Below are 44,655 nucleotides of genomic sequence, written 5' to 3' on the forward strand. Positions count from 1 at the left end.
CGGCTCGCGGTGCGGCCGGACGACGCCGCCGAGATCATGGCGGGCTGGCCCGACGCCGATTCCCCGCTGTGGACTGCGGAGCTGCGCTGGCTGCTCGACCGCTCGATCGCCTTGGTCCGCGCCGATCTCGGGGGCCACGGCTGGCTCTCGCCCGGTCCGGAACTACCGCGTGACCGGGGTCCCGCGTGGCGGCATCTCTACGTGTACGCGTACCTGGCCCTGGCTGACGTCGTCACGAGGTACCACCGCGACCACGGCATCGCCGATTCCGTGTCGTGGGCGACCCTCGCAGACCTGGGCCGCAATCTCGCGATCGACCGGCGGATGCACCGCGAAGGCTGGCCGGTCATGCAGAGCTGGCTGACGCTGCACGCGCGCGGCGGCCTCTACGAACTGGGCCGACTGCAACACCAGCGCGGTGGCACCGCCATCGACCTCCACATCCCCGACGCAGGACCGCTGACCCCGCAGGCGGTCGCGGCGTCACTCGACGAGGCCCGCGCGTTCTTCCCGCGCCACTTTCCCGATGAGCGCTACACGGCGTTCTCCTGCGGTTCGTGGCTGCTCGATCCGCAGCTGCTGGAATACCTGCCAGAGGACAGCAACATCGCCCGATTCCAGCGCAGGTTCGAGCTGGAGCCCTACCAGGAGTTGGAAGGGCTGGACGGCGACGTCGAGGTGCTGCGTTTCGCGTTCCGCACCCTGACCACACCGCTCGACCAACTGCCGCGCGGCACCGTGCTCCAGCGCGCGATCATCGACCACCTGAAAGCCGACCGCCACTGGTACTGGCGCCAAGGCCGCTTCCCGATCTAGCGCACCCTGGGCGCCTTACAAACGCATGCATCCGCGAGCGATCATGTCGCGTGACACACGCGTCAGTGGGCCTGCGGCCTGCCAGTCGTTGCCGAAGCCCACTGAGACGTCGAGCGAGACGCATGGTTCGTGAGCCGAACCCATCCCGTGGCGGACCAGGTGCTCGACCGGCTCACGCTCGGCATTGACACCTTGACGGCGAATTCACCGTGCACTCGATCCACCGTGCACTCGATCTGGCGGGTCGGGGGGCAACGGCAACGGCATCCAGGCTTTCGCGGTGCGCGGGGGCGGCGGCCTGCCCGCCTCCTGCCCGCCTCCTGCCGAGCTCCTCTCACTGCTCCGGCTGAGCCGGTTCGACCAGGTCGCCGCTGGCGCCACGATCGTCCAACAGCAGCTTCGACCGGCCGGTGACGGTATAGCGAATGTGGGTGACCTCGGGCGTCTCGACGACCCGGGTCGGGATCAGCTCGATGCCGTCGTCGGCGCCGAGGCCGAGGCTGGGGTCGAACAGGCGCTGGCCGTCGCCCAGCAGCACCGGGGCGATGTGCAACTCAAGCTGGTCGAGCAGCCCGGCGGTCAGCACTTGGCGCACGAGCTCCCCGCCACCGGCCACCTGCACGTCCTTGCCACCGGCGGCGTCCCGGGCCAGCTCGACGGCCCGCTCAAATCCCTCGGTGACAAAGGTGAAGGAGGTGCCGCCCTGGCGTTCGAGCACGTCCCGCTGACGGTGGGTGACGACGAACACCGGGGCGTGGAACGGCGGCTCCTCGCCCCACGGGACCTCGCCGGCGTCGAACATGCGCCGACCCATGACATAGGCACCGGCCGCCGCGAACGTCTCCTCGATGATCTCCGAGTTGACCGACTTCTCGCCGCCGGCGAAGCCCAGCCGCTCGCGCCAGGCCATGGCATTGACGACCCAGCGGGTGACCCGGAAGAAACCGGGCGCCTCGGGCCCCTGCATCCAGCCGCTCATGTCCTTGGGACGCCGCGCGTCCCGCGGCCCGGTGTAGAAGCCGTCGAGGGACACCGACAGCTGGGCGGTCACCTTGGTCATCGCTCGTACTCCTCTCGTGTTGGCGGCCCCGTTGGCCGCCGATGCCAATGGGTCGGAGCCGACCGCCCGTTCTCGACACGCGCCGACAAGAAATCCTGGGAGAAGTCCCGCCCCGGAGTCCGCGGAGCGGAGCGGAGGCGGGAGTGCGGGTCAAGATCAGCGCGAAGCGCGTCCGGCGGAACGCAGCGGAGCCGGCCAGTAGAGCGGCCGAGCGTCAAGCGGGCGTACGGAGCGTGAGCTCGGCACACGCGAACACGAGGTAGGCGGGCTGCCGGCTCAGTGGCCGGCTGCTTGCCAGTCCTTACCGAAGCCGACCGAGACGTCCAGCGGGACGTGCAGTTCGTAGGCCGAGCCCATCTCGTGGCGGACCAGGTGCTCGACCTGCTCGCGCTCGGCGTTGACCACTTCGAGGACGAGTTCGTCGTGGACTTGGAGCAGCAGGCGGGACTTGAGGTTGTTCGCGGTGAGGGCGTCGTCGACCTTGAGCATCGCCACCTTGATGATGTCGGCGGCGGAGCCCTGGATCGGCGCGTTGAGGGCCATCCGCTCGGCCATCTGGCGCAGGTGCGGGTTTGTGGAGTTCAGGTCGGGCAGGAAGCGGCGGCGGCCGAGGACGGTCTGGGTGTAGCCGGTCTTGCGGGCCTCGGCCACCACGGCGTGCAGGTAGTCGCGGATGCCGCCGAAGCGGGCGAAGTAGTCCTCCATCATCCGAGTCGCTTCGGCATTGCTCACGCCGAGGTTCTGCGCGAGGCCGTAGGCGGATTGGCCGTAGGCCAGGCCGTAGGAGACCGCCTTGACCTTGCGGCGCAGCTCGCCGTCGATCTGCTTGGGCGGGAGGTTGAAGACTCTCGACGCGACGGAGGTGTGCAGGTCCTCACCCGAGTTGAACGCCTCGATCAGGCTCTCGTCGCCGGAGAGGTGCGCCATGATGCGCATCTCGATCTGGCTGTAGTCGGCCGTCATCAGCGTGTCGTAACCGGGGCCGGCGACGAAGGCCTTTCGGATACGGCGGCCTTCCTCGGTGCGCACCGGGATGTTCTGGAGGTTCGGGTCCACCGAGGACAGGCGGCCGGTCGCGGCGACCATCTGCTGGTACGTGGTGTGGATGCGGCCATCGTCGAGCACCGTCTTGATCAGGCCCTCGACGGTGGTGCGCAGCCGGTTGACGTCTCGGTGGCGAAGGAGGATGACCGGGAGCGGGTGGTCGGTCTGGGTGGCGAGCCACTGGAGTGCGTCGGCGTCGGTGGTGTAGCCGGTCTTGATCTTCTTGGTCTTCGGCAGGTTGAGCTTGTCGAAGAGGATCTCTTGCAGCTGCTTGGGCGAGCCGAGGTTGAACTGCACGCCGGTGGCGGAGTGCGCCTCCTCGACCGCGTGCTTGACGTCGGCGGCGAATCCGACTTCGAGGTCGGACAGGTACTCGCGGTTGGCCGCGATCCCGGCGCGCTCCATCCGCGTGAGCAGCTGGACCAGCGGGAGTTCGACGTTGCGCAGCAGGTTCTCGGCGATCTGGGCGGACTCGGCGCGGCGGTCGAGTTCCGCTTCGAGGCTGGTGTTCAGCTCGACCAGCACGGAGGCGGTGCGCATCAGGGCGAGTGAGGCCTCGTTGTCGTTGTCGGCGACGGTGTCGGTCGCGGAGAGGACGTCCAGGGCCAGTTGGCCGTCGGGTTGGGCGGCGGCCAGTTCGCGGCCCAGGTACTGGCGCACCAGGTCGGGTAGTTCGGCTGTGCGCATGCCCGGCTGCACGAGGTACGCGGCCAGCGCGGTGTCGCCGGCGAGCCCGGCGAGCTCGAAGCCGTGCGCGGCGAAGGCCAGGATCGGGCCCTTGGCGTCGTGCAGGATCTTCGGTCTCGCCGGATCGGCGAGCCAGGCGGCGAAAGCGGACTCGTCGGCGGGGTCGAGAGCGGCCGGATGGAAATAGGCGGCGTGCGCGTCGCCGGTGGCGAGGGCGACCGCGCTGAGTTCGCCGGTGCCGCGGCCCCAGCGGCCTTCGGCGGCGATCCCGATCAGGGCGTCGGAGGCGGCGTGCGCGACGAGCCAGGGGGCCAGTTCGCCGGTGGTGAGGATCGCGGTGTCCAGGGGTGGTTCGTCGGAGGCGGCGGTGCTTTCGGCGGAGGCGGCGCCGTCCAGACCGAAGACATCGCCGATCCGGCCGCGCAGGGCGCGGAATTCGAGCGTGGTGAACAGTTGGTCCACGGCGGCCGTGTCGCCGGGGCTGCGCTCAAGGTCGGCCGGGCCCAGGTCAAGCTCGACGTGCCGGTCCAGCTCGGTCAGCTGGCGGTTGGTCTGCACCTGGTCGAGATGGTCGCGCAGGGCTTCGCCGGCCTTGCCCTTGACCTCGGCGGCCCGCTCGACCAGCGCGGCCAGCGAGCCGAAGTCGCGGATCCACTTGGCCGCGGTCTTCTCGCCGATGCCGGGGATCGACGGCAGGTTGTCCGAGGGGTCGCCGCGCAGCGCGGCGAAGTCAGGGTACTGCCGCGGCGTGAGGCCGTACTTCTCCTCCACGCTCTCGGGCGTGTACCGCAGCAGGTCGGCCACGCCCTTACGCGGATAGAGCACGGTGACGCGGTCGGTGACCAGCTGCAACGCGTCACGGTCGCCGGTGATGATGCTCACGTCGTAGCCCTCGGCCTCGGCCGCGGTCGCGAGGGTGGCGATCAGGTCGTCGGCCTCGGAGCCCTCCTTGCGGAAGACCGGGACGTGCAGCGCGGCGAGCAGTTCGGACAGCAGCTCGACCTGGCCGGCGAACTCCGGGGGCGCCGCGGCGCGCTGGGCCTTGTACGAGGGGAACAGCGCGGTGCGCTTGAGCGTTGACCGGGACACGTCGAAGGCCACCGCGAGATGCGTGGGAGCCTCGTCGCGCACCACGTTGATCAGCATCGAGGTGAAGCCGTAGATCGCGTTGGTGGTCTGTCCGGTGGAGATGGTGAAGTTCTCCGCGGGCAGCGCGTAGAAGGCCCGGTAGGCCATCGAGTGCCCGTCGAGCAGCATGAGCTTGCGGGGTGCCTGGTTCGTGTTGTCGCTCACTGCCGTTCTCCCGTCGTCTCCACGAATGCGATCCTATGCGCTGGGTCCGACATCATCGGGCCGCACGACCCCTTGTGATTGAGATCGAAAGGATGATCCGGGGCATGGGCGAAACACAGGTGTCGGGCGAGGTCGGAGATTTCCAGGACGGGAAGTTCCAGGACCTGGTGCGCGACGTCTACGCGGACGGCGGGCGGCTGGGCCAGAAGCTCGGCATCCGCTTCACCGAGATTTCCGCGCAGCGGCTGGTGGCGACGATGCCCGTGGAGGGCAACACGCAGCCGGCCGGTCTGCTGCACGGCGGGGCTTCGACCGCGCTGGCCGAGACCATGGGCTCGGTGGGCGCGGCGCTGCACGCGGGGCCGGGCGCGGTCGTCGTCGGGGTGGACATCAACGCGACGCACCACCGGTCGGCTCGCTCCGGCCTGGTGACCGGAACGGCGACGCCGCTCTACCTAGGGCGCTCGATGGCGACTTACGAGATCGTCATCACTGACGAGGCGGACCGGCGGCTGTGCACCGCGCGAATTAGCTGTCTGATTCGGAAGCCGTGACTGAAACCATCACCGGAACCACCGCTGGGACCACTGCCAGTGCGGGCGATATCGGGCACTGCTGGCGTTATGGTGCGCGATGGCGCATCCTGGCGATGTGCGTTCATCACGAGACGGTAACGAATCAGCGCCGAAGCTATATATCGAGTTCGAAGATGACAGCGAAGCGGCGATGGCTGGTGAGGCCGAGTTGGTCGGTGACCGTGAGGCGATCTGGAACGGGTCGGCCGGTCGGAGGCCACGGTGGCGGCCGAGCTGGCGTTGGGTCGTGGTACCGACCCGGTACCGCAAGCTGGTCGCAGGAGTGGTAGCCCTGCTGGGTTTATCCGCAGCGATCGGCGACGCCCTGACCGCGCAGGCGACGCAACGCGCAGCGGACCACTCGGCGGTCTCCGTGGTCGACGCCGCGTTTTCACCGAGCGAGGACGACGGCGGGCTCAATCTGCTGATCGACATCACCGATACCGGGCAGAGCCCGGTGACGGTCACGCAGGCGAAAGTCCAGCAACCGGACTTGCCAATGGGTTATCTCGGCGCACCAATCGTCCTGAGCTCCCATCAGCAGATCACACTGGTGCTCTGGGGGCGGTACGACTGCTTCTCACCGGGGCCGGGTGCCAGCGGGTCGGGCCCGAAGCCGCCGAGTTCGGGGGCGAGCACAGTGCGGCTGACCGTGCGCAGCAGCCAGGGGAACGTGGACACGTTAGACGTTTCGCTGCCGGTGACCGCACAGTTGCCCGCCCCGTGGCGATACGGCCGGACGACGTATTGCGCGCTGGCCTCGGGTGGTTAGCCCCCGAGTGATAAGCGCTGCGAGTGGTCGACTCCGCAACGGCTGAAGCGAGAGGTTCGAACGATAGTCCGTCTATCGCGCTTTCGGCCACACTGAAGGCATGAGGCGCAAGGCTGGCGGCGATGGGGACGCGGGGACGGACGCGAACGCGGGCACGAGCACCGGCGCGGCGGCGTTGGAGATCGAGTTCGAGGACGACGAGGCGTCGCCGGGCTTCGCGGCCTCCCCTGCCGGCCGGTCGCGCGATCTGCGGCCTGCCGCACTGATCACGCTGGCCGTCGTCACCCTCGCCGCAGCGGTGTACGCCACGCACCGCCCCGGTTCGAGCGGCGCGAACAGCCCGACGGTCACCCTCTCCGCGCCGGACTACGCCGCCTTCGTGGTCACGGTCAGCTATCAGGGCTCGCACCTGGTGTCGCTGCCGGAGCGCCGGATCGAGGTGGATCTGCGCATCACGCCGGTGCCGGGAGCGCAGGTCAGCATCCTGGACTACTACGTCAGCGAGAACGGCGTGACCTCACGCGCCGAGCCCGCGCAGTCCATGACGCCGCTGCCCGCAGGGGGAACGAACGTCAAGCTGGAGCTGACCGTGACCAACTGCGCCGTGGTGCCGATCGGCGAGTCGATGAGCTTCGTGGACGTGGTGGCGAACGGCCCGGTGGGCGTCATCGACCGTTTCACCATCCTGGGCGACCGCTATTCGGGCGACCTCACCCGGCTGCTGCGCACGGTCTGCCCCAGCCGCGCGGACGGTGAGAATCCGTTGACGAGTCCCGGCAGAACATCCGGGCCCTGATCGTCGTTCCGATCCCGACCGCCCGCGGCGGTTGACGGCTTCGCGGCTTTACCGCCGGCTACTCCTCGCCGAGGTAGGTCTTGCGGACCTGCTCGTCGTGCATGAGGTCGGAGCCGCGGCCGGACAGCGCGATCCGGCCCACCTCCAGCACGTGCCCATGGTCCGCCAGCGACAGCGCGGCCTGCGCGTTCTGCTCGACCAACAGGATCGTGGTGCCCGCGGACTTCAGCTCCTGGATGGTCGTCATGATCAGCTGCATCATGATCGGCGAGAGCCCCATCGACGGCTCGTCGAGCATCAGCAGCCGCGGCTTGCACATCAGGGCCCTGGCGATGGCCAGCATCTGCTGCTCGCCGCCGGAGAGCGTCCCCGCGGCCTGGGAGCGGCGCTCGCCGAGGATCGGGAACATGGCGTACGCCTTGGCCATGTCCTCGCCGACCTTCTGGTCCTTGCGCAGGTACGCGCCGAGCAGCAGGTTCTCCTCGATGGTCATGCGCGGGAAGATGTGCCTTCCCTCCGGGGAGTGCGCCAGCCCGAGCTGCACGATCCGGTGCGCGGGCACGCTGTGGATCGGCTTGCCCTCGAACGAGATCTTCCCGGCCGACGGCCGCAGCAGCCCGGAGATGGTGCGCAGGGTGGTGGTCTTCCCGGCGCCGTTCGTCCCGATCAGCGTGACGATCTGGCCCTGCTCCACCGCGAAGCTGATCCCCTTGACCGCCTCGATCTTGCCGTAGGCGACGTGCAGGTCCTCGACCTCCAACAGGGCCATCAGGAGGCCGTCCCTTCGTCCTCGGCCGCCGTGCCCGCCGCATCGGAGGCAGGCGGACTACCGTCCGGCGAGACCGGTTCGGCCCCGTCCCCGGCGACCGGCGTGCCGAGGTACGCGGCGATCACCCGCTCGTCCGACTGCACCTGCGCCGGAGTGCCCTCGACCAGCTTGCGGCCCTGTACCAGCACCGCGACCCGGTCGCAGAGGTTGAAGATGAACCGCATGTCGTGCTCGATCACGATCACGGCGAGGCCGCGCTCGCGGATCTTGAACACGACCTCCTGGGTCGCCCGGGTCTCCTGCGGGTTCATGCCCGCGGTCGGCTCGTCCAACAGGATCAGGCCAGGGTCGCTGGCCATCGCCCGGGCGATCTCCAGCTTGCGCTGGTCGCCGTACGGCAGGTTGCGGGCCAGCGAGCCCGCGTGCTTGCCGATGCCGAGGAAGTCCAGCAGCTCGCGGGACTTGTCGCGGGAGTCGCGCTCCGCCGCGCGGTAGCGCGGGCCGCGGCCGATCGCCGAGAACAGGCCCTCCTTCGTCCGGCTGTGCCGGCCGACCATGACGTTCTCCAGCACCGTCATGTTCGCGAACAGCCGGATGTTCTGGAAGGTGCGCGCGATGCCGGCCTGGGTCACCCGGTACGGTTTGGCAGGCAGCACCGCGCCCTTGTACCGCACCTGGCCGCTGGTCGGCACGTACAGCCCGGTCAGGCAGTTGAAGAAGGTGGTCTTCCCGGCGCCGTTCGGGCCGATCAGCCCGACGATCTCCCGGTCGGCCACGTGCAGGTCGACCCCGTCCACGGCGACCAGTCCGCCGAAGCGCATGGTCACCCCGCGGGCTTCGAGCACAGTCGCGGTGCTCGTCGCGCCGTCCGGCTGCGTCATCGTCGTGGTCACGCCGCGGCTCCTGCCTCTTCCTGGGCGCCCTGCGCGTCGGCGAGGACCGCCTCGTGCGCCTCGGCCTCGGCGATCTGCTCCTCGTGGAACTCCAGCTGCCGCCGTCGGCTGGGCACCAGACCCTCCGGCCGGAAGCGCATCATCAGGATCAGCGCCAGACCGAACAGCAGCAGCTGCTTGTTGTTGAAGAACTGGAGCTTGTAGGGCACCAGGTAGAGCAGCGCGGCGCCGAGCAGCGGGCCGGTGATCGTGCCCATGCCGCCGAGTACCACCGCCGCCAGCAGGAACGCGGAGTTCGGCGGCGAGGTGGCGGAGAAGTTGTACTGGTCCGGGGTGACCGTGTTGAGCAGGTGCGCGTTGATGGTCCCCGCCAGGCCGGCCAGCGCCGCGCCGAGCCCGAAGGCCAGCAGCTTGAACCGGTAGCCGTGGATGCCCATGGCCTCGGCCGCGGTCTCGTCCTCGCGGATGGCGACCCAGGCTCGGCCGAGCCGCGAGTCGTTGACCCGGGCGAAGATGAACACCACGATCGCCATGGCGGCCAGCAGCAGCAGGTAGTAGTTGCCGAACTTGCCGAAGGTCGTGCCGAGCAGGGTGTGCGTCCGGCCGAAGTCGTACCCGAACAGCTTGAGGTCCGGCACGCCGTAGACGCCCTCGGGCCCGTTGGTCAGGTCCGGCCCGGACTGGCCGTTGAGGTTGTTGACCACGATGCGGAAGATCTCGCCGAAGCCGAGCGTGACGATCGCCAGGTAGTCGCCGCGCAGCCGCAGCGTCGGGGCGCCGATGATGACGCCCGCGATCATCGACACGACGATGCCGAGCACCAGCTGCGCCCAGAACGGGTACGCGACGTGGAACCGCGAGGACGCCGCGCCGGAGACCAGCGCCGCGGTGTACGCGCCGACACCGAGGAACGCGACGTATCCGAGGTCGAGTAGTCCGGCGAGGCCGACCACGATGTTCAGTCCGAGCGCGACGGTCGCGAAGATCAGGATGTCGTCGGCGACCGAGTTGTAGGCGTCGCCGTTCTGGATGAACACGAAGACGAGCGCCGCGACGAGCGCCGACAGCGAGGTCACGACGCGGTTCTTCGCGGTCAGCGCGGTCAGCCGGGTGAGCACCCCGCTGGAGTTCAGGCCCCAGGCGGCGAAGCCGATCGCGAAGGCGAAGCCGACGAACTCCTCGGTGTAGCCGGTGCTGATCCCGTAGTCGGCGACGAACATTGCGACCATGATCGCCACGAAGATGATCGGCACCTGCACCCAGCGCGGCAGCGGCCGCGCCCGTTGCGGCTCGCGCCGGTCGTCGGCCAGCAGGAAGGAGCCCGCGGCCGGCAACAGCGTCGCGATCGCGGCGACCCAGGACCCGGACACCCAGTTCGCCAGGCCGTTGAGCTCGAAGGCGATGGCGAGCAGCACGTACCAGGTGGACACGAGGTTCGCCAGCGCGAGGCCGCGCAACAGCCGCACGTGTCCGCGAGGGGCGATCCAGCGCAGCCCCGGCACGTCGTACGACACGCCGACGGCCACCAGCAGCAGCACGCTGACAACCAGCGTGATCCACTGGTTGCCGCCCGGATAGCCGTTGACCGACAGGTCGCCCGGGAAGTCCGGCGTCCAGGTCCAGGCCAGGAAGGTCGAGACCAGCGTGAGAACCGTCCCGAGCGCGACGAGCGCCTTGGCCAGGGACGGCGAGACGCGCGGCTGCCCGGCGAGGGAGGCTTCGAGCGTCACCGGATCACGCCCTGTCCGCGACGCGCTCACCGAGCAGGCCCTGCGGCCTGACCAGCAGGACGATGATCAGCAGCACGAACGCCCAGACGTCCTGCCACGCCGTGCCCCATTGGGACGTCACGTGGTAGTCCGCGAGCACGCCCGAAGTGGTCACCTCCGCGATGCCGAGCACGAGACCGCCGACCATCGCTCCGTAGACGTTGCCGATGCCGCCGAGCACCGCCGCGGTGAACGCCTTCAGCCCCGCGGAGAAGCCCATGTCGAAGGTCACCTGGCCGAACCGCAGCCCGTAGGTGATCGCCGCCACCGCCGCGAACGCCCCGCCGAGAACGAACGCGACGACGATGACCCGGTCGGTGTCGATGCCCATGAGCCGCGCGGTGTCGGGGTCCTGCGCGGTCGCCTGCATCGCGCGGCCGGTGCGCGTCTTCGACACGAAGTACGCCAGGTACGCCATGCAGAGCACGGCGACGACCACTGTGAGCAGACCCGCGCGCTGGAGCAGCACGCCGCCGACGCTGAAGGGCTTGCCGCTGAAGTTCGGGAACGGCACCGCCGCGGTGACGCCGAGGTGGGCCGTGCCACCGGCCGGCTGCGGATACCACAGGAAGACGAGCTGTTGCAGCACGAAGGATAAGCCGATGGCGGTGATCAGCGGCGCCAGTCGTGGCGCCGTGCGCAGTGGCCGATAGGCGAAGCGTTCCGCGCCCATCGCGATGAGCACGGAGGCGGTCATGCCGCCGAGCAGCATCAGGGGCAGCGCGGCGATCAGCGGAATGTGCTGGACCCAGGGGATCCAGAGGTAGACGGCCAGCGCGCCGAAGCCGCCGAACATGAAGATCTCGCCATGGGCGAAGTTGATCAGCTGGATGATGCCGTAGACCATCGTGTAGCCGACGGCGATCAGGCCGTACATCGAGCCCTGCACGATGCCGTTGGTCACCAGCTGGAGGAAGTCCGTGGTGGTCACGGGATGTCCTTCCGGATCGGGACGGGGACGAGGTCGAACACGATGCAGCGGAGGGCGCTGTGGCAGCCGCCCTCCGCATTCGAGACCGGGTCCTCGTTCGGCTGTCTCTTGGGATCAGCCGTTGAAGGTGCCGACCTTGATTCCGTTGTCCCAGGCGCCGGCCTCCACCTTGTACATGGTCAGCTGCTTGTTGCCGGTGTCACCGTACTGGTCGAACGACACGTGGCCGGTGACCCCGTCGAAGGCCACGCTCGCCATGGCGGTCTCGACCTTCTGCCGGAAGTCGGCCGAGCTGCTGGGCACCTTGCCGCCGTTGGCGCTGACGACCGACTTGACCGCCTCGATCAACGACCAGGTCGCGTCGTACGAGTAACCGCCGTAGACCGAGTAGGGCGAGGAGTAGCCGCCCGCGGTGTAGTCGGAGATGAAGGTCTTCGCGGAGGCCAGCGTCGAGATCGGCGCGCCGGGGACGGTGGCGTAGTCACCGTTGGACGCCGCGCCCGCCAGCTTGATGTAGGTCGGGTCCTGCATGCCGTCGCCGCCCATGACCGGGATGTTGGCGCCGGCCGCCTTGAGCTGCTTGGAGAGCGGGCCGCCCTGCGGGTACTCGCCGCCGTAGTACAGCAGCTGCGCCCCGGAGTTCTTCACCGCGTTGACCACCGCCGAGTAGTCGGTGCTGGTGTCGGAGATCGTCTGCGCGACCGTGACGGTGCCGCCGAGCTTCTTGAACTCGTCGGTGAAGGTCATCGCGAGGCCCGCGCCGTAGGTCTTGCCGTCGTTGACCGTCGCGACCTTGGTGATGTGCAGGTCGTTGTAGACGTAGTCGGCGGCGAACGGACCCTGGATCGCGTCCGTGGTCACCACGCGGAAGTAGGACTTGTACGGGCGGGCCTTGGCGGTCTGCCAGTTCGGGCCCTGGGTCAGCGACGGGTTGGTGTTGGCCGGGGAGACCTCGGTCACGTTGGCGTCGTCGAAGACCTTCTGCATCGACTGCGCGACGCTGGAGTTCAGCGGGCCGACCACGCCGACCACGGAGCTGTCCGCGACCAGCGCGGTGGCGTTCTGCTGGCCGATGGTCGGGCTGGCCTGGTCGTCCTTGGCCACCAGCTTGAAGGTGACGCCGGGGACCTCGTTGGTCTTGTTCGCCGTCTTGACCGCGAGGTCGGAGGAGTTCTGGATGCCGAGGCCGAGCGCGGCCAGCGAGCCGGTCAGCGGCGCGTCCACGCCGATCTCGACCACCGTGCCCCCGCCGCCGCCGGTGCTGCTGCCTGCGGCCGGGCTGCCACCCCGGGACCCGCACCCGGCCAGTGTCAACGCTCCGACCGCGACGACTGCGCTCAGTCTGTAGAGCGAAGTAGTTCGCATATACGTCTCTCCCTCGTTGGGGGCAGGGGCACCGAAGGGGAGCGTGACCCGCACGCCCGCCTCCCCGACCAAGCCTCGTAGGCGAATCCTTTGGATTTGCCGGGAAGAGTAGTGCTCCGCCTGCGGCAAGGGCAGGGGTTTGCTCGACACTTGATCGTCTCGTTATGTGAAATACGCGTGTCGCGCCGCAGCTCGACCGGGGGTTGCGCCGTTGGCCGGACACTCGGCCGCCGCTTGGTGGGCACTCGCACAGGGGGCGGTGTTCTCACCCGCGCGGAGTACGCCGTTCGAGTGGGACGATCGCGGCCGACCGCGCAGCTCGCAACGGTCCACCAAAGATCACGAAACGGATAACATCCCCTCCCACGCCTCGATCCCGTGCTCGTCCGGCAACAAGATGAACAAGGTTCTTCCGGTTGCAATATCCAAGTGAAACCATGCGGCAGCACCGTCAACCTCAGTGAAGGAAGCTGATCGACCCATGCCACAGCACATCGGGCGCCGCGCGGTCGCGGCCAGTGCTCTTCTCGCCTCCGCCGCCCTGCTCGCCGCCGGCTGCGCCAGCAACCCGGCGAGCACTCCGGCGGGAGGCTCCAGCCCGTCGGCGAGCGCCGGATCGGACCCGAAGTCGCTGGTACCCGCCGCGGTCAAGGCGAAGGGCACGCTCACCGTGGCGTCGGACGCCTCGTACGCGCCCAACGAGTTCTTCGACAAGGACGGCAAGACGATCATCGGCATGGACGCCGACCTGGCCAAGGCGCTCGGCACGGAGCTGGGCCTGAGCGTGTCGATCCAGGAGGTGACCTTCGACTCGATCATCCCGGGCATGGCGGCCGGCAAGTACGACCTGGGCATGTCCTCGTTCACCGACACCAAGCAGCGTGAGGCGACGGTCGACTTCGTGACCTACTTCTCCGCGGGCAGCTCGCTGATGGTCAAGGCGGGCAACCCGGAGAACCTCTCGACGACCGACCTGTCGCTGTGCGGCAAGGCGATGGCCGTGGAGAAGGGCACCGTGCAGGAGGGCACCGACATCCCGGCCGACACCGCGAAGTGCAAGGCGGCCGGCAAGCCCGAGGTGAAGACGCTGTCCTTCGACGACCAGAACGGCGCGAACCTGGCGCTCTCCAGCGGCCGCGCCGACGGTGTGCTGGCCGACTCACCGGTGGCGGCGTACGCGGCGCAGCAGTCCGGCGGCAAGTTCATCATCTCCGGGCAGCCGTACGGGACCGCGCCCTACGGCATCGCGATCCCCAAGGGCAACGGCATGGCCCCGGCGGTGCTCGCCGCGCTCAAGGCGCTGATGGCCAACGGCCAGTACACGCAGATCATGACCAAGTGGGGCATCCAGGCCGGCGCGATCACCAACCCGGTGATCGATGGCGCGACGAGCTGAGCTCGTGAGCGAGCAAGCAAGCGCGACGAAAGTCGCCGAGCGGGCACGGCCTGAAGCGATTCGGGCCGTGCCGGTGCGGCATCCGGGGCGGTGGGTCGCCGCCGTGGTGATCGCCGTGCTGGTGGCGATGCTGGCGCACAACCTGGCGACCAACACGAACTGGAACGGCTGGATCATCCGGCAGTACCTGTTCAACGACCAGGTCCTGCACGGCGTCGTCGCGACCCTCTGGCTGACCGTGATCGCGATGGCGGTCGGGGTCATCGGCGGGGTCCTGCTCGCGGTGATGCGACTGTCGGACAACCCGATCGTCTCGTCCTCAGCCTGGGTGTACATCTGGTTCTTCCGCGGTACCCCGGTGCTGGTCCAGCTGATCTTCTGGTTCAACATCGCGGCGCTCTTCCCGACGCTGTCGGTCGGCGTCCCCTTCGGCCCGAGCTTGCACACCTGGTCGACCAACAGCCTGATCACGCCGTTCCTGGCCTCGATCCTCGGGCTGGGGCTCAACGAGGCGGCGTACATGGCGGAGATCGTGCGGGCCGGCATCCTGGCCGTGGACGAGGGCCAGACCGAGGCGGCCAGCGCGCTCGGCATGCGCAGGCTGCTGGTCATGCGCAGGATCGTGCTGCCGCAGGCGATGCGGGTCATCATCCCGCCGACCGGCAACGAGACCATCTCGATGCTCAAGACCACCTCGCTGGTCTCCGCGACCGGCGGCTTCGACCTGCTGGTGTCGGTGCAGCGGATCTACAACGCGAACTACAAGATCATCCCGCTGCTCGTGGTGGCCTCGATCTGGTACCTGGTGGTCACGTCCATCCTGACGGTGGGCCAGTACTACCTGGAGCGTTACTACGCCCGCGGCTCGGTGCGCCAACAGCCGCCGACCCCGCCGCAGCGCCTGCGCGAGTTCGTCGCGCGCAACCTGCGGCCCCGCCACACCGTCCCAGCCATCGCACAACAGCCGGGAGCGGAACCAGGGCGAGGAGCAGCACCGGGACCAGGAGGGGGAGGCGCATGACCGCGTCAGTGCCCGAAGACGGCATCGACACGTCGCCGGAACCGCCGCCGACGAGCCCCGCAACCGCCCCCGCCACGGCCGCCCCCGCCATGACGACTCCCGTGACCCCCATGGTCGAGGCCGTGGAGGTACACAAGTCCTTCGGCCGCGTCGAGGTCCTCATGGGCATAACGCTCAAGGTCCTGCCGGGCGAGGTGATGTGCCTCATCGGCCCGTCCGGATCGGGCAAGTCGACCTTCCTGCGCTGTATAAACCATCTGGAGAAGATCAACGCAGGGCAGCTGAGCGTGGACGGCGAGCTGGTCGGCTACCGCCGGCGCGGCGACCGGCTGCACGAGCTGCCCGAGCGCGAGGTGGCCCAGCAGCGCACCGAGATCGGCATGGTCTTCCAGCGCTTCAACCTCTTCCCGCACATGACGGCGCTGGAGAACATCGTCGAAGCGCCGATCCGGGTCAAGGGCGAGTCGAAGGAGGCGGCCAGGACCCACGCGCGCGAGCTGCTGCAAAAAGTGGGCCTGGCCGACCGGTCGGGCGCGTACCCGAACCAGCTGTCCGGCGGCCAGCAGCAGCGCGTCGCGATCGCCCGGGCCCTGGCCATGCGCCCCAAGCTGATGCTCTTCGACGAGCCGACCTCAGCCCTCGACCCGGAGCTGGTAGGCGACGTCCTGGCGGTGATGCGCCGACTGGCCGACGACGGGATGACCATGATCGTCGTGACCCACGAGATGGGCTTCGCCCGCGAGGTCGGCGACTCGCTGGTCTTCATGGACGGCGGCGTGGTCGTCGAAAGCGGCAACCCACGCGAGGTGATCGGCAATCCACAGCACGAACGCACCCGCGCGTTCCTGTCCAAGGTGCTGTGACCGGTCGCCCCAACGCGAAGCCCGAAATCCAAGGCCGAAAGGGCGGACTCCAAGCGAGCCCGCCCTTTCTCACGCCGCTCGAACTGACGTGCCGACACCCGGACCCGGACCCGGACCCGGACCCGGAGCCGTCGCGCCGTTCCAGACTCCTCCAGAGCCCATCGCCGCCACCGCGCAGCAGCGCCGAACAGCCCTGTTCAGCCTTTCAGCTCTTTTTCGCCGACGATCCCGCCGCGCCCGAACTCGAACCCGAACTCGGACCACCCTCGCCCTTCGGCGCGCTCGTGCCATCCACAACGGCCTGCGCGACCTCACGCATCGTCAGCCGCCGGTCCATCGAAGTCTTCTGGATCCACCGGAACGCCTCGGGCTCGGTCATCCCGAGCTGCACCTGCAACAGCCCCTTTGCACGGTCGACCAGCTTGCGCGTCTCGAACCGGGCGGCCAGATCCGCAACCTCGTTCTCAAGCGCGCGCAGTTCCTCGTACCGCGAGGTGGCCATCTCGATCGCCGGCACGAGGTCGGCCTTCGAGAACGGCTTGACCAGGTACGCCATCGCCCCGGCGTCCCGGGCCCGCTCGACCAGCTCGCGCTGGGAGAAGGCGGTGAGCATCAACACCGGCGCGATCTTCTCCGCACCGATCCGCTCGGCCGCCGTGATCCCGTCCAACACCGGCATCTTCACGTCCAGAATCACCAGATCCGGCCGGTGCTCCGCGGCCAGCTTCACCGCCGTCTCACCGTCCCCGGCCTGCCCGACGACCTCGTACCCCTCTTCCTGGAGCATCTCGGCGAGGTCCATCCGGATCAGCGCCTCGTCCTCGGCGATCACAACCCGCTTGCGCGCCTGGCTCTTCTCGTCGGCGGTCATAGTTCGGCTGCCCCTCGTCCGTCGTGGCACTGCTCGTCCTGCGAGCCAGCTTAGTGGACCGCTTATCGCAAGGCCCGAGCGCTCCAACATCCGGTATGCTGCGTACGCAGTCGAGCGGGGTTGGCGGAATGGTAGACGCTAATGGCTCAAACCCATTTGCCCGAGAGGGCGTGCGGGTTCGACTCCCGCACCCCGCACTGCACAGCCGTTCACTCGAAGTAGTGAACGGCTGTTTACTTTGCACCCCAGAGCGGCGGGGTCCATGACGATCAAGATATGGGACTTTCCACATACGGGCCACCAGTCCGAATAAATGCCATAAGTCTTCTCCGCCAAGGCTTCCGGAATCACACCGTCGCCTCGATGCTCGGCGTGCCACGCGGCACGATCGGCGCCTGGAAGTTCAACGACCGTCAGCGGTATCCGGATGCGTATCCTCCAACACCGTGGAACTCGTGCCCCGCATGCCACAGCTTCGAGGTGAACGAGCAGCCGTACTCCTACCTGCTCGGCCTCTATCTTGGCGACGGGCACATCGTCCACAAGCACAAGCAGCACACGCTCTCCATCTCCTGTGCAGATGCCTGGCCTGGGCTCATTGATGCCGCCGAAGCAGCGATGCGCGATGTGATGCCGGGCGTGACCACCAGCCGTGTCCAACGAACGGGCTGCACCGACGTCAAGTCGTACTCGGAGCACTGGATCTGCATGTTCCCGCAGCACGGTCCGGGCAGGAAGCACGAGCGGCCGATCGTGCTCGAAGAGTGGCAGGAGTTCGTCCTCGATGCGTACCCGGAAGAATTCATTCGTGGGCTGATTCACTCGGATGGCTGCCGGGTCATGAACTGGACCACGCGCACGGTTGCAGGCACGTCAAAACGCTACGACTACCCGCGATACCACTTCACGAATGAGAGTGAGGACATCAGGAACCTCTTCAAGGACACGCTCGACGCGCTTGGGATCGAGTGGCGCTACAACAAGCGGAACACGATATCGGTCGCGCGGCGGGAGTCGGTAGCGGCGCTCGATGAGTTCGTGGGGCCGAAGTACTAGGGTGCGACCAAAGGTCGGGCGGGCCAGATCGATTCGGATCTGGCCCGCCCGACGGCGAACTACGCGCGATGTGCCTCGGCTTGGTCAGCTCTGCCGGTAGGCGGGGGCCGCGCCGGTGACGGCGTCGCCGACGCGGTGGACGCGGACGGCGTTGGTGGAGCCGGGGATGCCGGGCGGGGAGCCGGCCGTGATGATGATCAGGTCGCCGGGCTGGCAGCGGCCGATCTTCAGCAGGGCCTGGTCGACCTGGATGACCATCTCGTCGGTGCTGCCGACCTCGTCGCCGATGAACGTCTCGACGCCCCACGTGAGGGCGAGCTGGGAGCGGACGATCGGCTCGGGGGTGAACGCGAGGACCGGGATCGGCGAGCGGTAGCGGGCCAGGCGGCGTGCGGTGTCGCCGCTCTTGGTGAACGCGACCAGATAGCTCGCGCTGAGGTAGTCGCCCAGCTCCGCCGCGGCCCTTGCCACGGCGCCGCCCTTGGTGCGGGGCTTGGAGATCGCCTGGGGCAGGCCCTTCTTCAGGACCTCCTCCTCGACCGCGCAGATGATCCTGGCCATGGTCTGCACCGTCTCGACGGCGTACTCGCCGACCGAGGTCTCGGCGGAGAGCATGACCGCGTCGGCACCGTCGAAGACCGCGTTGGCCACGTCGGAGGCCTCGGCGCGGGTGGGGCGGGAGGCGCTGATCATCGAGTCCAGCATCTGGGTGGCCACGATGACCGGCTTCGCCATCCGCCGGCACATGGTGACCAGCTTCTTCTGCACCAGCGGGACCTGTTCCAGCGGCATCTCCACGCCGAGGTCGCCGCGGGCGACCATGACCCCGTCGAAGGCGTCGACGATCTCGTCGAGATGCTCGACCGCCTGCGGCTTCTCCACCTTGGCGATGACCGGCAGCCGCACGCCGATCTCGTCCATCACCGCGTGCACGTCGTCGATGTCCTTGGCGCTGCGCACGAAGGACAGCGCGATCATGTCGGCGCGCACCCCGGAGTCGTTCTCGCCGAGCGCCCAGCGCAGGTCCGCCACGTCCTTCTCGGACAGCGCCGGCACCGAGACCGCGACCCCGGGCAGGTTGATGCCCTTCTTGTCGGAGACCTTGCCGCCCTCGACGGTCGTGCAGACCACCCGGGGGCCGTCGATCTCGACCACGTCGAGCGCGACCCGGCCGTCGTCGATCAGGATCCGGTCGCCGGGCTGGCAGTCCCCGGCCAGGCCCTTGTACGTGGTGGAGCAGATCTCCTGGTTGCCCGGCACGTTCTCGGTGGTGATCGTGAAGCGGTCGCCGCGGCGCAGCTTGACGGGACCGTCGGCGAAGGTGCCGAGCCGGATCTTCGGACCCTGAAGGTCGACGAGGATGCCGACGGCCTTGCCCGCTTCGTCCGCGGCTGCGCGCAGATTGAAGTACCGGGTCTCGTGCTCGGCGTAAGAACCATGCGAAAGGTTCAGCCGGCCGATGTCGAGTCCGGCGGCGACCAAAGCCTTGAGCTGCTCCGGCGTCTCGGCCGAAGGCCCGAGAGTACAGACGATTTTCGCGCGACGCATGAAAGCGACCTTATCCCTTACCGAGCGGTAACAAGTCCCTAACGGGGCTCATTCGTGATGTAGCGCCGAATGCGCGCACCATCCGGGCTGACGTGGTCCGTCGTGTGTATGCAGCCGCCATGGTACCCACGCTGGTTGAACGGAAGTTGGCCGCCCACCTGAAGCTTTGGTGGGCGGCCGGTCAAGCCGAGGGGGCGGCTTAGAGCGCGAAGAGGGCGCGTGGACACGGCACGAACCGACGCGGCACGGCGCCTACTTGCGCGAAACGGATCAACTGTCTCATTCAGTCGGGTAGCCGCCGGGGCGCGATGTGATCAAACGACCAGTGGACGGACGGTTGGGCCGATGGCGGTGGGCAGGGCGGAGACCCCGGCCAGGTACCGGTCCACTGCGGCGGCGGCGGAACGGCCCTCGGCGATGGCCCAGACGATCAGCGACTGGCCGCGTCCGGCGTCTCCGGCCACGAACACGTTCTCCACGTTGGTGCGGTAGTCCGCGTCACGCTTGATGTTGCCGCGCTGGTCGAGCTCCAGGCCGAGCTGTCCGACCAGGCCGTTGTCCTGTTCCGGGCCGGTGAAGCCCATGGCGAGCAGCACCAGCTGGGCCGGGATCTCGCGCTCGGTGCCGGGGACCGGGTTGAACCGGCCGTTCTCGAAGACGACCTCGGTGAGCTTGAGCGCCCGGACGTTGCCGTTCTCGTCGCCTAGAAACTCGGTCGTGTTGACGGCGTAGACGCGCTCGCCCCCGTCTTTCAATGCAGACAGTTCCTCATGTGCCGAGGAGACGCGGTAGGTCATGGGGTAGGTAGGCCAGGGCTGGTTGCCCGGACGCTCGTCGCTCGGGCGGGGCATGATCTCCAGCTGGGTGACGCTCGCGGCACGCTGACGGGTCGCGGTGCCGAGGCAGTCCGCGCCGGTGTCTCCGCCGCCGATGATGACGACGTGCTTGCCCTCGGCGGTGATGGGCGACGTGACGTAGTCGCCCTCGACGACCTTGTTCGCGAGCGGGAGGTATTCCATGGCCTGGTGGATGCCGCGCAGCGGCCGGCCGGGGATCGGCAGGTCGCGGGCCTTTGTGGCGCCGACGGCGAGCACGATCGCGTCGTAGCGGTCGCGCAGTGCGGAGGCGAGGATGTCCTGGCCGATCGCGACGCCGGTGCGGAACTTGGTGCCCTCGGCGCGCATCTGCTCGATGCGCCGGTTCAGGTGCCGCTTCTCCATCTTGAACTCGGGGATGCCGTAGCGCAGCAGGCCGCCGATGCGGTCGGCGCGCTCGTACACGGCGACCGTGTGGCCGGCGCGGGTGAGCTGCTGCGCGGCGGCCAGGCCGGAGGGGCCGGAGCCGACGACGGCGACCGTCTTGCCGGAGTGCCGCTCCGGGGCCTGCGGGGTGACCAGGCCGTCGTCCCAGGCCCGGTCGATGATGGAGACCTCGACGTTCTTGATGGTGACGGCCGGCTGGTTGATGCCAAGGACGCAGGCAGTCTCGCACGGGGCCGGGCAGAGCCGGCCGGTGAACTCGGGGAAGTTGTTGGTGGCGTGCAGCCGCTCGATCGCGGCGGCCCAGTCGCCGCGCCAGACCAGGTCGTTCCACTCCGGGATGAGGTTGCCGAGCGGGCAGCCGTGATGGCAGAACGGGATGCCGCAGTCCATGCAGCGCCCGGCCTGCTTCTCGATGATCGGCAGCAGGGCCCGCTCGGGGTAGACCTCCTTCCAGTCGCCGACGCGCTCGGCGACCGGACGGCGGACGGGGTGCTGGACTCCCGTGGTCATGAAGCCACGCGGGTCAGCCATGTGCGGCCTCCATGATCTTGTCGAGGGTCTCCTGCTCGGAGAGCCCGGACCGCTCGGCGGCTGCCCTGGCGCCCAGCACTCGCTTGTAGTCGATCGGCATGATCTTCGCGAAGCGGGCGATCGAGCCCGCCCAGTCGGCCAGCAGCACCGCGGCGACCTGCGAGCCGGTCTCCTCGAAGTGCCGCTTGACGGTGTCCTGAAGGAAGGCCCGGTCGGCCGCGTCGAGCGCCTCGACGGCGACCATCTCGGGGTTGACCCGGGCGACCTTCAGGTCGAGGACGTACGCCACGCCGCCGGACATGCCGGCGGCGAAGTTGCGGCCGTGCTCGCCGAGGATGACCACGCGTCCGCCGGTCATGTACTCGCAGGCGTGGTCGCCCACGCCCTCGACGACGAAGGTGGCCCCGGAGTTGCGCACGGCGAAGCGCTCGCCGACGACGCCGGAGATGAACACCTCGCCACTGGTCGCGCCGTAGCCGATCACGTTGCCGGCGATGATGTTCTTCGCCGCGTCGAAGGCCGCGGCCCGGTTCGGCCGCACGATGATCCGGCCGCCGGACAGGCCCTTGCCGAGGTAGTCGTTGGCGTCGCCCTCCAGCCTCAGCGTGATGCCGCGCGGCACGAACGCGCCGAAGGACTGGCCGGCCGAGCCGGTCAGGGTGACGTCGATGGTGTCGTCGGGCAGTCCGGCGCCGCCGTACTTCTTGGTGACCTCGTGCCCGAGCATGGTGCCGACGGTACGGTTGACGTTGCGGATCGGCAGCGCGATGCGCACCGGGGTGGCGTCTTCCAGCGCGTCGCGGGCCAGCGCGATCAGCTCGTTGTCCAGCGCCTTGGACAGGCCGTGGTCCTGCGCGACGGTGCGGTGCAGAGCCGCGCCCTCGGGCAGGAACGGCTGGTAGAGCACCGGGGTCAGGTCGAGGCCCGCGGCCTTCCAGTGCTCGACCGCGGCGGCCGGGTCGATCAGCTCGACGCGGCCGACCGCCTCCGCCAGGGTGCGGAAACCGAGCGCGGCCAGGTGCTCACGCACCTCCTGCGCGATGAACTCGAAGAAGTTGACCACGAACTCCGGCTTCCCGGTGAACCGGGCACGCAGCTCGGGGTTCTGCGTCGCTACGCCGACCGGGCAGGTGTCCAGGTGGCACACGCGCATCATCACGCAGCCGGAGACCACCAGCGGCGCGGTGGCGAAGCCATACTCCTCGGCGCCGAGCAGGGCCGCGACGACGACGTCGCGTCCGGTCTTGAGCTGGCCGTCGGTCTGCACCACGATCCGGTCGCGCAGGCCGTTGAGCAGCAGCGTCTGCTGCGTCTCGGCGAGGCCCAGCTCCCACGGCGCGCCGGCGTGCTTGAGCGAGGTGAGCGGGGCCGCGCCGGTGCCGCCGTCGTGGCCTGAGATGAGCACCACGTCGGCGTGCGCCTTGGAAACGCCCGCGGCGACCGTGCCGACGCCGACCTCGGAGACCAGCTTGACGTGCACGCGGGCCGCGGGGTTGGCGTTCTTCAGATCGTGGATCAGCTGTGCCAGGTCCTCGATCGAGTAGATGTCGTGGTGCGGCGGCGGGGAGATCAGGCCCACGCCGGGGGTGGAGTGCCGGGTGCGGGCGACCCAGGGGTAGACCTTGTGGCCGGGCAGCTGGCCGCCCTCGCCGGGCTTCGCGCCCTGCGCCATCTTGATCTGGAGGTCGTCGGCGTTGGTCAGGTACTCGCTGGTGACGCCGAAGCGGCCGGACGCGACCTGCTTGACCGCCGAGCGGCGCTCGGGGTCGTACAGGCGCTCGGGGTCCTCGCCGCCCTCGCCGGTGTTCGACTTGGCGCCCAGCCGGTTCATCGCGATCGCGAGGTTCTGGTGCGCCTCAAGGGAGATCGAGCCATAGGACATGGCGCCGGTGGAGAAGCGCTTGACGATCTGAGAGACCGGCTCGACCTCGTCGATCGGGATCGGCGTGCGCGCGTTGCCCTCGGTGCCTGCCTGCTTGAGGGTGAACAGGCCGCGCAGCGTCATCAGCCGTTCGGACTGCTCATTCACTCGGCCGGTGTACTGCTTGAAGATGTCGTACCGGCGCTCGCGGGTGGCGTGCTGGAGCCGGAAGACGGTTTCCGGGTCGAACAGGTGCGGCTCGCCCTCGCGCCGCCACTGGTACTCGCCGCCGATCTCCAGGCGGCGGTGCGCGGGCCGGGTGGTGCTGCGCGGGTAGGCGCGCAGGTGCCGCTGGGCGACCTCCTCGGCGATCTCGTGCAGGCCGATGCCGCCGAGCTTGGTGACGGTCCCGGTGAAGTACTCGTCCACCAGCTCCTGGCCCAGGCCCAGCGCCTCGAAGACCTGGGCGCCGCGGTACGAGGCGACGGTGGAGATGCCCATCTTGGACATCACCTTGAGCACGCCCTTGCCCAGCGCCTTGATCAGGTTCCTGATCGCCTTCTCGGCCGGGACCTCGACGAAGACCCCCGCGTTGGCCAGGTCCTCGACGCTCTCCATGGCCAGGTACGGGTTGACCGCGGCGGCGCCGTAGCCGATCAGCAGCGCGACGTGGTGCACCTCGCGCACGTCGCCGGCCTCGACCAGCAGCGCGGTGTGCGTGCGGGTCTTCTCCCGGATCAGGTGGTGGTGCACGGCCGAGGTGAGCAGCAGCGAGGGGATCGGGGCGTGCTCGGCGTCCGAGTGCCGGTCGGAGAGCACGACGATGCGCGCGCCGCCCTCGATCGCGGCGGAGACCTCGGCGTTGATCTCGGCGAGGCGGTCGCGCAGCGCGGCACCACCGCCGGCGACCTTGTAGAGGCCGGAGACGGTGACCGCGCGCAGGCCCGGCAGGTCGCCGTCGGCGTTGATGTGGATGAGCTTGGCCAGCTCGTCGTTGTCGATGACCGGGAACGGCAGCTCCACCTGGCGGCAGGCGGCCGGGGAGGTGGCCAGCAGGTTGTCCTCGGGACCGATGGCGGTGCTCAGGCTGGTGACCAGCTCCTCGCGGATGGCGTCCAGCGGCGGGTTGGTCACCTGCGCGAACAGCTGGGCGAAGTAGTCGAACAGCAGCCGGGGCCGGGTGGAGAACACCGCGATCGGGGTGTCAGAGCCCATCGACCCGATCGGCTCGGTGCCGGCCTTGGCCATCGGGGCGAGCAGGACGCGCAGTTCCTCCTCGGTGTAGCCGAAGGTCTGCTGACGACGCACCACGGAGGCGTGCGTGTGCACGATGTGCTCGCGCTCGGGCAGTTGCTCCAGGTGGATCAGGCCGGCGTGCAGCCATTCCTGGTAGGGGTGCGCGGCGGCGAGGGAGGCCTTGACCTCCTCGTCCTCGACGATGCGGTGCTGCGCGGTGTCGACGAGGAACATCCGGCCGGGCTGGAGCCGGCCCTTGCGCACCACCTTCGCCTGGTCGATGTCGAGCACGCCGACCTCGGAGGCGAGCACCACCAGGCCGTCGTCGGTGACCCAGTAGCGGGAGGGGCGCAGGCCGTTGCGGTCGAGCACGGCGCCGATGAGCGAGCCGTCGGTGAAGGTGATGGCCGCCGGACCGTCCCACGGCTCCATCTGACAGGAGTGGTAGTGGTAGAAGGCCCGCTTGGCCTGGTCCATCTCGGTGTGGTTCTCCCAGGCCTCCGGGATCATCATCAGCACCGCGTGCGGCAGCGAGCGGCCGGCCAGGTGCAGCAGTTCCAGCACCTCGTCGAAGGTGGCCGAGTCGCTGGCGCCGGGGGTGGCCACCGGGAAGATCCGGTCGAGCGGGCCCTTGAACGCGTCGGTGGACAGCTGCGACTCGCGGGCACGCATCCAGTTGCGGTTGCCCTGCACGGTGTTGATCTCGCCGTTGTGCGCGACGAAGCGGTAGGGGTGCGCCAGCGGCCAGGCCGGGAAGGTGTTGGTGGAGAACCGGGAGTGGATCAGCGCGATGGCGCTGGCGAAGCCGCGGTCGGACAGGTCCGGGAAGAACGGTTCGAGCTGCCCGGTGGTCAGCATGCCCTTGTAGACGAGGGTGCGTGCGGACAGCGAGGGGAAGTAGGCGTCGCTGTCGTGCTCCACCCGCTTGCGCAGCACGAAGGCCAGCCGGTCCAGTTCGATGCCCGACTCGCCGTTCGCTCCGGCGAGGAACAGCTGGCGGAAGCGCGGCATCACCGCGCGCGCGGTGGCGCCGAGGATGTCGGGCGTGGTCGGCACGTAGCGCCAGCCGAGGACTTCGAGCCCTTCCTCGGCGGCGACGGCGGCGACCGTGTCGTAGGCCTGGAGCTCGACCTCGTCGTTGTTCGGGATGAAGGCGAGCCCGACGGCGTACGAGCCGGCCGGGGGCAGTTCGAAGTCGACGACCGTACGCAGGAACGCGTCGGGCACCTGGACCAGGATCCCGGCTCCGTCGCCGGAGTCGACCTCGGCACCGGAGGCGCCGCGGTGTTCGAGGTTGCGCAGCGCGGTAAGCGCCTGTTCGACGATGGTGTGGCTGGCCGCCCCGGTGAGCGTCGCGACGAAGGCGACACCGCACGAGTCCTTCTCGGCCCGCGGATCGTAAAGGCCCTGAGCCGAGGGGATGCCGCTGTGCAGAGCCGAGTTCGACCGGTTCTCCGCAGCCGGGCGATGGGGGGCCGCTTGGGACATCAGGTCCTCCATGGTCGTCGTGAATGTCCGCGCCTGAATGCGCGCACAAGGGACGACACTGGCCCTGCCGCGGTGGCTTTGAGGTTACACGATGGATCAAGCGTCCGTCAGTAGAGAATCCATGATCTCATATTCTGGACAAAGCCTCGTTGACCTGCGGTTGGAGCGCGCACCACCTTGTTTTCCCCGTGTTGCGCCCCCTTCACGCCTCCGGCGTGAGAGTCGCGTCACAACATGCCGAACGGGCGCGCCCCGCTCCGGGTGCGCGCCCGTTCGCCCTGCTCCGCGGGATACGGCTACGATCCGCCCGACTCGCCGCCGCGCGCGGCCGCGCCGGGGGCGGCTTCGGCGCGGCGTGCATCGTCCCGCTCCGGTTCTTCCCCTCGCTGTTCGCCGTCGTTCGCCGCCGCGTCATCCTCGACCGGTACGCCGTCGTCGCCCTCACCCTTGCCCTCAGTCTTCGCCGCGGCCGCTGCCGCGCCGGGCTGGTAGGGCTGGAAGTGCGGCCAGTACAGCTCTTCGGCCGTCTCGCGGCCGGGGTGTCGCCGTGCGCTGATGACCAGGTAGAGCAGCGCGGTGAGACCGACCAGGATCGATGCCCAGTCATTGATCCGCAGGCCCAGGACGACGTGCGCGTAGTCGCTGCGCAGGTGCTCGATCCAGCCGCGGCCGAGGGTGTAGCCGAGCACGTAGAGGGCGAACACGCGGCCGTGGCCGAGCTTGAATCTGCGGTCGGCCCAGATGACCAGGAAGCCGATCAGCAGGTCCCAGATCGACTCGTAGAGGAAGGTCGGCTGGAAGTGGCCGGCGACGGTGGTGGTGCCGGGGATGCCGGAGCACGGTGTGGCGTTGCGGTCCGCGTCCGTGCAGTGGATCGTCAGACCCCACGGTTTGCTGGTCGGGTCGCCGTAGAGTTCGTTGTTGAACCAGTTGCCCCACCGGCCCAGCGCCTGCGCGAAGATGATGCCCGGCGCGATGGAGTCGGCGATCGGCGGGAGCTTGACCCCGCGCCGCCGGGCCCCGATCCAGGCGCCGACCGCGCCGAGGGCGATGGCGCCCCAGATGCCAAGGCCGCCGTCCCAGATGTAGAACATCCGGACCCAGTCCCGGCCCGAGGTGAAGTAGAGCTCGTAGTCGGTGACGACGTGGTAGAGCCGGCCGCCGACCAGGCCGAAGGGCACGGCCCAGATCGAGATGTCCGTGATGATGTTCGGCTCGCCGCCGCGGGCGCGCCAACGCCGCTCGCCGAGCCAGACCGCGACCACGATGCCGGCGATGATGGCGAGCGCGTAGAAGCGGATCGGGAACGGTCCGAGCTTGATCTGCGCGGTGGTCGGGCTTGGTAAATAAGCGAGCAGATGCGTGGACGGGGTCATGATCAGCTCGCAGACGGACTCGGTGACGGTGACGCGGATGCTGATGCGGACGCGCCTGCACTGGCACTGGCAGCGGCGCTGGTACTGGCAGCAGCACTGGAACTCGGGCCGGCGCTGCCGCTGGCCTTGGCGCTGCCGCTGACGCTGGCGCTCGGCGAGGCGCTGGGTCCGGCCAGCTTGTCGATCGCGGCGATGAAGGCGGCCTGCGCATCGGTGGCGGTGGACCCGCCGGGCAGGCTGAAGGCCGAGCCGTTGGCGTAGAACGTGGGCGTGGCCGGCTTGTTGTTGGTGATCTTGTTCAGGTCCGCGTAGTTCTCCCGCATCCAGCCGAAGTACTTGTGCGAGTTCACACAGGTCTCGAAGGTCTTGGTGTCAAGGCCCGGGACCTGCTTGGCCAGCGCGATCAGCGTGGCGTCCGAGGCGAAGGAGTCGGTGCCCTCGTCCGGCTGGTTCGTGAAGACGATGTCGTGGTAGGCCTCGAACTTCCCGGCGTCCTGCGCGCAGCCGAAGGCGTTGCCCGCGTGCAGCGAGCCGCTGCCGCTCGTGTTCTCGTCGATCAGGGTGACCGGGTGGATCAGCAGTTCGAGCGTGCCGTTCTGGATCAGCTGCTTGTAGGCCGGGGTGTAGGTGGTCTCGTACGACTTGCAGTTGGAGCAGCGCGCGTCCTCGTACACGGTCAGCTTGACCTTGGCGCTCGAGTCGCCGAGCGGGATGGCCATGCCGTCCGCGGCGGCCACCCCGCCGGTGGTGTCGGCGACCGCGCCCACGGGCACCTGCGTGGGCGTCTTGGGCAGCAGCGCGTTCTGCACGGCCAGCCCGACGATGGCGGCGATGATCACGACGCCGAAGACGGAGCCGTTCACGCTGTACAGCCGCTTGCGGCGTGTCCGCTGCGCTTGTTCGAACCGCAGCTGCGCGGTGCGTTCGCGAGCGAGCTCCTTGCCTAGCCTGTTAGCCTTGCTCATCGTCGGCGGTCCACTTCCAGGTCGGTCGCGAGTGCGGTGGGCGCGGCCCGCTCGCGCCCATGCCGAGGGCACGCTGGACAAAGCCGCTGCCGCATCCTATTCGCGCCGCCCCGCCGTGCCACCCTCCCCCCGGCCAGATCTCGGCGAATTCATGGCGTCACGTAACCGTCTCGTAACCTAAGCGGGCCGGAAAGCCCCGAATCGACCCTGTGTCCGTGGACTGCGATCCACTGACCAGCGGATCAGCGAGCAGTGACGAGCAGCGCCAAGTCCTCAGCCCGCGGTGGCGAGCGCGGAGTCGAGCGCGGCCTTGAAAGCTTCCTGCTGATAGGCGGCGGGCTGCATGGTCATCTTGAACTGAGTGCCGTTGATCGCGTAGTACGGCGTGGACACCGAGCCCTTCAGCAGCGCGTTCAGCGCGTCATAGTTCCGCCGAACCCACGAGCCGTGCGTGCCACGAGCAACGCATGAACGGAAGGTGTCCGTGTCCAGGCCGGGGACCTGTGCGGCCAAACCAATCAGGGCGGCGTTGGAGCCGTAGGCGTCGTTCGTCTCCTCCGGCTGGTTGGCGTACAGCAGGTCGTGATACGCCTCGAACTTCCCGGCATCCTGCGCGCACGCCCCGGCGTTGCCCGCACGAATCGACCCGGTGCCGCCAAGATTGCGATCAAGCAGGTCGACCAGGTGGTACTGCACCTTGATCTTGCCCGCCTGCGCGTACGCCTTGTACGTGTTCTCGAACGTGGCCTCCGCTCTCAGGCAGTACGGGCAGCGGAAGTCCTCGTACACGGTGAGCGTGACCTTCGCAGCCTGAGACGCACCGTACGGAATCGCCGCACCCCCATCGCCCACTGCGTCCCCATACCCCACCGCCCCGGACGGCACGACGAGCGGCCCCTTGCCGAGTGCGGCATCCGCGCCAGCCCGGCTCTGCTGAACCAGCACGCCGATCCCCGCCACCGCAGCGATCACGGCCAGCACTCCCCCGCCGATCAGGAACTGCCGCCGACGCCGTTGCGCGGCAAGCTGCGCATGTCGTAGCTGCGCAACTCTCTTGCTCCGGGGCGCAGCGTTCTGTACCGGGCTTCCTGTCTGCGCAGCCGGACCGACCGGTTCTTGATCGATGCCGTCCAGGGTCGCGCTTCCCCGCGTCGGACGCTTCGGCCCGCTCTGATCCACCATGGCGGACATAATCGCGCGAAATGAAGCGAGGTTGTCGCTTTGACGCGCGCACGAGCCATTCCGCCGGTTCGTCCGATCATCGTAACGATCGTGTTGGCGTGTCGCGCCGAATTCAATAGTATGCGGGTCCATGACCGCACATTCGGAATATATTGGATCTTCGACGACCGCAGTGCTCGCCCAGATTCTCGACCAGGGATTTGCGCGCGTCCGCTTGAAGCACTCGGCCGCGCAGCGGCTGGCGACTCTGTACCGGGCCGCGACGGATTTCTTCGCGCTCGAACCGGGCGCCAAACTGAGATACGGCGTCCCCAACCGCAGCACCGGATACCGCCCGCACGCCTACGCCCATGCCGGCGATCCAGACCGCCCTGACCTCAACGACTCCTTCCTGTATTGGCCGCAGCGCCCCAAGACTCCGCCGAACAGCGACGAGATCACCGGCTTCCTCGCCGCCGCCGAGGCTTACCGCCGCATCGCCGCCGAGATCACCCGTGTCCTGCTCACCGAGCTGCGCGATCGGTACGACTACCAGCACGAGCTGCCGTTCGAGAACGCATCCGTGCTGCAAATCAACAACTTCGGCCGGACCACGGACGAGGAGTTGCTACAGCAGCCGCACGAGGACGCCGTCTTCCTCACCGTCATCTGGGCGAGCGCCAAGGGGCTTGAGGCGGTCTTCGAGGATCGCGGCGAGCAACTGCCGCTGGAGTTCCCGGAGGATGAGGTCATCGTCATGCCAGGCAGTGTGATGACCGCAATGACCGGTGGCGAAATCCCACCGCTGTTCCATCTGGCGCGAAATCACGGAATCACCGGCCGTAAATCCATCATGTATTTCATGAGCCCGGACGCCCATACGCGGATCGAGCCGTTCCTCATGAATGAGTACAATAAGGAGAAGGACATCCGCGAACTCATCCTCAACAATCCGCAATCATATTTCGGTCTCGCCGAGGATTTTGTGACCAACTGATCATCGAACAACGCGCGAACCTGGTCGCTTCACGGCGATTATCCTGCGCGACGTCTATGCGTGCTACGGGCTGCGGATACCGGAGGGATTCTCTCGATGTATCCGCAGCCCGCGGGCCGTCGCAATCGGGTCTCCAGGACGCAGTCCCTCGCCGTCGCCGGGCCGCGCGGCCCCGGTGACGATGGGAGGCCCGGACACAGCACGCGACGCGTGTCGCAGGAGTCGGCGCCTGCGGCGGCGACCCGGCGCCGACGGCGACACCGACGAACGCACCTGGATGAGGATACTGATCTCATCGGTCGGTTGCGCGAGCACGACTGCGCGCACCTGAGGGTCTCGGGCGGACGCGTCCCGGCGCGCGCCCCGGTCCTTGGCGGACCGCTCCAGCCGGATCGCCCACAAGGAACCGACGAGCAGAAACACGCCGGCCAGTGCGCGGGCGACCCACGCTGTGGCCACCACAGCCACGGTGACGCCGGTCACGACCGGAAACACCTGCACCAGCTGCAATACGAGCGAGTAGTGGTCGATCGCGTTCGCGCGGCGCTCGGCCCGGCCCGCAGTGTCCGAGCCGTCGGTCGTGACGTGTTCGGCAGAACGACGGCGCAGCAGAAGCCTGATACTCATCGCGACGATCACCCTCTCCCGGCTTGCCATCCCTGCGGACCGACATCGAGCCCTGCTTCATCCGGCCGCCGCACGGCACACCGGGCGGCCGATTCCATGAGTTTGACGAATACCGTGAATAAGAAGGCGATTCCAGACACCGGAATCCGGTACCGCCGCAATTCGGCGCATACCCGGACCGTCTCGACACGCTCGCCCTCGCTCGACGTTATACCCGGTGGTGACGACTGGACAAGCAGCAGAACTCGTATGACTATTTGAGAAACTATCTCAGCTAACTGAGCGCTGCCAATCATGGTCGAGCCGCGCGACGAAAGGATACCGAAGTAGTGTCAGACGAGCGTGAAGTGAAGTTCCAGGAAGTTCTGCGAAACCTGCTGGAGCGCTCGAAGGCGACTGTGACGCACAAGAAACTCGCCTCCGCGCTCGGCGTCAGCCCGACCACCGTGTCGCACTACGTCACAGGACGGATCAATCCCAGTTTCGACGCCCTGATCGGCATCTGCGTGTTTTTCAACGTCTCGCTGGATTACCTCGTCTTCGGCGAGCGCCCGCGCAAGACCGACTCGGGCGGCCGGCAGAACCTGCGCGCCGACGTGCTGCGCGCGCTGGCCGAGGCGAACAACTACAGCGGACGCCAGCGTGACCTGGTGCTGCGGGTCAGCCGCCTGCTGTTCACCGAGGTGGAGCGGATCGCGCAGGGGATGCTGGACAACCCGGAGAACTTCGGCCCGGCCGGTTTCATCTCCGACGAGGAGGCCATGGCGATCGAGTCGTGCGCCATCCACACCAAGATCATGATCCGCAGCGCCCCCGCCGACATCAAGATCGACGAGGATGGCGTGGGCCGGCCCGGCGACTACTACTACACGATGGTCGACAACCTCGCCGCCGGGCGCGGCTACCGGTTCATCTTCTACGGCAAGCGAGCCACCTACCTGCCCTACGTCCAGACTTACCGCAGCCTGCTGCTGCAAGGCGGGGTGGACCCGGCGGCGGTACACGAGAATCTCGAATTCCGCGTGCTGGACGCCGAACTGCCGACCGCCGTGGTGATCCACGAGCTGGACTTGGCGCAGCTACAGCGGCGCGAGCCGGTGCTCGGGGAACGCTTTTCGGACGACGGCATCGTCAACGGCGTCCTCGCCTACACCGCGGTGCGTCACCAGGACGCATTGGGTGGTGTCGTGCTGTACGGCGACTACCTGGAGTCGGCGGCTCGGATGTTCAAGCAGGATTGGAACCGGGCCACCGTGCTTTGACAAGGTGTAGACAAGGTGTATTGAACGAGCGTCACTGACGGGTTCTGGACGCGACTGTCAGCGGCGCGCGGGGCCGCCCTTGGCGGTGAAGCGGAGCGGTGCGGGGATGGCGAGCGGCGCGACGGGCTCGGGCACGATGGCGCCGTCGGCGGAGTACTTGCTCTCTGGCTTCCACAGCAGCCAGGCGACCGGGATGAGGTAGGCGATGTCGCGCAGGATGTCGAGGGTGTAACGAGTCTGGCCGGCCGCGACTTCGCTGCCGGCGCCGCCGCAGCCGCAGCTGATGTGGATGCCGCGGGCGCCTAGCGAGGCGATGCCGCCGATGTAGACCAGCAGCAGCACGGCGGAGAACGCGGCGACCAGCCGGGTGCCCAGCCCCGCGATGATCAGCAGGCCGAGGGCCAGCTCGACGTAGGGCTGGGCGTAGGCGAACGTGTCGACCAGGCCGGTGGGCAGGATTTGGAAGTTACGCACGGAGGCGGCGTTGACTTCCGGGGAGCCGAGCTTGGGCAGGCTGTAGTACAGCCACATGGCGCCCAGCGCGAGCCGGGCGACCAGGGAGATCCAGGGGGTGGCGGCCGCGAGTGCGGACCCGGAGCCCGACCCGGAGCCCGTGCCGGACACGGGCTCGGGCGAGGCGCCCTTTCGCGCAGGTCCGAGCCTGGACCCGGACCCGGGCCCAGACGTGCGTGCGTCCTCGGGCGAGGCGCTCTTCCGGCTGCTCGTGCCGCCTTGTCCGGCGCCACCGCCGTTCTTGGCCACCGTGCCTCGTTCCGCCGCCATCCCTGGTTCCCATCCCGTCTTCGCTCGTGGGTCCGCAACGCGACCGCTGATCCGCCGACCGCCCGCCATCGGTCGTATCGTTCCCAGTCGCGGTGAGGTTACCTCACGAACGCCCGGATCGGACACCTTCCGCGAGTTGTGCGGCGAGATCGCGCACTGCGGCCAGTCCCGCCGCCTCGTTGGAGGCTTCGAGCAGGCGGCGGACAAACGCCGAGCCGACGATCACACCATCGGCGAAACCGGCGACTTCGGCGGCCTGCTGCGCATTGGAGACGCCCAGGCCGACGCAGACCGGCACCGCGCTCGCCACGCGGGTGCGCTCGACGAGGTGGCGAGCTTCGGAGTTGACCGCGTCACGGGTTCCGGTCACGCCCATCAGGGACGCCGCGTAGACGAAGCCCTTGCAGGTTCGCGTGGTCAGCGCGATGCGCTCGTCGGTGGAGGACTGCGCGACCAGGAACACCCGGTCGAGCCCGTGCGCGTCGGAGGCGACGAGCCAGGGCTCTGCCTCTTCGGGGATCAGGTCGGGGGTGATCAGGCCCGCGCCGCCCGCGTCTGCGAATTCCTTGGCGAAACGTTCGACGCCGTAACGCTCGATGGGATTCCAGTACGTCATGACGAGCGTGGGTGCGCCGGTCTGCGCAATGGCCTCGACGGTGTGCAGGACGTCGGGGGTGTTGGTGCCCGCTTCGAGGGCCCGCTCGACGGCGCGCTGGATGACCGGCCCATCCATCTGCGGATCGGAGTACGGCAATCCGATCTCGACGATGTCGACGCCGCCCTCGATCATGGCGCGGATGGCGGCGATCCCGCCTTCGACGGAGGGATAGCCGGCGGGCAGGTACCCGATCAGGGCTGCGCGATTCTCGGCTTGGGCGGCGGCCAGGACTTCGGTGAGCTTGCTGGTGCTGGTGCCAGCGCTTGCGCTCGTACTCGTGCTTGCACCGGTGTTTGTGTCAGTGTTCATAGTCAGCTCAGGCTTCCTTACCACTGTTGGCGAAGCCGAAGTACGCAGCGGCGGTGTGCATGTCCTTGTCGCCGCGGCCGGAGAGGTTGATCAGGATGACGGGATCGCGGCCGAGTTCGGCGCGCAGGCGTGCGGCGACGCGTACGGCCCCTGCGACGGCGTGTGCCGATTCGATGGCCGGGATGATGCCCTCGGTGCGGCACAGCAACTGGAACGCCTGCATGGCCTCGTCGTCGGTGACAGCCTCGTACACGGCTCGGCCGGTGTCGTGCATCCACGCGTGCTCGGGGCCGACGGCGGGATAGTCGAGCCCTGCGGAGATGGAGTGGCTGGGCAGCGTCTGGCCGTACTCGTCCTGGAGCAGGTATGTGCGCGCGCCGTGCAGGACGCCGACCGCGCCGCCGGTGATCGAGGCGGCGTGCAGGCCTGATTCGATGCCTGAGCCGCCGGCTTCGAAACCGTAGAGGCGCACGCTTTCGTCGGGTACGAAGGCGTGGAACGCGCCGATCGCGTTCGAGCCGCCGCCGACGCAGGCGGCTACGGCGTCGGGCAGCGCGCCGGTCAGCTCAAGGGTCTGCTGCCGGGCCTCGGCGCCAAGGATGCGCACGAAGTCGCGCACCATGGCCGGAAACGGGTGCGGTCCGGCGGCGGTACCCAGCAGGTAGTGCGTGTGGTCCACGTTGGTCACCCAGTCGCGGATCGCCTCGTTGATGGCGTCCTTGAGGGTGCGCGAGCCGATGGCGACCGGGACGACCTCGGCGCCGAGCATGCGCATGCGGGCGACGTTGAGCGACTGGCGCCGGGTGTCCTCCTCACCCATGTACACCACGCATTCGAGGTCGAGCAGCGCGGCGGCGGTGGCCGTGGCCACGCCGTGCTGGCCGGCACCGGTCTCGGCGATGACGCGGCGCTTGCCCATGCGCTTGGTCAGCAGGGCCTGGCCGAGCACGTTGTTGATCTTGTGCGAGCCGGTGTGGTTGAGGTCCTCGCGCTTGAGCAGGAAGCGGGCGCCGCCGGTCTGTCCGGCCGTGGCCTCGGACAGGCGGCGGGCGTCGGTCAGCAGCGAGGGGCGGTTGGCGTAGGTGCGCAGCAGGGTGGAGAACTCGGCGTGGAAGGCCGGGTCGTTCTTCGATTTCTGGTACGCCTCGGTCAGCTCGGCGAGCGCGGCCATCAGCGCTTCGGGCATGAATCGGCCACCATGGCGGCCGTAGTGCCCGGCGTCGTCGGGCTGCGGGGAGGGTTGGGCGTAGGCGGCGGCGAAGAAGGCGTCGCCGAAGTGCACTGCATCGGTCATCGGAACGCTCCGAAATACGAAAATAGTGATCGCGTCATCGCGGGGGCGGGTCGGAGGCGTGGCGCGGACGGCCTATGGCTGCCGCGCACTGCGGTCGGAGGTCGGTGTGCCAGCGCGGCCGGGTTACGACCGCGGCTGAGTTACCGCCCGGACTGCCATCGACGGCCCGCCGGGGCATGCCGCCACCACGGCCGCCGCCGCGCCGGCGCTATCGGTTTCGGAGAGTCGTACACGACCGTGCCGCCTACTGTCGTCCGCGCCGCATCGCCGGGTGAGCACCGGCCGCCACCAGGTCGGCGACCGCGGCACGCGGGTCCTTGCCGGTGACCAGGGATTCGCCGACGAGGACCGCGTCGGCCCCCGAGTTGGCGTACTGGATCAGGTCGTGCGGGCCACGCACGCCGGATTCGGCGATGCGTACGACGTCGTCGGGAATCAGCGGTGCGAGGCGGGCGAAGGTGTTGCGGTCCACTTCGAGGGTCTTGAGGTTGCGGGCGTTGACGCCGATGATGCGGGCCCCCGCGTCCACGGCGCGGGAGACCTCCTGCTCGTCGTGCACCTCGACCAGCGGGGTCAGGCCGATCGACTCGGCCCGCTCGATCAGCGAGACCAGCGCGTCCTGTTCGAGGGCCGCGACGATCAGCAGCACGAGGTCGGCGCCGTGCGCGCGGGCCTCCCACAGCTGGTAGCTGGTGACGATGAAGTCCTTGCGCAGCACCGGGATGTCCACCCGGGCGCGCACCTCCTTGAGGTCCTGCAACGAGCCGCCGAAACGGCGCCCCTCGGTCAGCACGCTGATGACGCTCGCGCCGCCCTGCTCGTAGTCCCCGGCCAGCGCGGCCGGGTCGGCGATCGCGGCGAGCGCGCCCTTAGAGGGGCTGGACCGCTTCACCTCGGCGATGACCGCCACGCCCTCGCCGCGCAGCGCGCGCACCCCGTCCTGGGCCGAGGGCTGGGCCAGCGCCTTCGCCTTGACCTCGTCGAGGGGGATCTGGGTCTGGCGCTCGGCCAGGTCGGCGCGCACGCCCACGATGATCTCGTCGAGCACGTTCCGATTCGGTGTCGCCACCGCCACGTACCGTCCCCTCTGCCGGGGCGCCACACGGCGCCGTCTTGCCCAGCCATGCTATCCGCACCGGAGCGGTGCTCGGCGCCAAGATCCACTCAGGTGCCGGTACGCGCGCCGATCCGGGCCGCGGCCGGGGACGGTCCGCAGCCCGGATCGGGCGAGAGGTTTGCCGCAGGTCAGAGCGCAGTGCGGGCGGACTGCGGAGCAGTCGGGCCGTGCGATCAGACAGCAGTGTTATTCAGGCCGCCACGCGCTGGGCCGCGGCCTCGGCCTTGAGCTCGCCCCATACGTCGGGGCGGCCGAAGCCGGCGGCGTTGAGCGCCGGGACCGCGATCAGCGCGGCGATCTGGAAGACGCCGCCGATGATCGAGGCGGGGATCATCCAGAACGGGAACAGGACGCCGCCGATGAGGAACCCGGTCATGGAGAGGGTCACGCCGACCCAGCGGGCGACCGAGTGGCCGTGGTCGGCGTGCGGCATGGTGTTACCCGCCATGACGTTTCCGGCCGTGGACGAGCCGAGGATCGCCAGGCCCACCCCGGCGGCCTGCGCGAGCACGGAGTGGCCTTTCCGCGGCGCCTCCGGCGCGGCCTCGGCGGCTGCTTCCTGCGTGATCTCGGTGGCCTCGGACATGGGCTCGGTGACTCCTCGAAGTCGGCGACGGCTTGCCCGTCCATTGTGACTGATCGGCGGGACTGCTCCGGGAGCGGGGGACCGGTGGGCGGAGTCAGGCAGTGGGGTCGGTGCCGCGGTTGAGGGCGTCCCACAGGTCACGTGAGGTCGGCTCGGCGGTCGGCGCAGTGGATGCGGCGGATGGGACCGGCGATCCGGACTCCGCGGACGAGGCCGACGCGGCGGGGGCAGCCGCTTGGCGCTCGTAGCGGCTGGACAGGCCCGACCACGAGCGGCCGCGCATGAGGGTCAGCACGCCGGCGAGCGCGACCAGCACGCCACCTGCGATCGTGACGTACGGCCAGGCCGTGTTGTCCACCGGCCCGAGTTGCGCGGCACTCGCACCGAGTGTCTGTTCGGCGATCCTGGCCAGCTGCGTGCCGTCGAGCCGGCCGAGGTTCGCGGCGACCGCAGCGACGGTGCCGAAGCCCGCGCCGAGCAGCACCGCGCCGACCAGGTAGCGGCCGATCCGGCGCACTGCGAACAGCGCAATGGCTCCGGCGAGCGCAGCCAGGCCGAGCGCGTAGGGCAGCGGGGTCAAGCTGCTGCCGGTGGCCTGTACGGACAGGTGAACCGGCGTGGTGACGGCCGCAGAAGCCCAGCCGCGGCCGTCGGAGGCAAGCACCAGCGCGGCGCCGACGGCGGCCAACAGCGCGGCGGCGATCTTCTCTCGGGTGCCGGCTTTCGCGCTCATGCGGACATTTTCGCAAAGGGGGTGGACGGGAAACGGGCCGGGGGTGCGGTGAGCGGTGACTGGTGATCCGTAGCCGCACAGCGGGAACGGCTACAGCGGTACGGATGGCTAGGAGCCCGATGAAGATCTTGGAAATACGCCCGACTCATACCGGTTTATCCTGATCGATATTTGCTGGCGAACCAGAGCAAACCGGGCCGCCGGAGCAAGATTTCAATGCACTCCCAGCGCGCATTTGAGCTGTGGGCCGGATCAGGGCGTGGCGTTTGGCGCACGTTCGCAAGGCGGAGGGCCGTGCTCGGACTGGGGCCCGTGCACGGTGCGACAACGCGGCGGGCGTGCGCGACAGGCGACGCGACCCCGGCCACATAGCTCAAACAGGACTAGGACTCCGCTCGGACGGGCTAAGTACAACGGCCCGGACGGGCTACAGCGGCTTGAGCGTGTCGGCGGCGGCGATCGCCCGGAGCACGGCCATGGCCTTGTTTCGGCACTCGGCGTCCTCGGCGGCCGGGTCGGAGTCGGCCACGATGCCCGCGCCGGCCTGCACGTACGCGGTGCCGTCGCGCAGCAGCGCGGTGCGGATCGCGATGGCGGTGTCGGCGTTTCCGGCGAAGTCGAAGTATCCGACGCAGCCGCCGTACAGACCGCGGCGGGTCGGTTCGAGCTCGTCGATGATCTGCATGGCCCGGGGCTTCGGCGCGCCGGAGAGGGTTCCGGCCGGGAAGGCGGCCAGCAGGACGTCCAGGGCGGTGCGGCCGGGAGCCACCCGGCCGACGACCGTGGACACGATGTGCATCACGTGGCTGTAGCGCTCCACCGACATGAAGTCGACGACCTCGACCGTGCCCGGCGCGCTGACCCGGCCGAGGTCGTTGCGGCCGAGGTCCACGAGCATCAGATGCTCGGCGCGCTCCTTCGGGTCGGCCAGCAGTTCGGTGGCGAGCGCGGCGTCCTTCTCCAGGGTGACGCCGCGCGGGCGGGTGCCCGCGATCGGATGCAGCATCGCCTCGCCGTCGGTGACCTTGACCAGCGCCTCGGGCGAGGAGCCGACGACGTCGAAGCCCGCCGCGGCGCCGACGCCGGGGAAGCGGAACAGGTACATGTACGGGCTCGGATTCGTCGCGCGCAGCACCCGGTAGACGTCCAGAGCGGTGGCCCGGGTCGGCGCCTCGAAGCGCTGCGAGAGCACGATCTGGAACGCCTCGCCGGCGCGGATCTCCTCCTTGGCGGACTCGACCGCGGCCCGGTAGTCCTCACTGGTGCGGTTGCCGGTGAAGACGGGTGTCGCGGCGGCGGAGTGCGGCGGGGCGATGGTCGCGGGCCGCTGGTCGACCGGCCGGGCCAGGTCGGCGGTCATCGCGTCGAGCCGCGCGACGGCGCGGTGGTAGGCGCCGTCCACGCCGTCGGGGGTTCCGTTGTGGTTCATCGCGTTGGCGATCAACGTCACCGAGCCGTCGCCGTGGTCGAGCACGGCGAGGTCGCTGGCCAGCAGCAGGGTGAGTTCGGGCAGGCCGAGGTCGTCCTTGGCGTGGTCGCCGATCCGTTCGAGGCGGCGGACCGTGTCGTAGCCGAGGTAGCCGACGAAACCGCCGGTCAGCGGCGGCAGGTCGGCCCGGCTCGCGTCGTGCGGCGTGCGCAGGGCCTCCAGTGCGGCGGCGAGCACGTCGAGCGGCGCGCCCTCGCGCGCGATGCCGACCGGCGGGTCGCCGATCCAGTGCGCGGCGCCGTCCAGTTCGCTGAGCGCGAGTTCGCTGCGCACGCCGACGAAGGAGTAACGCGACCAGACGCCCTGCTCGGCCGATTCGAGCAGGAAGGTGCCGGGACGGTCGTCGGCGAGCTTGCGGTACAGGCCGATCGGGGTCTCGCCGTCGGCCAGGTATCGCCGGGTCACCGGAATGACCCGCCGGCCGGCCGTCAGGGCGCGGAAGGTGTCGAGATCCGGGATCGTCTCGCCTGTCGTCATGCGCGCCATCCTGCCATCAGTCGCGAAGCTTTCATCACCGCGTTCGCCGGCGGTTTTCGTCGGCGGCGCGCAAGTCGTGAAAGGTTCAGAGCAGCACGTCGTCGTCGAAGCAGGTGCGGGTGCCGGTGTGGCAGGCCGGGCCGGTCTGGTCGACGGCGAGCAGCACCGTGTCGCCGTCGCAGTCGAGGGCGACCGAGACGACCCGCTGGACGTGCCCGGAGGTCTCGCCCTTCACCCAGTACTCCTTGCGCGAGCGCGACCAGTACGTGGCGCGGCCGGTGGTGAGGGTGCGGTGCAGCGCCTCGTCGTCCATCCACGCCAGCATCAGCACTTCGCCCGTGTCGTGCTGCTGGGCGACGGCGGGTACCAGGCCGTCGGGTCCACGCTTGAGCCGCGCGGCGATCTTCGGGTCGAGCCCCGGCGGCGTCTGCGCCGAAGACCGCGCCGAAGGTCGGGGGTTCGCCGAGGACGGGGACGGTTCGTCGATCATGGCGCCATTGTCTCGCGGCCGATACCTTTTCCGGGATACCGCACCCTCCCCGAGACCGAGAGCAGTTCTAGCCGTGCCGGAACTCGTAGGTGACGAGCGCTTCGCCGAAGCGGCGCCGTCCGTCCAGCCGCAGGCCGAAGCGGACAACCACGGAGCGGACGACCACGCGGACGACCACACCGCGGACGCGTCGTCGGCACCCCTGACGCAGTCCTCGGATATGAGCGCCGAGGCGGCTGCCGACGCTCCGTACTCCGTCTGGGGCTCGGCGTTCCGGGCCGCGCTGGCGGCGTGGGTCGTCGCGCACATCGTCATCATCGCCGTCCAGGATCTCGCCCAACGCGTGACGCCCAAATACTCCGCGCAGATGCCCAACGGCCCCCAGATCTTCCACATGTTCAACCAGCTGTACACCTGGGACACCGCCTGGTACGCGGGCATCGCCCAGTACGGCTACCACGGTGTGGCGAGCGACGGGGTGCGCTTCTGGCCGCTGATGCCGCTGACGACGCGCGCGGTGGCGGCGACCGGCATCGGTGCGCTGACGGCGGTCCTGGTCGTCGCCTGGGCCGGCGCGCTGCTGTTCGGCATGCTGATGTACCGGCTGGCGCTGGCGGTCGGCGGGGACGCCGTCACCGCTCGGCGCGCCGCGTGGCTGAGCCAGCTCGCGCCGGGCGCGTTCGTGCTCGTCATGGGGTACACCGAGGCACTCGCGGGGGTGTTCGCCGCGGCGTACCTGATCGCGATCCGGCAGTCCGCGCGCCGGGCCAAGGGCTCGAATCCGGCGGACCAGGGCTCGATGAATCAGGGCTCGAACCGGCAGGTGTGGCTGTGGCACGCGGCCGGATTCCTGGCCGGGCTCGGCTCGGGGCTGGTGCGGCCGACCGGCCTGCTGCTCGCGGCCGCGGGCGGGATCGAGGTCCTGCGGCAGTGGCGCGATCCGAAGCGGCACCTGGCCGCCAGGGTCCTGGTCGCGATCTCGCCCCCGATGGGCACCGGGATCTATCTGCTGTGGAGCCACCACGTGTACGGCAACTACACGCTGCCGTACACGATCCAGAAGCTGGAGGGCCTGCGCGGCACCTACGCCGGGAACCCGCTCACCTCGGCGCTCGACTCGGTCAACCAGGTCGGCAACGGAGCCGGTGCGTTCACACTGGTGCTGGTGGTCACGTCGATAGGGCTGCTCGGGGCGTCCGTACGTAGGCTGCCGGTCTCGTACACAGTGTGGGCCGCGATCAGCCTGCTCGCGGCCATCACGGCTCCGCACTTCTCGTCCTTCGCGCGCTACTCGGCCGGTATCCTGCCGCTGTTGCTGGTGGCAGCGCTGATGACACGGGACTGGCGGCGGTGGGCGTGGGTGGTCGGGCTGTGCACCGCGCTGTGCGCCTACTTCGCGTACCAGTCCTTCATCGGAATCTACATCCCTTGACACTAGCTGCCGGCGAGAGAGCCACCACTACCGAGGACGAACGGCTTCCAGTACCGGGCACCACCCGCTGGGCCTGGCTGCGCGAGGGGCTGTGGGCGACGCTTCCGGCGTGGCTCGCGGCGCGGGTGCTGGTCGGCGGCATGTCGTGGTATCTAGACCGGGCGCATCCACTCGGCAAGCTGTTCATGTGGGACACCGAGTGGTACCTGCTCATCGCGAAGCAGGGATACGACCGTCCCGGCATCCTGATCCACTTCTTCCCGGCGACTTCGCTCGGCGCGGCGGGGCTCGCCACGATCACCCGGCTGCCGACGAGCATCGCCTTGTTCGCGTTCTGCTGGATGTTCGCGCTCTTGTTCGGCGCGCTCGTGCACCGCGCGGTCGTGCGCGAGACCGGCGACCACGGCGCCGCGCGGCGGGCCGCATGGCTGACGCAGCTCGCGCCGGGGGCGTTCGCGCTCGTCATGGGCTACACCGAGCCGCTGGCCGGGGCGCTGGCGGTGGGCTACTTCCTGGCGCTGCGCGGCAGCTCTCCCGGACAGACCAGCCGTCTCACGGCGTCGCGAACGTGGACGGCGGCCGCGCTGGGCTTCCTCAGCGGGATGGCGCGACCGATCGGCGTGCTGCTCGCCGTCCCCGGCGCGGTCGAAGGGCTGCGCGATGCGCGCCGCGCCGACTGGAGCAGATCCGCCGTGGCGAGGGCAGCGGTCGCTGCGGCGGCGCCGGCAGCCGGACTGGCGACGTTCCTGGCGTACTCGCGCGTGCGGTATGGCAGCTGGCTGCTGCCGTACACGCAGCAGACCGCGAAGTTGGACCGCGGCGGGATCATGGGCAACCCGCTCGGCATCCTGCGGCACGTCTGGCGCCACGATCCCCGTCACCACGGCCACGAAGTGGCGACGATGGCGGTCATACTGATCGTCTGCTTCGTGGCGCTGCTGCCGACGCTGCTGCGGCGGCTGCCGATCTCGTACGCGGCGTGGACGGTCCCGTCCCTGCTGTTGGCGGTCGGTTCGAAGGACTTCACCTCACTGCCGAGGTATCTCGGTGCGCTGTTCCCGTGCCTGATGGCGGCCGCGCTGGTCACGCGCCGCCGCCGGCAGTGGGCGGCAGTTCTCGCGCTGAGCAGCACGTTGCTGCTCTGGACCACGTACCTCGTCTTCAAGGACTACACAGTTGCCTGATCACACAGTGGCCTGATTCCGGGTCCAGGAGGCGTGCAGCCGCGCGTAGACGCCGCCACGTGCCACCAGTTCGTGATGCGGCCCGGATTCGACCAGCCGGCCGGCATCGAAGACCAGCACCTCGTCCGCCGCCTGCGCGGTCGAGAGGCGGTGCGCGATCGCCACGGTCGTGCGGCCGCGTGTCAGCTCGTCCAGGGCGCGCTGGATCCGCAGTTCGGTCGCCGGGTCGACGGCCGAGGTCGCTTCGTCGAGCAGCAGCAGATCCGGGTCCGCGATGTACGCGCGGGCAAGCGCGACGAGTTGCCGCTCCCCCGCCGACAGCGACTCGCCGCGCTGGCCGACGCGGGTCGCTGCGCCATCCGGCAGACCGGCGAGCCAGTCGCCGAGGCCGAGCCGGTCGAAGGCTCGGACGACGTCGGTCTCGTCGGCCTCGGGGGCGCCGTAACGCACGTTGTCGGCGATCGTGCCGTCGAACAGGAAGCCGTCCTGAGGGACCATCACCACGCGGCGGCGCAGCTCGGTGAACGCGATGCGGCGCAGGTCGACGCCGTTGACCAGCACCCGGCCGTCGAGCGGGTCCATCAGCCGGGTCAGCAGCTTGGCGAAGGTGGTCTTGCCCGATCCGGTCTCGCCGACCACCGCGATGCGAGCTCTCGCCGAAATCATCACATTGACGTCACGCAGCACCGGCGGACCGGTCGGGTAGGCGAAGCCGACGGATTCGAACTCGATGCCGACCGGGCCGGCGGGCAGCGCTTCAGCGGTGCCGGTCGAGCCAGGGCCGCCCGAAACGGTGCCGGGCGGAGCAGTGCTGCCTGAAACGGTGCTGCGCGAGACTGTGCTGCCCGAGACTGTGCGGTCCGAAGTGGTGCCGTCCGAAGCGGTGCCGCGCGCGCCGGGGTCGGGCACGTCGGGTTCGGTCTCAAGCAGGCCGATCACCCGGCGCCAGCCCGAGATGGCGTTCTGCGCCTCGTTGAGGACCTCGACGCCCCATTGCACCGGGGTGATGAACAGCGAGACGAGGAACAGCATCGCGACCAGCCGCCCGGCGGTGACGTGCCCGCCGACGCCGAGCATGACGCCTACGACCACGACGCCCGCGTTGGCCAGCCCGGCGGCGATCTCTCCGGCGCTGAAGGTGGTGACGACGATGGTCTGCGCGTGCACCTGCGCCGCACGCGTGGCCTCCACGGCCTCGTTGATCCGCGCGCCGGTGCGCTCCTCGATTCCGTACGCGCGCACCACCGGCGCGCCTACCAGCGACTCGCTGACGGCGCCGAGCATCTGGCCGATCGAGCGGCGGACCACGCCGAAGCGTTCGCCGGTGCGTCGCTGCATCAGGCGCATCGTGGCGAACAGCGGCAGGAAGCAGAGCCAGACCAGCACGGTCAGCTGCCAGGAGTAGGCCGCCATGACGACGGTGGCCAGGAACATCTGGGCGACGCTGACGAACAGGGTCAGGCCGCCCTCCTGGATGAAGTTGGTGATGGTGTCCACGTCGGAGGTGACCCTGGAGACCAGCGCGCCACGCTGCTCGGCCTGCTGGTGCAGCACGGACAGTTCGTGCACGTGCCGGAACGCCTTGATCCGCAGGGTGGCCAGGCCGGACTCGCTGGCCTGGTAGAGCCGCCGGTTCATCACGGTGGCGGCCAGCGCGGTGACCGCGACGGCGAGGGCGGCGAGCAGCGCCATGACGCGTACCTCGCCGACGTCCACACCGCCCGGCGCGTCGAAGCCGTTGTCCACGGCCTGCTGCACCGCGATCGGGATGACGATGCGGCCGGTCGTGGCGATCACCGCGAGCAGCATCGT

At 69.1% G+C, this 44,655-nt stretch carries 36 protein-coding genes and 1 tRNA gene; 13 read left to right on the plus strand and 24 right to left on the minus strand.

Annotated elements, in window-relative coordinates; genetic code table 11:
- On the plus strand, window positions 1-816 hold an 816-nt coding region (locus VGS97_RS23985; RefSeq protein WP_326855896.1), incomplete at its 5' end, for an acyltransferase domain-containing protein.
- Between the two features lie 334 nt (window positions 817-1,150).
- On the opposite strand, the gene VGS97_RS23990 is transcribed toward VGS97_RS23985, so the two are convergent.
- Together VGS97_RS23990 and polA are read right to left on the minus strand one after the other, a co-directional pair.
- On the minus strand, window positions 1,151-1,876 hold the full coding sequence (locus VGS97_RS23990; RefSeq protein ID WP_326855897.1) for a dihydrofolate reductase family protein: 726 nt from the start codon (window positions 1,874-1,876) through the stop codon (window positions 1,151-1,153).
- A gap of 276 nt (window positions 1,877-2,152) precedes the next feature.
- A complete protein-coding gene (gene polA, locus VGS97_RS23995) occupies window positions 2,153-4,864 on the minus strand; it encodes a DNA polymerase I (RefSeq protein WP_349262243.1) in 2,712 nt (903 codons plus the stop codon).
- A gap of 140 nt (window positions 4,865-5,004) precedes the next feature.
- On the opposite strand from polA, the gene VGS97_RS24000 reads away from it, so the two are divergent.
- From VGS97_RS24000 to VGS97_RS24010, 3 genes are all read left to right on the plus strand, one after another.
- Window positions 5,005-5,454 carry a hotdog fold thioesterase gene (locus VGS97_RS24000; RefSeq protein ID WP_326855899.1) on the plus strand — a complete coding sequence of 150 codons (450 nt, stop codon included), beginning with the start codon at window positions 5,005-5,007 and terminating at the stop codon, window positions 5,452-5,454.
- Window positions 5,455-5,722: 268 nt separating this feature from the next.
- Window positions 5,723-6,247, plus strand: a complete 525-nt coding sequence (locus VGS97_RS24005; RefSeq protein WP_326855900.1) for a hypothetical protein — start codon at window positions 5,723-5,725, stop codon at window positions 6,245-6,247.
- 100 nt (window positions 6,248-6,347) lie between these two features.
- Window positions 6,348-7,043 carry a hypothetical protein gene (locus VGS97_RS24010; RefSeq protein ID WP_326855901.1) on the plus strand — a complete coding sequence of 232 codons (696 nt, stop codon included), beginning with the start codon at window positions 6,348-6,350 and terminating at the stop codon, window positions 7,041-7,043.
- A 58-nt stretch (window positions 7,044-7,101) separates the two neighbouring features.
- Here the strand turns inward: VGS97_RS24010 and VGS97_RS24015 are convergent, their stop codons facing one another.
- The 5 genes from VGS97_RS24015 to VGS97_RS24035 form a co-directional block, all read right to left on the minus strand.
- Complete coding sequence (locus VGS97_RS24015; protein WP_326855930.1) at window positions 7,102-7,815, minus strand: ABC transporter ATP-binding protein; 714 nt, start codon at window positions 7,813-7,815, stop codon at window positions 7,102-7,104.
- A complete protein-coding gene (locus VGS97_RS24020) occupies window positions 7,812-8,693 on the minus strand; it encodes an ABC transporter ATP-binding protein (RefSeq protein ID WP_414641819.1) in 882 nt (293 codons plus the stop codon). The genes VGS97_RS24015 and VGS97_RS24020 overlap by 4 nt, the downstream gene beginning before the upstream one ends.
- An 8-nt stretch (window positions 8,694-8,701) precedes the next feature.
- Window positions 8,702-10,435 carry a branched-chain amino acid ABC transporter permease gene (locus VGS97_RS24025; protein ID WP_326855903.1) on the minus strand — a complete coding sequence of 578 codons (1,734 nt, stop codon included), beginning with the start codon at window positions 10,433-10,435 and terminating at the stop codon, window positions 8,702-8,704.
- A gap of 4 nt (window positions 10,436-10,439) precedes the next feature.
- Entirely contained in the window at window positions 10,440-11,405 is a 966-nt protein-coding gene (locus VGS97_RS24030; protein WP_326855904.1) for a branched-chain amino acid ABC transporter permease, read from the minus strand.
- A 114-nt stretch (window positions 11,406-11,519) separates the two neighbouring features.
- Window positions 11,520-12,770, minus strand: a complete 1,251-nt coding sequence (locus tag VGS97_RS24035) for a branched-chain amino acid ABC transporter substrate-binding protein (protein WP_326855905.1) — start codon at window positions 12,768-12,770, stop codon at window positions 11,520-11,522.
- A 481-nt stretch (window positions 12,771-13,251) separates the two neighbouring features.
- Here VGS97_RS24035 and VGS97_RS24040 point away from each other — a divergent pair, with 481 nt between their 5' ends.
- The 3 genes from VGS97_RS24040 to VGS97_RS24050 all read left to right on the plus strand — a co-directional run bounded on the left by VGS97_RS24040 (window position 13,252) and on the right by VGS97_RS24050 (window position 16,050).
- Window positions 13,252-14,166, plus strand: coding sequence for an ABC transporter substrate-binding protein (locus tag VGS97_RS24040; RefSeq protein ID WP_326855906.1), 915 nt, complete (start codon window positions 13,252-13,254; stop codon window positions 14,164-14,166).
- Window positions 14,150-15,187 (plus strand): amino acid ABC transporter permease, encoded by a 1,038-nt coding sequence (locus VGS97_RS24045; RefSeq protein WP_414641817.1) that lies wholly within the window; start codon window positions 14,150-14,152, stop codon window positions 15,185-15,187. The genes VGS97_RS24040 and VGS97_RS24045 overlap by 17 nt, the downstream gene beginning before the upstream one ends.
- 89 nt (window positions 15,188-15,276) lie before the next feature.
- Window positions 15,277-16,050 (plus strand): amino acid ABC transporter ATP-binding protein, encoded by a 774-nt coding sequence (locus tag VGS97_RS24050; RefSeq protein WP_326855931.1) that lies wholly within the window; start codon window positions 15,277-15,279, stop codon window positions 16,048-16,050.
- Between the two features lie 205 nt (window positions 16,051-16,255).
- On the opposite strand, the gene VGS97_RS24055 is transcribed toward VGS97_RS24050, so the two are convergent.
- The gene (locus tag VGS97_RS24055; RefSeq protein WP_326855908.1) at window positions 16,256-16,921 is read right to left on the minus strand and encodes an ANTAR domain-containing response regulator; all 666 of its coding nucleotides are present in this window, start codon (window positions 16,919-16,921) and stop codon (window positions 16,256-16,258) included.
- A 114-nt stretch (window positions 16,922-17,035) separates the two neighbouring features.
- On the opposite strand from VGS97_RS24055, the gene VGS97_RS24060 reads away from it, so the two are divergent.
- Together VGS97_RS24060 and VGS97_RS24065 are read left to right on the plus strand one after the other, a co-directional pair.
- Window positions 17,036-17,118: transfer RNA gene (locus VGS97_RS24060), tRNA-Leu, on the plus strand.
- Between the two features lie 166 nt (window positions 17,119-17,284).
- The gene (locus tag VGS97_RS24065) at window positions 17,285-17,977 is read left to right on the plus strand and encodes a hypothetical protein (protein ID WP_326855909.1); all 693 of its coding nucleotides are present in this window, start codon (window positions 17,285-17,287) and stop codon (window positions 17,975-17,977) included.
- A gap of 84 nt (window positions 17,978-18,061) precedes the next feature.
- Here VGS97_RS24065 and pyk read toward each other — a convergent pair whose 3' ends face one another.
- The 6 genes from pyk to VGS97_RS24095 all read right to left on the minus strand — a co-directional run bounded on the left by pyk (window position 18,062) and on the right by VGS97_RS24095 (window position 29,216).
- Complete coding sequence (gene pyk / locus VGS97_RS24070) at window positions 18,062-19,525, minus strand: pyruvate kinase (protein ID WP_326855910.1); 1,464 nt, start codon at window positions 19,523-19,525, stop codon at window positions 18,062-18,064.
- A 314-nt stretch (window positions 19,526-19,839) separates the two neighbouring features.
- Window positions 19,840-21,318, minus strand: coding sequence for a glutamate synthase subunit beta (locus VGS97_RS24075; RefSeq protein WP_326855911.1), 1,479 nt, complete (start codon window positions 21,316-21,318; stop codon window positions 19,840-19,842).
- Window positions 21,311-25,903 carry a glutamate synthase large subunit gene (gene gltB, locus VGS97_RS24080; protein ID WP_326855912.1) on the minus strand — a complete coding sequence of 1,531 codons (4,593 nt, stop codon included), beginning with the start codon at window positions 25,901-25,903 and terminating at the stop codon, window positions 21,311-21,313. The genes VGS97_RS24075 and gltB overlap by 8 nt, the downstream gene beginning before the upstream one ends.
- Window positions 25,904-26,199: 296 nt before the next feature.
- Entirely contained in the window at window positions 26,200-27,279 is a 1,080-nt protein-coding gene (lgt, locus tag VGS97_RS24085) for a prolipoprotein diacylglyceryl transferase (RefSeq protein ID WP_326855913.1), read from the minus strand.
- Window positions 27,280-27,281: 2 nt separating this feature from the next.
- The gene (locus VGS97_RS24090; RefSeq protein ID WP_326855914.1) at window positions 27,282-28,244 is read right to left on the minus strand and encodes a DsbA family protein; all 963 of its coding nucleotides are present in this window, start codon (window positions 28,242-28,244) and stop codon (window positions 27,282-27,284) included.
- A 273-nt stretch (window positions 28,245-28,517) separates the two neighbouring features.
- Window positions 28,518-29,216: a DsbA family protein gene (locus VGS97_RS24095; RefSeq protein ID WP_326855915.1), complete on the minus strand. Its 699-nt coding sequence runs from the start codon at window positions 29,214-29,216 to the stop codon at window positions 28,518-28,520.
- Between the two features lie 340 nt (window positions 29,217-29,556).
- On the opposite strand from VGS97_RS24095, the gene VGS97_RS24100 reads away from it, so the two are divergent.
- On the plus strand, window positions 29,557-30,402 hold the full coding sequence (locus VGS97_RS24100; RefSeq protein ID WP_326855916.1) for a 2OG-Fe(II) oxygenase family protein: 846 nt from the start codon (window positions 29,557-29,559) through the stop codon (window positions 30,400-30,402).
- A gap of 63 nt (window positions 30,403-30,465) precedes the next feature.
- On the opposite strand, the gene VGS97_RS24105 is transcribed toward VGS97_RS24100, so the two are convergent.
- Window positions 30,466-31,029, minus strand: a complete 564-nt coding sequence (locus VGS97_RS24105; RefSeq protein WP_326855917.1) for a hypothetical protein — start codon at window positions 31,027-31,029, stop codon at window positions 30,466-30,468.
- Window positions 31,030-31,358: 329 nt separating this feature from the next.
- On the opposite strand from VGS97_RS24105, the gene VGS97_RS24110 reads away from it, so the two are divergent.
- Window positions 31,359-32,291, plus strand: coding sequence for a helix-turn-helix transcriptional regulator (locus VGS97_RS24110; protein ID WP_326855918.1), 933 nt, complete (start codon window positions 31,359-31,361; stop codon window positions 32,289-32,291).
- 57 nt (window positions 32,292-32,348) lie between these two features.
- Here VGS97_RS24110 and VGS97_RS24115 read toward each other — a convergent pair whose 3' ends face one another.
- From VGS97_RS24115 to hisI, 8 genes are all read right to left on the minus strand, one after another.
- Window positions 32,349-33,074 carry a DoxX family protein gene (locus tag VGS97_RS24115; protein ID WP_326855919.1) on the minus strand — a complete coding sequence of 242 codons (726 nt, stop codon included), beginning with the start codon at window positions 33,072-33,074 and terminating at the stop codon, window positions 32,349-32,351.
- A gap of 103 nt (window positions 33,075-33,177) precedes the next feature.
- Entirely contained in the window at window positions 33,178-34,041 is an 864-nt protein-coding gene (gene trpA, locus VGS97_RS24120; RefSeq protein WP_326855920.1) for a tryptophan synthase subunit alpha, read from the minus strand.
- 7 nt (window positions 34,042-34,048) lie between these two features.
- Entirely contained in the window at window positions 34,049-35,335 is a 1,287-nt protein-coding gene (gene trpB / locus VGS97_RS24125; protein WP_326855921.1) for a tryptophan synthase subunit beta, read from the minus strand.
- Window positions 35,336-35,579: 244 nt separating this feature from the next.
- A complete protein-coding gene (gene trpC, locus VGS97_RS24130) occupies window positions 35,580-36,404 on the minus strand; it encodes an indole-3-glycerol phosphate synthase TrpC (RefSeq protein WP_326855922.1) in 825 nt (274 codons plus the stop codon).
- A 238-nt stretch (window positions 36,405-36,642) separates the two neighbouring features.
- Complete coding sequence (locus tag VGS97_RS24135) at window positions 36,643-37,038, minus strand: hypothetical protein (RefSeq protein ID WP_326855923.1); 396 nt, start codon at window positions 37,036-37,038, stop codon at window positions 36,643-36,645.
- A gap of 94 nt (window positions 37,039-37,132) precedes the next feature.
- On the minus strand, window positions 37,133-37,771 hold the full coding sequence (locus tag VGS97_RS24140) for a TIGR02234 family membrane protein (protein ID WP_326855924.1): 639 nt from the start codon (window positions 37,769-37,771) through the stop codon (window positions 37,133-37,135).
- Window positions 37,772-38,198: 427 nt separating this feature from the next.
- Window positions 38,199-39,737, minus strand: a complete 1,539-nt coding sequence (locus tag VGS97_RS24145; RefSeq protein WP_326855925.1) for an anthranilate synthase component I — start codon at window positions 39,735-39,737, stop codon at window positions 38,199-38,201.
- Window positions 39,738-39,822: 85 nt separating this feature from the next.
- Window positions 39,823-40,227 carry a phosphoribosyl-AMP cyclohydrolase gene (gene hisI, locus VGS97_RS24150; RefSeq protein ID WP_326855926.1) on the minus strand — a complete coding sequence of 135 codons (405 nt, stop codon included), beginning with the start codon at window positions 40,225-40,227 and terminating at the stop codon, window positions 39,823-39,825.
- 73 nt (window positions 40,228-40,300) lie between these two features.
- Between hisI and VGS97_RS24155 the strand changes: the two genes are divergently transcribed.
- Together VGS97_RS24155 and VGS97_RS24160 are read left to right on the plus strand one after the other, a co-directional pair.
- Window positions 40,301-41,659: a hypothetical protein gene (locus VGS97_RS24155; protein ID WP_326855927.1), complete on the plus strand. Its 1,359-nt coding sequence runs from the start codon at window positions 40,301-40,303 to the stop codon at window positions 41,657-41,659.
- Window positions 41,656-42,843 (plus strand): hypothetical protein, encoded by a 1,188-nt coding sequence (locus VGS97_RS24160; RefSeq protein WP_326855928.1) that lies wholly within the window; start codon window positions 41,656-41,658, stop codon window positions 42,841-42,843. Before VGS97_RS24155 ends, VGS97_RS24160 begins: the two co-directional genes overlap by 4 nt.
- Here VGS97_RS24160 and VGS97_RS24165 read toward each other — a convergent pair.
- The coding region (locus tag VGS97_RS24165) for an ABC transporter ATP-binding protein (RefSeq protein ID WP_326855929.1) at window positions 42,844-44,655 on the minus strand (1,812 nt) is incomplete at its 5' end.

It is taken from the genome of Actinocrinis sp. (assembly GCF_035946395.1).
Classification (GTDB): Bacteria; Actinomycetota; Actinomycetes; order Streptomycetales; family Catenulisporaceae; genus Actinocrinis.

Excerpts from the sequence above, each read along its gene's own strand:
- hisI (WP_326855926.1), bottom strand. The coding sequence starts at position 40,227 with ATGATCGACGAACCGTCCCCGTCCTCGGCGAACCCCCGACCTTCGGCG.
- VGS97_RS24115 (WP_326855919.1), bottom strand. The coding sequence starts at position 33,074 with ATGGCGGCGGAACGAGGCACGGTGGCCAAGAACGGCGGTGGCGCCGGA.
- VGS97_RS24045 (WP_414641817.1), top strand. The coding sequence starts at position 14,150 with ATGGCGCGACGAGCTGAGCTCGTGAGCGAGCAAGCAAGCGCGACGAAA.
- VGS97_RS24090 (WP_326855914.1), bottom strand. The coding sequence starts at position 28,244 with ATGAGCAAGGCTAACAGGCTAGGCAAGGAGCTCGCTCGCGAACGCACC.
- trpA (WP_326855920.1), bottom strand. The coding sequence starts at position 34,041 with ATGAACACTGACACAAACACCGGTGCAAGCACGAGTACGAGCGCAAGC.
- VGS97_RS24035 (WP_326855905.1), bottom strand. The coding sequence starts at position 12,770 with ATGCGAACTACTTCGCTCTACAGACTGAGCGCAGTCGTCGCGGTCGGA.
- VGS97_RS24075 (WP_326855911.1), bottom strand. The coding sequence starts at position 21,318 with ATGGCTGACCCGCGTGGCTTCATGACCACGGGAGTCCAGCACCCCGTC.
- VGS97_RS24140 (WP_326855924.1), bottom strand. The coding sequence starts at position 37,771 with ATGAGCGCGAAAGCCGGCACCCGAGAGAAGATCGCCGCCGCGCTGTTG.
- lgt (WP_326855913.1), bottom strand. The coding sequence starts at position 27,279 with ATGACCCCGTCCACGCATCTGCTCGCTTATTTACCAAGCCCGACCACC.
- VGS97_RS24010 (WP_326855901.1), top strand. The coding sequence starts at position 6,348 with ATGAGGCGCAAGGCTGGCGGCGATGGGGACGCGGGGACGGACGCGAAC.
- VGS97_RS24020 (WP_414641819.1), bottom strand. The coding sequence starts at position 8,693 with ATGACGCAGCCGGACGGCGCGACGAGCACCGCGACTGTGCTCGAAGCC.
- VGS97_RS24055 (WP_326855908.1), bottom strand. The coding sequence starts at position 16,921 with ATGACCGCCGACGAGAAGAGCCAGGCGCGCAAGCGGGTTGTGATCGCC.
- VGS97_RS24040 (WP_326855906.1), top strand. The coding sequence starts at position 13,252 with ATGCCACAGCACATCGGGCGCCGCGCGGTCGCGGCCAGTGCTCTTCTC.
- pyk (WP_326855910.1), bottom strand. The coding sequence starts at position 19,525 with ATGCGTCGCGCGAAAATCGTCTGTACTCTCGGGCCTTCGGCCGAGACG.
- VGS97_RS24050 (WP_326855931.1), top strand. The coding sequence starts at position 15,277 with ATGACGACTCCCGTGACCCCCATGGTCGAGGCCGTGGAGGTACACAAG.
- VGS97_RS24000 (WP_326855899.1), top strand. The coding sequence starts at position 5,005 with ATGGGCGAAACACAGGTGTCGGGCGAGGTCGGAGATTTCCAGGACGGG.
- polA (WP_349262243.1), bottom strand. The coding sequence starts at position 4,864 with ATGCTGCTCGACGGGCACTCGATGGCCTACCGGGCCTTCTACGCGCTG.
- VGS97_RS24135 (WP_326855923.1), bottom strand. The coding sequence starts at position 37,038 with ATGTCCGAGGCCACCGAGATCACGCAGGAAGCAGCCGCCGAGGCCGCG.
- VGS97_RS24065 (WP_326855909.1), top strand. The coding sequence starts at position 17,285 with ATGCTCGGCGTGCCACGCGGCACGATCGGCGCCTGGAAGTTCAACGAC.
- VGS97_RS23990 (WP_326855897.1), bottom strand. The coding sequence starts at position 1,876 with ATGACCAAGGTGACCGCCCAGCTGTCGGTGTCCCTCGACGGCTTCTAC.
- VGS97_RS24100 (WP_326855916.1), top strand. The coding sequence starts at position 29,557 with ATGACCGCACATTCGGAATATATTGGATCTTCGACGACCGCAGTGCTC.
- gltB (WP_326855912.1), bottom strand. The coding sequence starts at position 25,903 with ATGTCCCAAGCGGCCCCCCATCGCCCGGCTGCGGAGAACCGGTCGAAC.
- VGS97_RS24145 (WP_326855925.1), bottom strand. The coding sequence starts at position 39,737 with ATGACGACAGGCGAGACGATCCCGGATCTCGACACCTTCCGCGCCCTG.
- trpB (WP_326855921.1), bottom strand. The coding sequence starts at position 35,335 with ATGACCGATGCAGTGCACTTCGGCGACGCCTTCTTCGCCGCCGCCTAC.
- VGS97_RS24105 (WP_326855917.1), bottom strand. The coding sequence starts at position 31,029 with ATGAGTATCAGGCTTCTGCTGCGCCGTCGTTCTGCCGAACACGTCACG.